The 57,671-nt window shown below is 71.0% G+C and carries 45 protein-coding genes, 1 tRNA gene and 3 pseudogenes (2 of these 49 running past the window's edge); 22 read left to right on the top strand and 27 right to left on the bottom strand.

Annotated features, from left to right (window positions below; genetic code table 11):
• A protein-coding gene (locus tag ACZ68P_RS26505; RefSeq protein ID WP_471010354.1) for a bestrophin-like domain crosses the window boundary here: on the bottom strand, nt 1-234 show its beginning. 528 nt of this gene lie to the left of the window's left edge; only the first 234 of its 762 coding nucleotides appear in the window; the start codon lies at nt 232-234; the stop codon falls past the left edge of the window.
• A gap of 939 nt (nt 235-1,173) precedes the next feature.
• Entirely contained in the window at nt 1,174-1,533 is a 360-nt protein-coding gene (locus tag ACZ68P_RS26500; RefSeq protein WP_471010555.1) for a hypothetical protein, read from the bottom strand.
• Nucleotides 1,534-2,068: 535 nt separating this feature from the next.
• On the opposite strand from ACZ68P_RS26500, the pseudogene ACZ68P_RS26495 reads away from it, so the two are divergent.
• Nucleotides 2,069-3,604 (top strand): annotated as a pseudogene (locus tag ACZ68P_RS26495) (UDP-N-acetylmuramoyl-L-alanyl-D-glutamate--2,6-diaminopimelate ligase).
• 122 nt (nt 3,605-3,726) lie between these two features.
• Here ACZ68P_RS26495 and ACZ68P_RS26490 read toward each other — a convergent pair.
• Complete coding sequence (locus tag ACZ68P_RS26490; RefSeq protein ID WP_365717112.1) at nt 3,727-3,921, bottom strand: DUF4236 domain-containing protein; 195 nt, start codon at nt 3,919-3,921, stop codon at nt 3,727-3,729.
• Between the two features lie 241 nt (nt 3,922-4,162).
• On the opposite strand from ACZ68P_RS26490, the gene ACZ68P_RS26485 reads away from it, so the two are divergent.
• Nucleotides 4,163-7,318, top strand: coding sequence for a CHAT domain-containing protein (locus tag ACZ68P_RS26485; RefSeq protein WP_471010350.1), 3,156 nt, complete (start codon nt 4,163-4,165; stop codon nt 7,316-7,318).
• 116 nt (nt 7,319-7,434) lie between these two features.
• Here the strand turns inward: ACZ68P_RS26485 and ACZ68P_RS26480 are convergent, their stop codons facing one another.
• The gene (locus tag ACZ68P_RS26480; protein WP_471010347.1) at nt 7,435-8,469 is read right to left on the bottom strand and encodes a hypothetical protein; all 1,035 of its coding nucleotides are present in this window, start codon (nt 8,467-8,469) and stop codon (nt 7,435-7,437) included.
• Nucleotide 8,470: 1 nt separating this feature from the next.
• Nucleotides 8,471-8,872 carry a hypothetical protein gene (locus ACZ68P_RS26475; protein ID WP_471010344.1) on the bottom strand — a complete coding sequence of 134 codons (402 nt, stop codon included), beginning with the start codon at nt 8,870-8,872 and terminating at the stop codon, nt 8,471-8,473.
• Between the two features lie 219 nt (nt 8,873-9,091).
• Between ACZ68P_RS26475 and ACZ68P_RS26470 the strand changes: the two genes are divergently transcribed.
• The 5 genes and pseudogenes from ACZ68P_RS26470 to ACZ68P_RS26450 all read left to right on the top strand — a co-directional run bounded on the left by ACZ68P_RS26470 (nt 9,092) and on the right by ACZ68P_RS26450 (nt 11,194).
• The gene (locus ACZ68P_RS26470; protein ID WP_471010342.1) at nt 9,092-9,520 is read left to right on the top strand and encodes a VOC family protein; all 429 of its coding nucleotides are present in this window, start codon (nt 9,092-9,094) and stop codon (nt 9,518-9,520) included.
• A gap of 9 nt (nt 9,521-9,529) precedes the next feature.
• Nucleotides 9,530-9,636, top strand: a pseudogene (locus ACZ68P_RS26465) (IS5/IS1182 family transposase); the annotation flags it as partial.
• 139 nt (nt 9,637-9,775) lie between these two features.
• Nucleotides 9,776-9,919, top strand: a complete 144-nt coding sequence (locus ACZ68P_RS26460) for a hypothetical protein (RefSeq protein WP_471010340.1) — start codon at nt 9,776-9,778, stop codon at nt 9,917-9,919.
• Nucleotides 9,920-10,194: 275 nt separating this feature from the next.
• Nucleotides 10,195-10,719, top strand: coding sequence for a GNAT family N-acetyltransferase (locus ACZ68P_RS26455; protein ID WP_471010338.1), 525 nt, complete (start codon nt 10,195-10,197; stop codon nt 10,717-10,719).
• A 199-nt stretch (nt 10,720-10,918) separates the two neighbouring features.
• On the top strand, nt 10,919-11,194 hold the full coding sequence (locus ACZ68P_RS26450; RefSeq protein WP_471010335.1) for a hypothetical protein: 276 nt from the start codon (nt 10,919-10,921) through the stop codon (nt 11,192-11,194).
• Nucleotides 11,195-11,198: 4 nt separating this feature from the next.
• On the opposite strand, the pseudogene eno reads toward ACZ68P_RS26450, so the two are convergent.
• Nucleotides 11,199-12,500: pseudogene (gene eno, locus ACZ68P_RS26445) on the bottom strand (phosphopyruvate hydratase); the annotation flags it as partial.
• Nucleotides 12,501-12,676: 176 nt separating this feature from the next.
• Here eno and ACZ68P_RS26440 point away from each other — a divergent pair.
• The 5 genes from ACZ68P_RS26440 to ACZ68P_RS26420 all read left to right on the top strand — a co-directional run bounded on the left by ACZ68P_RS26440 (nt 12,677) and on the right by ACZ68P_RS26420 (nt 19,265).
• Nucleotides 12,677-13,099, top strand: coding sequence for a MarR family winged helix-turn-helix transcriptional regulator (locus tag ACZ68P_RS26440; RefSeq protein WP_471010333.1), 423 nt, complete (start codon nt 12,677-12,679; stop codon nt 13,097-13,099).
• A 347-nt stretch (nt 13,100-13,446) separates the two neighbouring features.
• On the top strand, nt 13,447-14,091 hold the full coding sequence (locus ACZ68P_RS26435; protein WP_471010331.1) for a dihydrofolate reductase family protein: 645 nt from the start codon (nt 13,447-13,449) through the stop codon (nt 14,089-14,091).
• 197 nt (nt 14,092-14,288) lie between these two features.
• Nucleotides 14,289-15,380: a PP2C family protein-serine/threonine phosphatase gene (locus ACZ68P_RS26430; protein ID WP_471010328.1), complete on the top strand. Its 1,092-nt coding sequence runs from the start codon at nt 14,289-14,291 to the stop codon at nt 15,378-15,380.
• A gap of 572 nt (nt 15,381-15,952) precedes the next feature.
• Complete coding sequence (rph, locus tag ACZ68P_RS26425; RefSeq protein WP_471010325.1) at nt 15,953-18,550, top strand: rifamycin-inactivating phosphotransferase; 2,598 nt, start codon at nt 15,953-15,955, stop codon at nt 18,548-18,550.
• A 238-nt stretch (nt 18,551-18,788) separates the two neighbouring features.
• Nucleotides 18,789-19,265, top strand: coding sequence for a hemerythrin domain-containing protein (locus ACZ68P_RS26420; RefSeq protein ID WP_471010323.1), 477 nt, complete (start codon nt 18,789-18,791; stop codon nt 19,263-19,265).
• A gap of 102 nt (nt 19,266-19,367) precedes the next feature.
• On the opposite strand, the gene ACZ68P_RS26415 is transcribed toward ACZ68P_RS26420, so the two are convergent.
• The 3 genes from ACZ68P_RS26415 to ACZ68P_RS26405 form a co-directional block, all read right to left on the bottom strand.
• Nucleotides 19,368-19,835: an ankyrin repeat domain-containing protein gene (locus ACZ68P_RS26415; RefSeq protein WP_471010554.1), complete on the bottom strand. Its 468-nt coding sequence runs from the start codon at nt 19,833-19,835 to the stop codon at nt 19,368-19,370.
• Between the two features lie 287 nt (nt 19,836-20,122).
• Nucleotides 20,123-20,770, bottom strand: a complete 648-nt coding sequence (locus ACZ68P_RS26410; protein WP_471010321.1) for a dihydrofolate reductase family protein — start codon at nt 20,768-20,770, stop codon at nt 20,123-20,125.
• A gap of 219 nt (nt 20,771-20,989) precedes the next feature.
• Nucleotides 20,990-21,063: transfer RNA gene (locus ACZ68P_RS26405), tRNA-Met, on the bottom strand.
• 265 nt (nt 21,064-21,328) lie between these two features.
• Here ACZ68P_RS26405 and ACZ68P_RS26400 point away from each other — a divergent pair.
• Nucleotides 21,329-23,197 (top strand): rhamnogalacturonan lyase, encoded by a 1,869-nt coding sequence (locus tag ACZ68P_RS26400; RefSeq protein ID WP_471010320.1) that lies wholly within the window; start codon nt 21,329-21,331, stop codon nt 23,195-23,197.
• On the opposite strand, the gene ACZ68P_RS26395 is transcribed toward ACZ68P_RS26400, so the two are convergent.
• The 3 genes from ACZ68P_RS26395 to ACZ68P_RS26385 all read right to left on the bottom strand — a co-directional run bounded on the left by ACZ68P_RS26395 (nt 23,184) and on the right by ACZ68P_RS26385 (nt 28,649).
• Nucleotides 23,184-24,530, bottom strand: coding sequence for a glycoside hydrolase family 10 protein (locus ACZ68P_RS26395; RefSeq protein WP_471010318.1), 1,347 nt, complete (start codon nt 24,528-24,530; stop codon nt 23,184-23,186). The two genes, ACZ68P_RS26400 and ACZ68P_RS26395, sit on opposite strands and share 14 nt — an antisense overlap.
• On the bottom strand, nt 24,515-27,184 hold the full coding sequence (locus tag ACZ68P_RS26390; protein ID WP_471010316.1) for a cellulose binding domain-containing protein: 2,670 nt from the start codon (nt 27,182-27,184) through the stop codon (nt 24,515-24,517). The genes ACZ68P_RS26395 and ACZ68P_RS26390 overlap by 16 nt, the downstream gene beginning before the upstream one ends.
• Before the next feature lie 280 nt (nt 27,185-27,464).
• Nucleotides 27,465-28,649: a hypothetical protein gene (locus ACZ68P_RS26385; RefSeq protein WP_471010314.1), complete on the bottom strand. Its 1,185-nt coding sequence runs from the start codon at nt 28,647-28,649 to the stop codon at nt 27,465-27,467.
• A 235-nt stretch (nt 28,650-28,884) separates the two neighbouring features.
• On the opposite strand from ACZ68P_RS26385, the gene ACZ68P_RS26380 reads away from it, so the two are divergent.
• Entirely contained in the window at nt 28,885-29,547 is a 663-nt protein-coding gene (locus ACZ68P_RS26380) for a LysE family translocator (protein ID WP_471010313.1), read from the top strand.
• 4 nt (nt 29,548-29,551) lie between these two features.
• On the opposite strand, the gene ACZ68P_RS26375 is transcribed toward ACZ68P_RS26380, so the two are convergent.
• Together ACZ68P_RS26375 and ACZ68P_RS26370 are read right to left on the bottom strand one after the other, a co-directional pair.
• The gene (locus ACZ68P_RS26375) at nt 29,552-29,839 is read right to left on the bottom strand and encodes a hypothetical protein (protein WP_471010310.1); all 288 of its coding nucleotides are present in this window, start codon (nt 29,837-29,839) and stop codon (nt 29,552-29,554) included.
• A gap of 142 nt (nt 29,840-29,981) precedes the next feature.
• Complete coding sequence (locus ACZ68P_RS26370; RefSeq protein WP_471010308.1) at nt 29,982-30,959, bottom strand: LysR family transcriptional regulator; 978 nt, start codon at nt 30,957-30,959, stop codon at nt 29,982-29,984.
• A 98-nt stretch (nt 30,960-31,057) separates the two neighbouring features.
• On the opposite strand from ACZ68P_RS26370, the gene ACZ68P_RS26365 reads away from it, so the two are divergent.
• Together ACZ68P_RS26365 and ACZ68P_RS26360 are read left to right on the top strand one after the other, a co-directional pair.
• Nucleotides 31,058-31,423, top strand: a complete 366-nt coding sequence (locus tag ACZ68P_RS26365; protein ID WP_471010307.1) for a YybH family protein — start codon at nt 31,058-31,060, stop codon at nt 31,421-31,423.
• 116 nt (nt 31,424-31,539) lie between these two features.
• Nucleotides 31,540-32,124 carry a DinB family protein gene (locus ACZ68P_RS26360; protein ID WP_471010305.1) on the top strand — a complete coding sequence of 195 codons (585 nt, stop codon included), beginning with the start codon at nt 31,540-31,542 and terminating at the stop codon, nt 32,122-32,124.
• Nucleotides 32,125-32,203: 79 nt separating this feature from the next.
• On the opposite strand, the gene ACZ68P_RS26355 is transcribed toward ACZ68P_RS26360, so the two are convergent.
• From ACZ68P_RS26355 to ACZ68P_RS26330, 6 genes are all read right to left on the bottom strand, one after another.
• A complete protein-coding gene (locus ACZ68P_RS26355; RefSeq protein WP_471010302.1) occupies nt 32,204-33,169 on the bottom strand; it encodes a hypothetical protein in 966 nt (321 codons plus the stop codon).
• Nucleotides 33,170-33,512: 343 nt separating this feature from the next.
• A complete protein-coding gene (locus tag ACZ68P_RS26350; protein WP_471010300.1) occupies nt 33,513-34,358 on the bottom strand; it encodes an RNA polymerase sigma factor SigF in 846 nt (281 codons plus the stop codon).
• A gap of 325 nt (nt 34,359-34,683) precedes the next feature.
• Entirely contained in the window at nt 34,684-35,139 is a 456-nt protein-coding gene (locus ACZ68P_RS26345; protein ID WP_471010297.1) for a DUF6098 family protein, read from the bottom strand.
• A gap of 31 nt (nt 35,140-35,170) precedes the next feature.
• Entirely contained in the window at nt 35,171-35,395 is a 225-nt protein-coding gene (locus ACZ68P_RS26340) for a DUF5133 domain-containing protein (protein ID WP_471010295.1), read from the bottom strand.
• A 606-nt stretch (nt 35,396-36,001) separates the two neighbouring features.
• Nucleotides 36,002-36,928 (bottom strand): Rieske (2Fe-2S) protein, encoded by a 927-nt coding sequence (locus ACZ68P_RS26335; RefSeq protein ID WP_471010553.1) that lies wholly within the window; start codon nt 36,926-36,928, stop codon nt 36,002-36,004.
• 314 nt (nt 36,929-37,242) lie between these two features.
• Entirely contained in the window at nt 37,243-38,607 is a 1,365-nt protein-coding gene (locus ACZ68P_RS26330) for an APC family permease (RefSeq protein WP_471010293.1), read from the bottom strand.
• Between the two features lie 356 nt (nt 38,608-38,963).
• Here ACZ68P_RS26330 and ACZ68P_RS26325 point away from each other — a divergent pair, with 356 nt between their 5' ends.
• The 4 genes from ACZ68P_RS26325 (at nt 38,964) to ACZ68P_RS26310 (ending at nt 42,973) form a co-directional block, all read left to right on the top strand.
• Nucleotides 38,964-40,475 carry a hypothetical protein gene (locus ACZ68P_RS26325; protein ID WP_471010291.1) on the top strand — a complete coding sequence of 504 codons (1,512 nt, stop codon included), beginning with the start codon at nt 38,964-38,966 and terminating at the stop codon, nt 40,473-40,475.
• 347 nt (nt 40,476-40,822) lie between these two features.
• Nucleotides 40,823-41,332, top strand: a complete 510-nt coding sequence (locus ACZ68P_RS26320) for a DUF6069 family protein (protein WP_471010288.1) — start codon at nt 40,823-40,825, stop codon at nt 41,330-41,332.
• A 311-nt stretch (nt 41,333-41,643) separates the two neighbouring features.
• Nucleotides 41,644-42,390 (top strand): SAM-dependent methyltransferase, encoded by a 747-nt coding sequence (locus ACZ68P_RS26315; protein ID WP_471010286.1) that lies wholly within the window; start codon nt 41,644-41,646, stop codon nt 42,388-42,390.
• A gap of 151 nt (nt 42,391-42,541) precedes the next feature.
• Nucleotides 42,542-42,973, top strand: a complete 432-nt coding sequence (locus ACZ68P_RS26310) for a hypothetical protein (RefSeq protein ID WP_471010284.1) — start codon at nt 42,542-42,544, stop codon at nt 42,971-42,973.
• A 123-nt stretch (nt 42,974-43,096) separates the two neighbouring features.
• Here the strand turns inward: ACZ68P_RS26310 and ACZ68P_RS26305 are convergent, their stop codons facing one another.
• From ACZ68P_RS26305 to ACZ68P_RS26295, 3 genes are all read right to left on the bottom strand, one after another.
• Nucleotides 43,097-44,128, bottom strand: coding sequence for a phosphotransferase family protein (locus tag ACZ68P_RS26305; RefSeq protein WP_471010282.1), 1,032 nt, complete (start codon nt 44,126-44,128; stop codon nt 43,097-43,099).
• A 493-nt stretch (nt 44,129-44,621) separates the two neighbouring features.
• On the bottom strand, nt 44,622-46,766 hold the full coding sequence (locus ACZ68P_RS26300) for a discoidin domain-containing protein (RefSeq protein ID WP_471010280.1): 2,145 nt from the start codon (nt 46,764-46,766) through the stop codon (nt 44,622-44,624).
• Nucleotides 46,767-47,095: 329 nt separating this feature from the next.
• Nucleotides 47,096-48,088, bottom strand: coding sequence for a LacI family DNA-binding transcriptional regulator (locus tag ACZ68P_RS26295; protein ID WP_471010277.1), 993 nt, complete (start codon nt 48,086-48,088; stop codon nt 47,096-47,098).
• A gap of 542 nt (nt 48,089-48,630) precedes the next feature.
• On the opposite strand from ACZ68P_RS26295, the gene ACZ68P_RS26290 reads away from it, so the two are divergent.
• Entirely contained in the window at nt 48,631-50,364 is a 1,734-nt protein-coding gene (locus ACZ68P_RS26290) for a discoidin domain-containing protein (RefSeq protein ID WP_471010275.1), read from the top strand.
• A 214-nt stretch (nt 50,365-50,578) separates the two neighbouring features.
• Here the strand turns inward: ACZ68P_RS26290 and ACZ68P_RS26285 are convergent, their stop codons facing one another.
• Nucleotides 50,579-51,319, bottom strand: coding sequence for a class I SAM-dependent DNA methyltransferase (locus tag ACZ68P_RS26285; protein WP_471010274.1), 741 nt, complete (start codon nt 51,317-51,319; stop codon nt 50,579-50,581).
• Between the two features lie 742 nt (nt 51,320-52,061).
• On the opposite strand from ACZ68P_RS26285, the gene ACZ68P_RS26280 reads away from it, so the two are divergent.
• The gene (locus ACZ68P_RS26280; protein ID WP_471010272.1) at nt 52,062-53,441 is read left to right on the top strand and encodes a glycoside hydrolase family 10 protein; all 1,380 of its coding nucleotides are present in this window, start codon (nt 52,062-52,064) and stop codon (nt 53,439-53,441) included.
• Between the two features lie 85 nt (nt 53,442-53,526).
• Here ACZ68P_RS26280 and ACZ68P_RS26275 read toward each other — a convergent pair whose 3' ends face one another.
• The 3 genes in view from ACZ68P_RS26275 to ACZ68P_RS26265 are tightly spaced (each overlapping or abutting the next) and all read right to left on the bottom strand, a layout consistent with a single transcriptional unit that may run on beyond the window.
• Nucleotides 53,527-56,001: a beta-xylosidase/alpha-l-arabinosidase gene (locus ACZ68P_RS26275; protein ID WP_471010271.1), complete on the bottom strand. Its 2,475-nt coding sequence runs from the start codon at nt 55,999-56,001 to the stop codon at nt 53,527-53,529.
• Complete coding sequence (locus tag ACZ68P_RS26270; protein WP_471010269.1) at nt 55,998-56,819, bottom strand: carbohydrate ABC transporter permease; 822 nt, start codon at nt 56,817-56,819, stop codon at nt 55,998-56,000. Before ACZ68P_RS26270 ends, ACZ68P_RS26275 begins: the two co-directional genes overlap by 4 nt.
• Nucleotides 56,816-57,671, bottom strand: the 3' portion of a protein-coding gene (locus ACZ68P_RS26265; RefSeq protein ID WP_471010267.1) for a carbohydrate ABC transporter permease. It continues 71 nt past the right edge of the window; 856 of the gene's 927 nt are visible here — the last part of the coding sequence; its start codon lies off the right edge, out of view — the gene reads right to left on this strand; its stop codon occupies nt 56,816-56,818. Before ACZ68P_RS26265 ends, ACZ68P_RS26270 begins: the two co-directional genes overlap by 4 nt.

The following is a 57,671-nucleotide window of genomic DNA, read 5'->3' as shown; positions in this document are numbered from 1 at the left end:
CTCGCGCTGGACGGTGTCCTCGGCCGCGCTGCGGGCCTCCCACACGCCGGCGATGGCCAGGCCCAGCACGATGGCGTAGACGACGCCGACCATCATGACCATGTATTCCAGCACGTCCGGGGTTTGAGACGTGTCCTCATCGGCCGCTACGCGTCGGTGGCGCACGACGGTCGCCGTGACGACGAGAACGCAGACCAGGACCGAGGCCAGGGTGTAGACGAGCCATTCCGGCATTTGTACGACTCCAGGACGAGCGATGCGACGTGAACGAGACGGTGTGGGAGGTGGCGGCCATGGAGCGCCGGCCACTGCGGGGTCAGGAAGGTCAGCCGCGTCGGCGGCGGGACCCCGGCCGCAGGGCGGCCGCGGCCAGAACGGCCGGCAGGGTGATCACGACCGTGGACATGGTCATCGAGATGTCGGCCGGAGCCGGACGCGATGGACCGCCGGTGTACTGCGAGCGCGGCTCCCACCGGAAGGCCTGGGGCGCTTTCGCGGGGCGCGACGACGGCGGCGCCGCTGGGAACATCGGCACCTGGCTCGCCGGTGGTGGCACCCTCGGCCCGGGAGCGGGGGGCGCTGGTGGGACGGGCTCCGGTGCGGTGGGTACCGGCGCGGCGGGTGCCGGGTCCGCTTCCGGCGGAGCCGAGAGGACCGGCTCGGGTGGGGACGGCTCGGGGGCCGAGGGGGACGGAGGCGGTGACGACGGCGGGGGCGGCGGAGTGCAATGAGGGCGCGGCGTCGCAGGTGCCTCTTCGCCGTAGCCCATGTCGACCCATGCGTCCGGGGCACACACGGCCAGGCGACTGCCGGTGGCGGCGAGGTCCATGACCACGGCGACGTCGCCGTGCGGCGGGAACGGGCACAGGGCTGCCGCAGCCCCCAGACCCACACTGATCCAGCCGCCCACTCGTCGTTCCTCTCCGTTGCAGCCCCGACACCGTCCTCACGCCCCGCACGCGAAGGGGTGGGGATGCCGCCGCCCTCAGACCCGCCACCGCAGGTAACGATCATGGGCGGGGGAGGTCACGGACATCGGATGCACCGCCTGCCATCGGAGTGAACGAATCGCCCGGCGCAGGAGACAGCCGCGGGCACCGAGCGGTGCCCGCGATTGCCGTGGGAGGTGGCGTGCCCGCTCAGCTCCGCCGTCACGCCCGGGCCCTCCGCACCTCAGCGGAACTCGTGGACCACCTGGATCTCGCCGACGATGTGGGCGTTGAAGTCGTCCAGATCCTCGGCCGGTACCCAGAGCTCGAGGATCGTCCGCCCGCCCGCCTGCTGGACGGGATACCGGCTCACGAACTCCGACTCGACCTCGAAACGGGTGACGAAGCCGGCGCCGTCGTGCTTCACGTTCCAGTTCCGCGCGATCCTGATGGCGTAATCCTCGTTGAGGACCGGGTAGAAGATCGGCTGCTCAGGCAACCGGGGCGGCCAGGCACGCCAGTTCAGCTCCCGGACCAGGTCCAGCTCCTTGGGGCCGGCGGGGCGCCACAGGGTCGTCGTCGCCTGCCGACTGGTCATGTGCATCGCTCTCGTCACGGAGGCCGCTCCGGTGCGGGGGCTCGGGTGACCGGACGATACCCGCGCCGCGGACTCGGCGGCCATGCGGTTTCCGGCGGCGGCCGCCTCTCCCGGCGAGGTCGCTTCGCAAGGCACACCGCCGCTCCGAGCGCCCTGGTGGGGCGGCCGGTGACGCGGTCGGTGGGCCGCCGGAACGGCCGTACACTCGCTCCATGGGTCGCACGAGTTCCACGAGGCAGGGCCTGTGCCGGGCCGCCTCGGGAGTGCGTCCTCCCGTCGTCGCCCCGGCCGTCGCGCCGGACGTCGAGGCGCCTCGGATCCGCCGTATCACGTTGCACGGGCACGGCTAGCGATACTCCCCCCAGCGCGCCGCGTTCCACGCCGTGCGCCGGCCTTTCCCTTGACGCGCCCGCCCGGCCGATTCGCCACCGGGCGGTCTCCGCCCCTGCTCCACGTCACCACAGCAGCCTTCCGGCGCTCGCCGGCGCTGCCGCCTGGTTACGGCCGCACGACCGGGCCGAGCCACCTCGAAGGGATCCTTGTGAAGCTGAGCGAGTTGCTGGCCGGGCAGGAGCACCACGTACTCCAGGGTGAGCCCAGCAGCACACCGATCACCGGGGGGACGACCTTCGACGTGGACCGGGTGACACCCGGCTGCCTGTTCATCGCCGTGCCCGGACACCGGGAGGGCGGGCCTGCCTCCGTAGCACCGGCGCTGGCCCGTGGAGCGGCCGCCGTACTCGTCGACGGTGATGAACCGTCGTCGGCGGTGGCGCATTGGCCGCCGGGCGCGTGTGCCGTGCGGGTGCCGGACATCCGGAGGGCGGCCGCGATCGTGGCCTCCCGCTACTTCGGCGAACCGGGGCGGCAGATGGACGTGGTGGCGGTCACCGGGACCAACGGCAAGACGTCGGTCTCGTACATGGTCGAGTCCGCTCTGCGGATCTCCGAGGGCGCGAAGGTGGGAGTCATCGGCACGGCGGGCAGCCGGATCGGCGACGAGCTGATCCCGATGCCACGATCGGTGCTGAGCACCCCCGAGTCGCCGGACCTGCAGTACGTCCTGGGGTACATGCGCGACCGCGGGACCGGCAGCGTGGTCCTGGAGGCCACGTCCATGGGCCTGCTGACGCACCGGGTCGACCGTTCGTTCATCGATGTCGGAGTCTTCACCAACCTGACGCAGGACCACCTCGACGACCACGGGACGATGGCGGACTACCGGGACGCCTAGCTCCGCCTCTTCCAGGGGCTGTGCCGGCGTGCGGTGGTGAACGCCGACGATCCCGTGGGCGCGGGGATCGTGGCGATGATGCCGGGAGCGGTGACCACGTACGCACTCGACGTGCCGGCGGACTACCGGGCGACCGATCTCACGGTCAGCGCGTCCGGCACGCGGTTCATCCTCCACCACCGCGGGCGGGCGTATCCGGCGTCGATCCCGGTCCCCGGCAGGTACTCGGTGGCCAACGCGCTGGCCACACTGGCCGCCTGCCACGTCCTCGGTCACGAGCTGGGTGCCCTCGTCACCGCGCTGGACCGGATGCCGCCCATTCCCGGCCGGTTCGAGCGCTTCGAGACGCCGGGGGGTACCTCCGTGATCGTGGACTACGCCCACTCGCCGGATTCCCTGGAGAAGGTCCTGAGCACCATCCGCGCCTACGCGCGAGGCCGGGTGATCACCGTCTTCGGCTGCGGGGGCGACCGGGACACGACGAAGCGGGCGGACATGGGACGGATCGCCGGCGCCCACTCCGACCTGTGCGTCCTCACCTCGGACAACCCGCGCAACGAGGATCCGCACGCCATCGTGGATCAGATCGTCCCCGGTCTCGCCGCGACCGGCACGGCCTTCGAGCGGATCGCCGACCGCCGCGAGGCCATCGCGTTCGCCCTTGCCGCGGCGGCGCCCCAGGACACCGTCCTGATCGCCGGCAAGGGCAGCGAGCCGCACCAGATCGTCGGCGAGGAGCTGCTGCCTTTCAGCGACATGGCCACCGTGCGCGAACTCACCTTGGAAGGGACACACCCGGCCACCGCACCCGGGCCGATCAGTCCGTCGCGTCTCCGTTCGTAACGACCGGTCCCGCGAGGCGCGCGCCCCACGTCTCCCCTAGGTCGCGCAGGAGTTGCCGCGTTCCGAACGCATACGCAACCCGTTCCCGGCCCGGGTTCCGGCTGGGGCGCGCACGTTGTGGGTCAGCCGCGGCGACTGGTCTTGCGCCAGCCGAAGGGGCCGGGCAGGTCCACCGAGGTGGTCCGGCGTCCGGTGGTGCTGTGGGTGCGGCGGGGGCCGTACTTGCCGCCGCCTGTGGTGATCGACCACGACTTCCGGTTGATGTTGAGCCGGACACCGGGCAGGATCCTGAAGCTCTTGCGGAATGTCAGCGGCATGACGTCTCGCTTCCTCGGTGCATGTAGGGATCGGGCGGCCCGACTGCCTGTGCGGTCGAGCCAGTTGGCTTACGTGTGTCCGGCCCCGCCCATTTCATGCGCCCTCGTCCGGCGTGGGGGCCCGCTCCAGCCGGGCGCCGCGCTCCGGCCTGGAACGTCCGAAGTGCGGGACAGCGACGCGGCGGCGGGGCCATCATCGAAGCCTCGGCGGCGTGGGGAACCGACGGCAGGGGGAGGGCATATGGGTCAGCGCGAGGACATGCTCGCGGCGGTCAGGGAGCGGGTGGACCGCGTCACCGCCACGGGTGACGGGTCCGCGGTGCTGGATCCGGCCACGTTGATGCTGTCGCAGAGTCTCGCGGCCGCGTGTGACGCGGGCAGCGGGGCCGATCTGGAGGTGGAGTACGCCTTGGGGTGGCTGCACTTCCACCGGGTGCGGTCCCTGCCCCCGGCGCAGACGGAACCCGACCGTCGACTGGCCGTCCGGCTGCTGGTCTGGTGCTACATCAAGGGCGTGAAGGACATGGGCGAGTTGCCGCAGGGTCTGCTCGCCCCGCTCGCCAAGGCGGCGCTCCCGTTCGCGGCGAGCACGCTGGAGCGCGCGCGGGCGACGATGGACCCGGCGGGCGAGCGGCTGGCGGAGACCCTCTACCGGCGCATCCTCGCTCATCTCCCCGAGGGGGGTCCCGAGCACGCGCTGTGCCTCTCCCACCTGAGCATCGTGCTGCTGCTGCGGTACGGCCGCACACGGGCGACGGCGGACGCGGACGAGGCGGTGGAGGCGGCGCGTACGGCCGTGCGGGCCTCCGCTCCGCATCCGCCCTTGCCGGCCGCTGCCCTGAACAACCTCGGCATGGTCCTTCGGGCGCGTTTCGAGCACTCGGGGGTGCCGAAGGACCTGGACGAGGCCGTGGATGCCTTGCGGGATGCCGTGGTGGCCGCCGACGCCGACGCGCCCGGCCGGGCGGGCAGCCTGCTCCAGTTGAGCCGCGCTCTGGAGGTTCGGTACGAGAACACCGGCGCGCTCGCGGATCTTGACGCGGCCGTCGACACCGCCCGCACCGCCCTTCGCACCGCCCCCGACCACCCCGACCGCTCCTCTCATCTGGCCACGCTGGGCGGTGCGCTGGCGGTGCGGTACGAGCGCACCGGGGTTCTGGCGGACCTGGACGAGGCGGTGGAGACCGGGCGTGCGGCCCTCCGGTGTGTCCCCGAGGGATGGCCCCATGTGGCACCGCACCTCTCCAGCCTGGCGGCCGCCCTGGTGACGCGCTTCCAGCGCACGGCCGTACGGGCCGACCTCGACGAAGCCGTCGAGCTGAGCCGCGCCGCCGTGCGAAGCCTCCCCGCCTACTACCCTGCCGCCGATCACGCCCTGTATCTCTTCGCCCTCGCCCGCATGCTGCTGGTGCGGGCCGAGCACGCCTCGACGGCGGCCGGCGACCTGGACGAGGCGGTCGCGGCCCTCGATGCCGCCCTGGACGGTACGCGCGACGACCACCAGCACCGGACGGCGTACCGAACCCATCTCGGCGGCGCCCTCCTCCGGCGGGCGAAGGTCTCCGGCAGCGCACAGGACCGGGAGAGGGCGCTGGCCGAGCTGCGGCAGGTCGCCGAACACAGGGATACGCCCCCGCGGATGCGTGTCGCCACCGCCCGCACGGTGGCGGAGCTGACCACCGCCTCCGATCCCGCCCGCGCCGCGGCGCTGCTGGAACGGGCCGTCATGACGCTCCCCGAGGTGGCGCCGCGCCGCATCGGCCGGGGCGACCGGCAGCACGCGCTCGGCACCCTCGCCGCCGGCCTGGCCGCCGACGCGGCCGCCCTCGCCCTGGCCGACCCGAGCGTCGCCGAGACCGACCGTGCCGCGCGGGCGCTGCGCCTGGTCGAGGGCGGGCGGGCGGTGCTTCTGTCGCAGGCCTTGGACACCCGGAGCGATCTCACGGCCCTGCGGGCACGGCACCCGGCCCTGGCCGCCCGCTTCGTGGAGCTGCGCGAGGCACTGGACCGGGACGCCGCGCCGGCGCCGTCGGCCGGCGACGGGCCGCCGGGTAGGGGCGCAGGGGGCGCGAGGGGCGGCGGTGACCGGCACCGGCTGGCGGAGGGGTTGTCGGAGGTGCTGGAGCGCATCCGGGCCTGCGAGGGGTTCGCCGGGTTCGGGCTGCCACCCCGCCTGGACCAGCTCGTGGCCGAGGCGGCGCACGGACCCGTGGTGACGTTCACGGTCAGCCGTCACCGCAGCGACGCGCTGCTGCTCACACGGGACGGCGTCTCCTCCTGCTCGCTGCCCCTCCTCACCGAAGAGGCCGTCCTGCACCGGGCCGACAGCTTCTACCGCGCGCTGGAGGACGCCACCGCACCGGACCGTGACCGCGTCGCCGCGCAGAAGACGCTCCGCGGAGTACTGGAGTGGCTGTGGGAGGCCGCGGCCGAACCGGTGCTCAACGCCCTCGAAGCCCTGGGGCACGCCCTGCCGCCCGCGCACGACGGGGAGGGGCTGCCCCGGGTGTGGTGGGCTCCGGGCGGGCTTCTGGGCCTCCTGCCCCTGCACGCCGCGGGCTTTCACATGGACACGGCCACCGGCACGGATCCGGGCGGGCGGCGCCGTACGGTCATGGACCGCGTGGTCTCCTCGTACACCCCCACGGTCCGCATGCTGAACCACGCCCGTCGGCCCCGGCCGGCGGCCGCCGGTGACGTCCGGTCCCTGGTCGTCGCCGTGCCCGACGCTCCCGGCCTCCCCCCGCTGCCGCACGTGGCGGAGGAGGCCCGCCGCGTACGGGACCTTCTGCCGCACCCGATCGACCTCACGGCACGCGAGCCGCACGCGCCCCACGGGCCTCTCGTGTCCACGGAGGAGCGTGCCCGCCCGGAATCGGCCGGTGAGGCCTCCACCACCACAACCGCCGCGGTCCTGGCCCGTCTTCCGCTGTGCGCCTTCGTCCACTTCGCATGTCACGGCGCCACCGACCACACGGATCCGTCGCAGAGCCGGCTGTTCCTCCACGACCACCGGACCGCGCCGCTGACGGTGTCCGCCTTCGCGGCGGCCGACCTCGAACACGCGCGGCTGGCCTACCTCTCCGCCTGCAGCACCGCGACTCCCGGCGGGCCCGACCTGCTGGAGGAGGCCATCCACCTCACCAGCGCGCTGCGAGTCGCCGGATTCCCGCACGTGGTGGGGACGTTGTGGTCGGTCGACGACCGGATGGCCGCCGAGATCGCCGAGTCCTTCTACCGGCACCTGGGCGCCGACGCCGTCGCAGGCACCGACCGCCGTCCTGATCCGGATCCCGACCGCGCAGCCGTCGCCCTGCACCACTCCGTGCGGGCGGTGCGGGACCGTTACCCGGCGACGCCCTCCCTCTGGGCGGCCCATCTGCACTCCGGCAGGTAGCCGACCTGCAGGACGGGTGACGCGGCGCGCGCCATCCGGGCGAAGCCGCGGAGCACGGGCGTCGTCAGGAGGGCGAGCAGCGGGCGGAGGGAGGGGCATCGCGCGGAGCACGGGCATCACCGCGCCCGTGCCTCATCCGTGCCTCCTCCGCCCGGGACGGTCTCGCTCCGCGGTGTCGTCAACGGGATCAGGTGCCCCTGTCCTTGCAGCAGGAAGGTGAGCTCGCGGCCGATGCGCCGGTCGAGCCGCTGGGGTTCCTCACCGTGCACCAGGCCGTGCAGCCGGGCGAGTTCGACCGCGTGGAGCCTCGTCGCCGCCTCCAGGACCTGGGCGTAGTGGTCGGTCGCCGCCCGGGTACGCCGCCAGCCGGTGAGGACGAGGACCGCAGCGGTGACGAGCCCGGGCCACCACAGGACTCCGACGCCGGCGTACAGCACGCCCCAGCCGGTGAGGGTCGTCGTACGGCTCAGTTCACCGCGGGCCTCGGTGAACTCGGCGCGTGTGGCATCCGGAAGGCACAGTCGCAGGTGCGGCCAGACGGTGGCGGGATCGAGGTCGTACTCGCGGCGCAGGCGGACCGCCACGGCGGCGACGCGGTCGCCCATCCACGTGGGGCAGGTGGGCCGTTCGAGGGCGATACGCGCGATGCGGCGCTGCTGGTCCGCCAGGGACGGAACGTCGGCGGGGGCGGTGAGTGAGGAGGTCGTGGGCGCCTGCGGTTCGAGAGCCCGCCGCCGCGCGCGGCGTTCGACCTCGGCCCTGCGCCGCCGGGTCAGTTCGTCCCAGCGACCGGCACGTGCCGCCACCCGTCGGTGGGCGAGCCGGCGCAGCGGGGCGGGCCAGGCGTCGCAGTCGACCGCCACCCAGACCCGTTCGACCCCGGAGCCGATCGCCTGGGCCACCACACCCACGGCCGCCGCGCCCAGCAACCCCGCGATCAGCACCACGGCCAGACTGCCGACCGAACCGGCGCGCGGCGACGCGGCCAGGGCGTCGACGTGCCGGACGAGCCGCGCCACGTCGAGCGCGTGCGCGTGCCCGAGAAACCGTCCCGCGGCGAGTACCGCCAGATACAGGGCCCCGGGCAGGACCAGTGCGGACACCCAGCGCTCGGCCAGGCGCTTGCCGATCTCGGCCAGCAGCCCGCCCACGTCAGACCCTCGCCCAGCGCAGGGCCTCCCCGGACAACGAGCACGTCGGCGGCGTCTCGCGGGTGCCGTCCGGCCACCACAGGCGCGAGCAGCGGCCCGCGGGGCAGAGGAACACGACATCGACCGGGTCCGCCGCCGGCAGAGGATCCGGGCGGGACCCCGGCGCGCGCAGATCATTCCCGTACAAGCCGGCGGCGTCGCCGCACCGCAGCAGCGTCTCGTGGAGCTCCTCCAGAACCGGCTCGACGTCACCGTCGGCGCGTACTGCGGTCAGGAGCCGATCGAGTACGGCCTCGTCGCCGGTCTCCCGCAGCAAGGCCCGCCGGTCCTCCCACTCGGCACACAGACGGGCCAGCGCGTCCTTCGTCCGTACGCGCCCGTCGACTGCGCTCTCGTCGGCCATCACGGTCTCCCCCCGGTGTCGCCCACTCTGCCCCCGAACGCTACCCGCTCCCCCGGGCCCGGCAACCGGCGCGGGCGGGTCACCCCGGCGGGCGTCCATGCCGGCCGACAGCGCCCGGTCGGCCGGCTCGTGAGGCGCCGATCGAGCGCCCGGGCGCACCCTGTGGGCTGTACCGGTGGGCTGCGACGCCAGGCGCGTCGGTCTCGGTAGGGTGCGCCCATGGCAGAGATCAAGAAGTTCCAAGTGACCTTCGACTGCGCAGAACCGGAGCGTCTCGCTCGCTTCTGGTGCGAGGTGTTGGGATACGTCGTACCACCGCCGCCCGAGGGGTTTGCCACGTGGGACGACTACAAGCGTTCGCAGGCACCCGAGCAGCAGGGCGCGTGGTTCGCCTGCATAGACCCCTCAGGCGTGGGCCCACGGTTGTACTTCCAGCGCGTACCCGAGGGGAAGGCCGTCAAGAACCGTGTGCATCTCGATGTGCGGGTCGGCACCGGCCTCGTGGGTGCGGAGCGCCTCGCCGCGCTTGAGGCCGAATGCGAGCGGCTGATTCCTCTCGGTGCGGTTCACGTGCAAACGCTGTACGACGGCAATGACGCGTGCATCCCGATGCTGGACATCGAGGGCAACGAATTCTGCATCGACTGAGCACGCTCCGATCTGCCGCCGCGGTTCGGCAAGGGGAGGGCGCGGTTCATGATCGTCATCGCGGATGGTCGGCGGACGGCACGTGGGGCACGCTCCGGCGGGCCGTCCGGGCCGACCGTCGACCAGGACCCTCAGGTAGCAGCGGCATTTTTCCTTTTCTGTATGTTTTGCGACTTTTGCGCGAGGGAATCGTGCGGAGGTGCCGGTCGCTCTCGGCCCGGCCCGAGCCACGCAGACAGCGGAAGGAAGCAGATCGTGAGCAAGATCGGCGGAGCTTTCAAGCTCATCCGAGGCATGAAGCAGGAAGCCGACGGCAAGGCACTGAGCGACCCGCGCCTCCGGGACGCCGGCCGCCGCCTCGCAGCGGAGGGCCACAGCGAATTGCACCGACGCCGGTGACCCGCGGCCTGGGGTACGTGGCGCAGAGATGTCGCCCGCCGACGCCTCCGGCCGGAGTCCGCTGAGCGCGACGACGTCAGCGGTGCCCGGGCGCGGTGGGAGCCCTCCGAGGCCGGACGAGTCGAAGGATGAAGTCCTGTTCAGGAGGGGCCGGTTCGCGCGCGGGAGGTGGGAAACCGGAGGTGCGGGCGCGAGCACGTCCCGCCCAGGGCGTACCCGCCCACGATTGGCGCATCCACCATGGCCAGGCTGACCGCCCTTGCGACGATCGCCGCGTGAGCGATGTACGTTTCCGTCGCGCCGAGGACACCGACCTGGCCACTGTCGTGCGTCTGCGCGACGATGCCGCCCGCTGGATGCTGGCCCGGGGCGTCACGGGCCAGTGGCGGCCCGGCGAGTTGGGCAGGGATCACTTCCACCGGATCCTGCGGAGCGGGGAGGTGTGGCTCGCGACGGTCGCCGATCGTGTGGTCGGGGCCTGGGAGCTGTGGTGGGAGGACGAGGACGCCTGGGGGCCGCGGCCTCCGACGGCCGGCTATGTGCACCGGCTGATGGTGGACCACGGCAGTGTCCCGCCCGGCACCGGCCGGCATCTGCTGCAGGCCGCGGAGCGACGCGTGGCCGAGGCGGGTCGAGAGTGGGTACGTCTGGACTGCCTGGCCGACAACGGCCGTCTGAACGCGTACTACCGCGACGCCAGCTATCGGATGGTCGGACGCAAAGCGGGCAAGCCGCAGCCGGGTGGGGCGCCCAAGTCGTTCACGCTCCTCGAGAAGTCCGTACGGGACGGAACGGCATAGCAGCCGTCTGCCCACAGGCCCTCTCCCGAAGATGGCAACGCCTCGCGTGACAGCGGCGGCAAGCGCCGGTCGGTGAGGGGCCGCGGAGCGTGAGTCCCGCGTTCACCCGCCGAGGAGCGGCTGGGCGGAGGAGTCACCCCGGCAGCCGGTTGGGCGCCACATTTAGGCCCGGCCCTCCACGACCGGGCACAGTTGACCCATGCCTCTCCGGATGACCTGGTCGGTCGCACCCATCGCCTCGGCAAGCGGGAACGTGGACGACATCGAGGGAGCCCTCGAGGCGTTCGACAGGTCGGTACTGCGGATACTGGACGACTTCCAGGTGGTCACCGGTGTCCGCGCGGCAGCCCTGCGCGGTTCCGCGCGGATCATGCGGGAGCAGATGCTCAGCGAGGGCCGCGCCGCCGTGGGCCGGGGAGTGCGGTGGACGGCCCGCGTGGGCGAGGTCGAGGTGACGTTGAGCCCGGAGCGGTAGCCGACCGACGCAGTGCGGAGCGGCCCGCGTAGCGTGCGGCCCCGCCCAACTCCTCCTCGATGCGTATCAGCTGGTTGTACTTCGCCGTGCGGTCGGAGCGGGAGAGTGAGCCGGTCTTGATCTGGCCGCATCCGGTCGCCACGGCCAGATCCGCGATCGTGGTGTCCTCCGTCTCGCCGGAGCGGTGCGACATGACAGCCGTCCAGCCCGCCTGGTGGGCCGTGGCCACCGTGGCCAGCGCCTCGGTCAGGGTCCCGATCTGGTTGACCTTCACCAGGACCGAGTTGCCGACGCCCGTACGGATGCCCTCGCGCAGCAGCGTCTCGTTGGTGCAGAAGACGTCGTCGCCGGTGAGCTGGCAGCGGTCGCCGACACGGGCGGTCAGCTCGCGCCAGCCGTCCAGGTCGTTCTCCGCCATCGGGTCCTCGATGGAGACGATCGGGTAGGCGTCGATGAGCTTGGCCAGGTAGTCGGCGTTCTCGGAGGGAGTACGGCGTACCCCCTCGCCGGCGTAGTCGTACACCCCGTCACGGAAGAACTCCGACGACGCGGGGTCCATGACCAGGCCGATGTCCGTGCCGGGGCGGTAGCCGGTGCGCTCGATGGCGGTCATCACGAAGTCGAGCGCTTCCTCGGCGGTACGCAGGGCGGGCGCGAAGCCGCCCTCGTCACCCACGCCCGTGGAGTGACCGGCGGCCAGCAGATCGCGGCGCAGGGTGTGGAAGACCTCGCTGCCCAGGCGGACGGCTTCGGCGAAGGTGCCCGCGCCCACAGGCGCGATCATGAACTCCTGGAAATCCAGCGGATTGTCGGCGTGTGCACCGCCGTTGACGATGTTCATCATCGGCAGGGGCAGGAGATGGGCGTCGGCCCCGCCGAGGTAGCGGTAGAGGGGCTGGCGGTGGGCCGCCGCGGCGGCCTTGGCGGCGCCGAGGGAGACGCCGAGGATCGCGTTGGCGCCGAGCCGTGACTTCGTGGCGGTCCCGTCGAGGGCGGCCAGTGCGGCGTCCAGGCCCGCCTGGTCCGCCGCGTCCCGGCCGCGCACGCACGCCGCGATCTCTCCGTTGACGTGGGCCACTGCCCGGTCGACGCCCTTGCCGTGCCAGCGCGCGGAGTCTCCGTCGCGCAGTTCCACGGCTTCGCGGGCACCGGTGGACGCGCCGGAGGGGACGGCTGCGCGCCCCATGGACCCGTCGGCCAGGACGACGTCGACCTCGACTGTGGGATTGCCCCGGCTGTCGATGATACGGCGGGCGATGACGGTTTCGATGGCGGCGTTGACGGTTCCGACTGTCATGGCGGACATGGGAGGTCCTTCGCGTTGTCGTGTGTCGTGGCCCTGGCTGCGACAGCGCTGGCGCTGAGCCCGACAAGCCGAAACCCTACAGCAAGGCTGTTCAGTTTTACTGTTCAGTTTGGCTGCACAGCGTCGCTGTACAGGTCAGGTGCACAGCTTGGCTGACCAACGGGGTAAAGTGCCCTATGCCCACCCCGGAAGCCGCCGCCATCGCCGCCGAACTGCGTACCGCGATGGGCAAGCTCACCCGACGTGTCACACACGAGGACCGCATCCCGCTGGGCCAGGTCGCCGTCCTGGGCGCACTCGACCGCGACGGCGCCATGACCACCAGCGATCTCGCCGCCGACCAGCGCGTACGCCCCCAGTCGATGGCACGGGCGGTGGGGCTGCTCATGGAACAGAACCTGATCACACGGCGCTCACACCCCACGGACGGCCGCAAGACGCTGGTCGAGCTGTCGGACGCGGGCCGGGCCGCGCTCGAAGCGGAGCGCAGCCGCAGGGCCGGCTGGCTCGCGCAGGCGATCGAGGCCGAACTCACGCCCGAGGAGCAGGCGTTGCTGGCCCGAAGCGCCGCACTGCTCGAACGGCTCGCCACCCGTTAGCCCCTGACAGGAAACGCCCACGACGCCCCGACGCCCACCTGTCGGCTCGGCCGGAAGCCCGACCACGGCCCGTACGACGACGGCCGAAGGCTTGCCAGGTCGGGGGGCGCTTCTGCCTGGTGGAAGGCCCTCCACTGCGCCGGCCATGCGCTCCGCCGGGCCGCTCCAGCCGGATCGCCGCCCGCCCGCTGACCGCCACCCGGGCCCGAGACACGACTTCCGCCGCCGGACAACGAGGCACGCTGGGCTCGACGGGTGGGCCGGAAGCCCTCTCGGTCGCGGCGATGAGTCCGCGGGCACCCGGCGGTCTATCTCTTGGGGGAAAACCTACTCATCGGGAGCAAGCCATGGGCCTCATCCACATCGAACTGTTCGCGACCCTCGATCTCGTCGGGCAGGCCCCCGGGGGCCCCGACGAGGACCCGGTGGGGTTCCCGTTCGGCGGCTGGCAGGCGCCCCTGCTGGACGAGGCTGCCGGAGCGCAGGTCAGTGCCGCATACGAGGGCACGGACGCCCTCCTGCTCGGCCGGCGGACGTACGACATCTTCGCCGCCTACTGGCCTCACCAGGAAGGTGGCGTGGACGACGAGATCGCCACGCTCTTCAACAGCGTCCCGAAGTACGTGGCCTCCCGTGGCACGCCCGACCTCTCGTGGGCCGGGTCCACGCAGCTCGGGCCGGACCTCGCCGCCGCGGTGCGGGAGATCCGCGAGCGGCACGAGCACGTGAAGGTCGTCGGAAGCCTGAATTTCGTGCAGACCCTCCTGCGCGAGAAGCTCTTCGACCGTCTCGACCTCTGGCTGCACCCCCTCACGCTCGGCGTGGGGAAGAAGGTGTTCGACGACGGCACGGTACCCACCAACCTCACGCTCCTCGAGCCCCCGGCAGCCGGCCCGAAGGGCACCGTGTATCTGCGCTACGGGCTCGCCGACGGCATTCCCGCGACCGGCGACATGAGCGCACCCGATCGCGGTGCCGGAAGCGACGACTGAGGCACGACGCGCCTCGCGGGTCCGTGCCGGACCGCGCCTCATGACGACCCAAGACCTTCACCTGGCAAAGGTTGACCAGTGAAGAAATTCCTGGGCGGAGTCGGGCCCGCACACACTCACGCACCGTGGAGCAGGGCATCCGGAGGACCCAGCCCATCGAAGCGCTATGCCCGTATTGCCCAGATATGGTGGTAAGCGTGATCGAGTCTGGACGGCCGCGGCACCGTCGGCGTTACGGCCGCGGAAGGTTCGTGCGGCTGTCGCCGGTCCTTCTGACCGTCGTCATCGCCAGCCTGGCGTACGCCACTCCCCCGGAGCTGGCCTTCAGCCGCCTCCTGCCCGCGGCGCCGGCCCTCGCCGCCGCCATGTGGCCGGTGCTTCCCACCGTCCTGCTCGGTACGGTCTGCCTCATCCTCATGATCGGCCTCGGCATGGTCTTCCCCGACCTGGGGACGTGGTGGACCGCCGCGGGAATCATCGCGGTCACCGTGGCCGCGGCGTACGGGAGCCATGTCCGGCTCCTGCGGGAGCGCACTCTCTTCCAGGTGCGGCTCGTCGCCGACGCTGCGCAGCAGGTCGTGCTGAGCCCCATGCCACGCCGCTTCGGCAGCGTCGAGATCGAGTCCCTGTATCTCGCGGCCGCGGCGGAGGCCCGCATCGGCGGAGATTTCTACGAGGTGGTCGACACGCCCTTCGGAGTCCGGCTGCTCATCGGTGACGTGCGGGGGAAGGGCCTGCCGGCGGTGGGGGCGGCAGCGGCGATCGTCAACGCCTTCCGGGAGGCGGCTTACGGTGAGAGCGACATGGTCGACGTCGCACGCAGGCTGGACGCCAGCAGTACCCGTTACAACGCCGCCTTCCCACCCGAGGGGCCGATGGAGCGCTTCGCCACCGCCCTTCTCGTCGAAATCCCGCATGAGGGCGGGCGTATCGACATCCTCAACTGCGGACACCCTCCGCCGCTGCTCCTGAACCGCGGGAAAGTCCGCGTCCTGGAGTCGGCCAATCCCTCGCCACTGCTCAGTCTCGCGGAGCTGATCGGCGATCAGTACAACATCGACACCTTCAGCCTCGCCCCCAACGACCTGCTCCTTCTCTACACCGACGGCATCGCCGAGGCCCGCGCCCGCGACGGTGAGTTCTTCCCGCTGACGGCCTGGATGCGCCTCCAGCCCCAGACACCACCCCGCGAGCTGCTCACGACTCTCCACCGCGATCTCCGCCGATACACCAAAGGCCGCCTCGACGACGACATCGCCGCCCTCGCCGTACGCCTGAGCGAGCCCTGAGCTACAAGGTCCCCCTGCGGCCCGTCCGCTGCCCGACACGGGTGGCCTCGGCTCCCCGCCCGAAGGCGCCGCCGTTGACTCGGACTACTCCAAGCGGTGCCGCAGCACGCCCTCGTGACGCCCGACGGCGTTCAGCGCCGCTCGGGCCACATCTTCCGCCTGCCGCCGCTTCTTGCCCTTAGTCCCGCCCGGCCCCCCTGATGATGCCTCGCGGGGGTGGTCCCAGACCACATCAAGGCGTCAGTTCCGGAACAGGGCAAAAGAAAAAGGCAGGAGATCCTCTCCTTGCCTCTCCCAAGTTATAGCGCACCGGGGGGCTTGCGGCAAGGCCGGGGGCGGGGCGCAGAATCATCGGGTCAAGTCCACCACCTGCGGAAACGGCGCTCACCCGGGGCGCTGTGCTGGGCAGGTGCCCCCACTGACGGAAGAAGACCGACCTGCCGAAGAGAACACAACGACGAATGACGCCTGGGCCGATCAGAAGGCCGGTCGAGCCGGCGGCGCCCGGTGCGGCGCCCTGTCGGTGTACAGCACAGCCGAGCAGCGGAGCACGCTGCCACGAAAGGATCGCAGTGATCGAGCAGTACGTGTGGGATCTCCGAGGGATCGACGAGTCGCAGGTCGCGGCCGTCGGTGGCAAGGGTGCGCACCTGGGCGTGCTGTCCCGGATCGACGGCGTCCGCGTGCCGGTCGGCTTCTGCGTGACGACCGAGGCCTTCCGGCGGATCGTGACGGGGGATCCGGCGCTCGAGCGTCGGATCGACGAGCTGACGCGTACGGACCCGGACGACCGTGACGCGATCCGTGCGCTCAGTGCGGAGATCCGCCGGATTGTCGAGGAGATCGCCGTCCCGGACGACATCGCGGCGGCGGTCACCGGCACACTCGCCCGGTTCGGCGAGGAAGCGGCCTACGCCGTCCGCTCCAGTGCGACGGCGGAGGACCTGCCGACGGCCTCCTTCGCCGGCCAGCAGGACACCTACCTGAACGTCGTGGGTCCGCAGGCGGTCCTTCGGCACGTCAGCCGGTGCTGGGCCTCGCTGTTCACCGAGAGGGCCGTGACCTACCGTCAGCGCAACGGCATCGACCACCGTACGGTCCACATGGCCGTGGTCGTGCAGCGGATGGTCTTCCCGCAGGCGGCGGGCATCCTGTTCACCGCCGACCCCGTCACCGGCAACCGGAAGGTCGCCACCGTGGACGCCGGTTTCGGCCTCGGCGAAGCCCTGGTCTCCGGCCTGGTGAACCCGGACGTCTTCACCGTGCGAGACGGCGAAGTCATCGCCGAGACGATCGGCGCGAAGCGGCTCGCCGTACGGGCCTTGCCGGCCGGCGGTACGCGGGAGACGGCGATCGACGCACGGCAGCAGGACCAGCCGGCCCTGACGCGCGCACAGGCCGTGCGGCTCGTGGACCTCGGGCGGCGGATCGAAGCGCACTTCGGCCGTCCGCAGGACATCGAGTGGTGCCTGGTGGACGACGACTTCCACATCGTCCAGAGCCGGCCGATCACGACGCTCTTCCCCCTTCCCGAGGTCGGTGACCAGGACAATCACGTCTACGTCTCCGTCGGTCACCAGCAGATGATGACCGACCCCATGAAGCCCCTGGGACTTTCCATGTGGCAGCTGACCGCCATGGCGCCGATGCACGCGGCCGGCGGCAGGCTCTTCGTCGACTCCACCCGCGCACTGGCCGCGCCCGCGAGCCGCGCCCATCTCCTCGGCCTCATGGGAAGGTCGGACCCGCTGATCACGGACGCGCTGCAGACTCTTCTCGACCGGGACGATTTCGTGCCCCTTCTCCCGGACACGGTTCCCGGCGGGCCGCCGGTCGGTGGTGCGCCTGCCCCGATCGAGACCGATCCTGCCATCGTCACCGAACTGATCGAACGCAGCCGGAAGTCCATCGCCGCCCTGGAGCGCGACATCCAGGGCAGGAGCGGACCGGAGCTCTTCGACTTCCTGCGGGAGGCCTTCCAGGAGCACAAACGAGTCCTCAGCGATCCGCTCAGCATGCAGGCGATCATGGCGGGGATGGAGGCCACGTGGTGGCTCAACGACAGGCTGCAGGAGTGGCTCGGCGAGAAGAACGCGGCTGATGCGCTCACGCTCTCGGCCCCCGACAACGTCACCTCCGAGATGGGTCTGGCTCTGCTCGACGTCGCCGACGTCATTCGCCCCTACCCGGAGGTGGTGGCGTTCCTGCGGGACGTCCAGGACGACGACTTCCTGGACGAGCTGGCCAAGCTCAGGGGCGGACCCGAGGCGCGCGATGCCATCGAGTCCTACCTCGACCGGTACGGCATGCGCTGTGTCGGCGAGATCGACATCACGAGGCCGCGTTGGCGCGAGCGCCCCGCCACGCTCGTGCCCGTACTCCTCGACAACGTCAGGAACTTCGCGCCCGGGGCCGCCGCGAGGCGCTTCGAGCAAGGGCGGCAGGAGGCGCGGAAGAAGGAGCGGGACGTACTGGCACGCCTGCGGGTTCTACCGGACGGGGCGCAGAAGGCCGACGAGACCAAGCGGATGATCGACCGGGTTCGCACCTTCGTCGGGTACCGGGAGTATCCGAAGTACGCCATCGTCTGCCGCACCTTCCTCTACAAGCAGGCGCTGCTGGAAGAGGCCGAACGCCTTGTGCAGACGGGCGTGCTCGCCGACAGGGAGGACGCCTTCTACCTCACGTTCCAGGAATTCGACGACGTCGTACGCTCCCGGCAGGTGGACCAGCAGCTCATCCAGCAGCGGAAGGAAGATTTCCGCTCGTACCACGCCCTCACTCCGCCACGGGTGCTCACCTCGGACGGCGAGGCCATCAACGGCGCGTACCGTCGCGATGACGCACCGGCCGGTGCCCTGATCGGCCTGCCGGTTTCCACCGGGACCGTCGAAGGACGGGCCCGGGTCGTCCTCGACATGGCGGAAGCCGAACTGGAGGCGGGCGACATCCTGGTCACGACGTTCACGGATCCCAGCTGGTCGCCGCTGTTCGTCGGCATCTCGGGCCTGGTGACGGAGGTCGGCGGCCTGATGACCCATGGCGCGGTAATCGCTCGGGAGTACGGCCTTCCGGCCGTCGTGGGCGTGGAGCAGGCCACGCGCCTGATCCGGGACGGGCAGCGAATCCGCGTGCACGGCGCTGACGGCTACGTCGAGATCCTGTCCTGACCGACGACATGCCTTCCCCCGTTGTGCGCGGTCGCCCTCGCGTTCGATCACGACCTACAAGGGCTCTGCGTACGGGTCAGAGAAGCGGCTCCTTTCAGGCGCACGCCGACCCTGCCTGCGAGGGGATTGGTCCACTTGGGCGGCATCGGTGCGCCTCTGCGGCAAGGAATCGCTTTCCGCGGGTAGGCGATGTCCGCAAAGACGTCTCCCTCGTGAACCGTATGCCCGGAGGATGTTCATGGACGCGATCGTGCTTCTGCGTGACGACCACAAGACCGTCGAGAAGCTCTTCAAGCAATTCGAGAAGACCGGGGACGAGGACACGGGCGAACGGCGCAAGATCGTGGATCAGGTCATCGAGGAGCTGACCGTCCACGCCTGGATCGAGGAGCAGATCTTCTACCCCGCCGCCCGGGAAGCCGCGCCGGAGACCACGGACCACATTCTGGAGAGCGTCGAGGAGCACCACGCGGTCGTCTGGATGCTGTCCGAGCTCAAGAACATGGACGCGGCCGACGAACGGTTCAAGGCGAAGATGAGCGTCCTGATGGAGAACGTCCGCCACCACGTCGAGGAAGAGGAGAAGGAATGGTTCCCCGACGTGCGCAAGGCCATGGGACGCAACCGGCTCACCGAGGTCGGCGAACGATTGGAGGCCGAGAAGCAGAAGGCGCCGCGGGACCCGCTGGCCACTCCCAGCGCCGGCAGCCGATGACACCGGGGCCCGTTCAAGGACGGGCCGCACCTGCGCGGGGGCAAGTCCTGCACGGCACAGGGCTCGGCGGCTGAAGCTGCACACGTCCCCCAGGCTGCCGGATCACCGCGCTCCCATGGCGGGCGGACTCCGCGAAGTCCGCCCGCTTGCCGCTGTAGTGGCGTACGACAGCACAAGGGCTGCGCCCACGACAGAACGACAGCACCACCACCGGCAGGTGGGCGCATGTCCATGGTTCCGCCCGCCGTGGCGGCCTTCGTCCCAGTTCATCAACCCTTGGGCGCCCGTCGGGGCCCCGGCCGCCAGCAGGGCCCCGACCACCTTGGCGTCAGGGCGCATGGCCGCCAGGAGCAGTGGCGTCAACTCGCCGTACTGGCCCGCCAGCCGACATGGATCCGCCCCGGCCGCGAGGAGCAGGCGGACGGTCTCGGTATGTCCCCCGCTCACCGCGAGCTCCAACGAGGTACGCCGCACGCTGTTCGTCGCGTCCACGGCGGCTCCCGCCGCCAGCAGCCGCGCCACCGTAGTCGTGTCACCGTTCTCGGCGGCACGTGTCAGCTGATGCGGCATGTCCATCTGGGGATCTTCTCCGACTGTCCGACGTCGCCGGCAATCGGTCCGGCTTTCATGCCCTCCGAGAACCCAGCCCGTCGCACCGGAACATGTCCAACCGCTCCTCGCGTCCGAACGGCGGCCTCGGCCCGGCAGTCGGCATCCCCGGTCGGGAATCGCCTCCACCCGGGTCCGGGCGGCGCAGCCGCCGAGGTCGGCGGGCCGCCCGAAGCCCGACTCGGCGGCCCGCCTCGGGGCGGGCACCGGCAGGAACGCCGCCTGCCGGTGCCGGCCCCGAGGTCCGGTCACCTGCGCCAGAACAGGTGGTGCGTCACGCCACTCGGGCTGGGCACGACCTCCAGGTGGAACCGGTCGAGCAGCTCATCGGGTGACTCCCAGAGCCGTAGTCCGGAGCCGAGTTTCACGGGCGAGACCGCCACGTGCAGGGTGTCGACGAGGTCGGCGTCCAGGAACTCCCGGATGGTCGTCACCCCACCGCCGAGCCGGACGTCCTTGCCCTGCGCCGCCTCCCGCGCCTGCTCCAGGACCGCGGCCGGATCGCCGTCGACGAAGTGGAACGTGGTGTCGGAGAGCGTGAACGAAGGACGCTTGTGGTGCGTCAAGACGAACACCGGGGTGCGGAACGGAGGCTCCTCACCCCACCAGCCGAGCCACTCGTGGTCACTCCAGGGCCCGCGCTGGGGACCGAACTTGTTGCGGCCCATGATCTCGGCACCGATGTTGCGCGCGTAGTCGCGCGTGAAGTAGTCGTCCAGGCCCCGGCTGCCTCCGGGATCGGTGCGCATGGGCCAGCTCGCCGTGGCACCGGCCCAGGCGAACAGCTTCGACGGGTCGATGGCGCGGCCGAACGGACTCTCGAGGCTCTGGTCCTCACCGGCGCCGATCCCGTCGCTCGAGACGTTGAAGTTCTGGACTCTCAGCAGCTGAGCCACGTGTTCCTCCTGTGTTGTCGGCAACGGTGGTGAGACTCTCCGGGCCGCCGAAACTCATCGCTGCATCCGTGACCGGTCGGAAACGGGAGCAAACCTTCGCCCCCGACGGCGAGCGACCCCCGGCTCGCAGCGAAAACAGCCGGACGCGGCCAACGGCAGCCGACCGCGGCCGCAGGAACGCGAAAGGGGCCCGGCTGATGCCGGGCCCCTTCCTTCTCGTAGCGGGGACAGGATTTGAACCTGCGACCTCTGGGTTATGAGCCCAGCGAGCTACCGAGCTGCTCCACCCCGCGTCGGTAATGCCACTCTACACACAATCCGTAGGGCCGCCTGACCAACGCACAGCCGGCCACGGACGAGAGGGGCGGCCCGCGCCTCTTCGGTGAGGCCAGGCGCCCCGTCCGGAGGCCTGCCGCAGCGGCCACCCCACCGCGCCGGCCACCCGCACGAAGGCGGAGCCGCCTTCCGACGCATCGAGGCCTCGCTCATCCCGGGCAACCAAAGCCGGACCGGCGACCACTGTGAGGTACGCAACGCTCTCTTCCCTCAGGAGGAATCGTGCAGCACCCGCACCCCCACCCGTACCGGCCCCGCGCCCTGCTCGCCGCGCTGTGCGCCGGGGTCGTCGCCGTCGCCGGGCTCACCGCCACCGCCGGGAGCGCGTCCGCCGCCGTCGCCCGGCAGGCGGAGCGACTCGACCGGGGCGTCGCCAGCGTCCACACCGGGACCGGCAACCTGGTGAGCTGGCGCTGGCTGGGCACCGACCCGGACGGCGTCGCCTTCAACGTGTACCGAGCCGGTACGAAGGTGAACGCCACGCCCGTGACCGCGTCCACCAACTACTTCCACGCCGGTGCGCCCAGTCACGCCGACTACACCGTCCGCGCCGTGGTCGGCGGGGTCGAGCAGGCCGACTCGACGCACGCCGTCCAGTTCCGCACCGGGTACAAGGACGTGCCGATCAGCGCCCCGGCAGGCGGAACGACGCCCGACGGGGTGGCGTACACCTACGAGGCGAACGACGCGTCCGTCGGCGACCTCGACGGGGACGGCGCGCTGGACTTCGTCCTGAAGTGGCAGCCGACCAACGCCAAGGACAACTCGCAGGCCGGATACACCGGCAACACCATCGTCGACGGCATCAGACTCGACGGGACGCGGCTGTGGCGGATCGACCTCGGCCGCAACATCCGCTCGGGGGCGCACTACACCCAGTTCCAGGTGTACGACTACGACGGCGACGGCCGGGCCGAGGTCGCGATGAAGACCGCCGACGGGACCGTCGACGGGCGCGGCACGGTCATCGGCAGCGCCTCCGCGGACCACCGCAACAGCAGCGGGTACGTGCTGGCGGGGCCGGAGTACCTGACCATGTTCGACGGGCGGACCGGGGCCGCGCTGGGCACCACCGGCTACGTCCCGGCGCGCGGCACCGTCTCCTCGTGGGGCGACGGCTACGGCAATCGGGTCGACCGCTTCCTCGCCGGCACCGCCTACCTGGACGGTGCGCGACCCTCGCTGATCATGGCGCGGGGGTATTACACGCGGTCCGTGATCGCCGCCTGGGACTGGCGCGGCGGGCAGTTCACCCGCCGCTGGACCTTCGACTCGTCGAGCTCCACGAACGCCGGCAAGGGGTACGACGGGCAGGGCTCGCACAGTCTGTCCGTCGGCGATGTGGACGCCGACGGCAGGGACGAGATCGTGTACGGGTCGATGGCCGTCGACGACAACGGCAGTGGTCTGTGGACCACGCGGACCGGGCACGGCGACGCCCAGCACCTCGGCGACCTGGACCCGGGCACGGCGGGACTCGAGTACTTCAAGGTGTCCGAGTCGACCTCGCAGCCCGCCGAGCTCTACGTCAACCCCGCGAACGGCACCGTCCGCTGGCAGCTCGGCGCCTGCTGCGACAACGGGCGCGGGGTCGCCGGGGACATCCACGCCGGGAACGACGGCGCGGAGGTGTGGTCCTCCTCCGACAGCTCGATACGGGACGAGGCCGGGGCCGCCAAGGGACGCGAGCCCTCGTCCGCGAACTTCCTGAGCTGGTGGGACGGCGACACCTCCCGCGAGCTGCTCGACGGCACCCGCGTCGACAAGTACGGGACGGGCGGCGAGACCCGGCTCCTCACCGGCGCGGGCGTGGCCTCCAACAACGGTACGAAGGCCACGCCCGCGCTGTCGGGCGACATCCTCGGTGACTGGCGTGAGGAGGTGGTGTGGCGCACGAGCGACAACACCGCGCTGCGGATCTACTCGACGCCGTACGAGACCGGGACGAGGATCACGACCCTGCTGCACGACACCATGTACCGCACGGGGCTCGCCTGGCAGAACACCGCCTACAACCAGCCTCCGCACCCGAGCTTCCACATCGGAAGCGGGATGCGGACGGCGCCGCGGCCGCTGATCACGACCCCGTAGTACAGAGGAGTCCGGCCGGGGCCGGGTTCGTCCCCGACCGGACTCCGTTGAGTCCGAAGGTCACCGAACCTCCGGTCGGGACGGCCGCGTTGTACGCGGCGTTCACGGCCGTGACCTGACTGGCGGACTGGGTGACCGTGGCGTTCCACGCCTGGGTGACCCGCTGGCCCGCACCGTAGTCCCAGGTCGCTTTCCAGCCGTCGAGTGGCGCCGTACCGGTGTTGCGGACGGTGAGTGCGGCGGTGAAGCCGCTGTCCCACTCGTTCTGCACCGTGTACGTCACCGCGCAGGAGGAGCCGGACGGGGGCGGATCGCCGCCCCCGGTCCAGCCGAGCGCCTCCGCGATGCCCGTGTACGCCGGCTTCGGTACGTAGTTCTCGTCGTACGGGGTCGCCGCGCCCTGGCCGGGGAAGGTGCCCGGGATCCAGGAGTCGGAGTCGGCGAAGCCCCAGACGGTCACGCCCACGCATCGCGCCACGGCCAGGCAGGCCGTGGTGACCGTCGCAAAGTCGGCCTTCTGCTGGGCGAGTTCGGCGTCGGTGACGGGAAGTGCCATCCGGATGTCGAGCTCGGTGACCGCCACGTCCAGGCCGAGGTCGGCGAAGCGCTTCAGGTTCGCCTCCAGGGTGGCGGGCACCTGGCCGATGATCAGGTGAGCCTGGAAGCCGACGCCGTCGATCGGGACGCCCTGGGCGATCAGCCGCTTGACCAGCGCGTAGAGCCCGTCGCTCTTCGCGCCGAGGCCGTCGGTGTTGTAGTCGTTGACGTAGAGCTTCGCGTCCGGGTCGGCGGCCCGGGCCGCGCGGAAGGCGTCGGCGATGTACGACTCGCCGAGCTGCTCGTACCAGAGCGACCGGCGCAGCGAACCGTTCTCGTTCAGCGGCTCGTTGACCACGTCCCAGTAGTCGACGCGGCCCTTGTAGCGGCCCGCCTCGGCGGCGATGTGGTCGGTCATCAGGGTCCGCAGCTCGGCGGCGGGGAACCCTCCGCCCGTCAGCCAGGACGGCAGCTGGCTGTGCCAGACCAGGGTGTGGCCGCGCACCTTCTGCCCGTGCGCCTCGGCGAAGTCGACGACCCGGTCCGCGCCGGACCAGGAGTAGGAGCCCCGGGTGGGCTCCACGGACTCCCATTTCATCTCGTTGCCGGGGGTGAGGGAGCCGAACTGCTCCCCGGCCAGTTCCCCGTACGTGCCGGTCAGCTTGGAGGCGGTCACGGCTGTGCCGTACGTGATGCCGCGGGTGTCCGCGAGGTCGCGCAGGACCGGTCCGTCGGCCAGGAGGGGCAGGACGCCCACCGTCGCGGCGAGCACCGCGCTTGTCAGGAGACGGAACACGACGCACCTCCCAGGGTGAAGGCGGTCGGGGTGCCGTTCGTCCCCGACCAGGATCCGGTGAAGCCGAAGGAGACCGAGCCGCCGGGCCTCACTCCCCCGTTCCAGCCGAGGCTCGACGCGGTGACGGCCGCCCCGGACCGGCCGGGCGTGGCGTTCCACATCTGGGTGACGCTCTGTCCGTTGGGGAAGGTCCAGCCGAGGGACCAGCCGTTCCAGGCGGTCGTGCCGGTGTTGGTGAGGGTCACGTCCGCCTGGAAGCCGCCGGACCACTGGTTGGTGATCTTGTACGTGGTCGAGCAGGCGCCGGAAGGCGCGGGCGGGTCGGTGGGGTCCGTCGGGTCGGTGGGATCCGTCGCCCCTGCCGTGTCGCCGTAGATGACGCCCCGCCCGTTCGTGGACACGTACACCCGCCCGTACACACGCGGGTCACCGGTGATCGCCGCACCCGTCCAGCCCCACTGGTGCGCGTCGTCGTTGATCCGCACCCAGCTCGCGCCGGCGTCGGTGGAGCGGAAGATGCCGCGGACGCCGCCGATCTTCGCGCTGGTGTAGAGCGTCTGGTACGCGGCCCCGGGAGCGGCCTTGCCGAAGCCGATGGTGTCGGCCTGTTCGACGCCGCCGATCCTGCTCCAGTGCGCGCCGCCATCGGTGGAGTGCCACAGGCCGTAGGTGGAGTCCGTGGAGCCGCCCGCGAGCCAGAGGTCGCCGGCGGTGCCCGGGACCGCCTTGAAGCGGACGTCGCCCTTGACCGGGAGGCCGGTGGCCCGTGTGGTGAAGGACACGCCGCCGTCCGTGCTCGCGTAGAACGTCCCGGCCTTGAAGCCGTAGAAGCGGCGGGGGTCCACCCGGTCCGACTCGACGACCGCGCCCGCGGGGAGGCCGGTGGCGGCGGTCCAGGGACCGGAGCCGCCCGTGCCGGTCTGGACTCCGGCCGTGCCGTCGGGGCTCCAGACGTAGCGGCTGCCGTCGGCCGACGCCGCGACCGTGCCGCCGCCCGTGACGCCCGCGGGGTCGGTGCCCGGCGACCACGTGGCGCCGTTGTCGGAGGAGAAGGCGATGTGCGGGCCGCTCTCGGCGTGCCCGGCCCGCACGACCCGCGCGGGCGCGGTCTCGGCGAAGTCCAGGCTGGTGGTCGAGGTGAAGTTCGGCCCGGTGTACATCATCGGGGGGACGGCGGTGAGATCAGTGTGGCGGAACCCGCCGATGTCGCCGAGGGCGCTGAGCAGCGGGGCACCGGTCGGCGGGGAGGCGAGGTCGTTGACGGCGGTCTCCTCCAGGCCCTTCACCATCGGTCTGATGGTGAAGGTGGCGCCGGTGTCCCACTCGGTGAGGTCCTCGGTGCCGTAGACGGTGGCGCCCGTCCCGTACATCATCCGGTTCGAGTCGAACGGGTCGATCTCCAGCGCCTCGGTCATCCACCCGAGCTTCGGGGTCTGTTCGGGCGGCGCGGGGCTCGCGCCCCAGCTCAGCCACGGGACGGAGGAGACGTCCATGGTGTAGCGGTTGGCGCGGGTCGGGTACGAGCTGTAGTCCCAGGCCTTGGTCCAGTGCGCGCCGCTGTCGGTGGAGCGGAAGATCTGGGTGTCGGGCCACCAGGAGCTGTACGCGGCGACCATGACGGTGCCGGGGTTCTGCCGGTCGACGGTGAGTCCGCTGAAGCCGTGGTAGGTGTCGGCCTCGGCGACGGGGCTGATGTTCGTCCAGGTGCCGGTGGCCGTGGCGTACCGCCAGACCATGCCCTTGCCCCCGTCGTAGGGTCCGGCCCGGTCGCTGTAGGCGAGGTAGAGGTAGCCGTTCGCCGCGTCGAGGACGCCCTTGTGGGCGAGGTGCCCGGTGGGCTGGCCGGGGAGACGGGTCCAGGTGGCGCCCGCGTCCGTGGAGCGGTAGACGGCGTTCTCGGTGTCGGCGACGCCGACGTAGACCGTCCGGGTGGCCGCGCCGGCCGAGCCCGTGGACTCGTCGAAGGTGACCCAGACGATTCCCTGGTTGTCGGAGTTGTAGCCGCTGGTGTCCGTCGGGTCCTGCCGGAAGTTCCCGGGGTTGGGGAAGGAGGTGACCTGCGCCCAGGTGGCGCCGGAGTCGGTGGAGCGCCACAGGCCCTTGCCGCTGGGCGCGCCGAGGTACAGCACGCTGTTGCGGTGCGGGTCGATCGCGAGCCGCTCGCCCATGCCCCGGCCCGGCATGTTGCCGCCGAGCTTGAACGGCAGATCGGCCTTACGCCAGGTCGCGCCCCGGTCGGTGGAGCGCAGGACGGCTCCGTTGCCCGGGTCCCAGTCGTTGGTGTACGTCCCCACGGCGGCGTAGACCCGGTCGGGGTCGACGGAGTCGGAGGCCAGACCGATCACTCCGGTGTGGCCCCAGTGGTCCCAGTCGACGGCGTCGAGGAGCGGGGTCCAGGACTTCGTGGCCTGTTCCCAGCGGTAGGCGCCGCCGATGTCGGTACGTGCGTAGGCGAGGTTCTTCTCGGACCGGTTGAAGACGATGCCGGGGACGAAGCCGCCGCCGTCGATCCGGGCGTTCTTCCAGGTGTACGTGTCGGCGGCCGCCGGGGACGGGGCCGGTGCCGTCTCCGCGTGGGCGGTCGGTGGCAGGGCGCCGGTCAACAGGCCGACGGCCAGGGCGAGCCCGGCCAGCAGGGGGCGTCTTCTGCGCATGGAGTTCTCCTGTGGACGACTATGGGAGCGCTCCCACTCTTCAAGCCTTGTCGGATGACGGTCAAGATGCGTGCCGAGTCGAAGACGTTCGACTGGCCGGCCCGGCCTCTCCCCCAACCCGTCGGCGACGCGCCCCCCTTGCGCCCGCCGAGGCGACGAGCTCACCTCGGAACGCCTCGACACCGGCACCGGCTCCCCGGATCGCCGAGGGGCGGGGACCCGACGGGTCCCCGCCCCTGCGCGTGCTCGATGACGCGCTCCCGCCCGTCGGCGCCAGGACTCAGGCGCTGATCCGGCCGTGCACCACCACCGGCAGATAGCCGGCCAGGTGCGCCTCGGCGACCCGGATCTCGAACGCGACACCCCAGGTCCAGACGGGGACGACGAAGGAGCCGCCTTCCTTCCGGATCGGACCGTTCAGCGCGATGATGTGCTCGCCCTCGGGCTCCACCCGGCCCCAGATCGGGGCGGGAGGCGTCGCCGCCTTGGCGAAGGTGCGCTGGTGGACGTCGCGCTGCGCCAGCGCCCAGTCGTCGAAGCTGCGGACGAACCCGTACACGTACGGCTTGCCGCCCGCCAGTTCGGCGTTCACCGCGTCGACGGCGGCCTGCGGGCTGTCGGGCCTGACGCGGGTGACGGTGACGCTGGAGGCGCCGGCCACGTTCTGCAGCACCGTCCGCAGGCCGTCGGAGTCCAGGGCGAGGTCCCCCTGGTCACGGAAGGCCGACTCGCTGTTGCGGACGTCGACGGCGACCTGAAGGACACCCGTCGCGGTGCGCAGGATCCGCAGAACCCGTTCCCGGCCCCCGGCCTGGAAGACCAGCACCCAGTGACTTCCCGGCGTCTGCGGGTGGATCCGCAGGCTGCCCAGGTCCACGGTGAAGCCCGCGACCTGAGCGAGCCGCCACCCCTTCAGGTGCAGGTCGAAGGAAAGGCCGGGGTCCGCCGCCGCCGCGTCCAGCGCGGCCACGTGTTCGGCATCCAGGGTGAACACGTCGAGGAAGGCTTCCTTCGCGTTGAACAGCCGGGCGATCTCCTCGGACACCAGCGTCTGCGCCTCGTACGTCTTCGGGGAGCGGATCTTCAAGATCTTGCCGAGGCTCCGCGCCAGCACGAAGTCCAGGTTGAAGACCGGTACGTACGGGCGCGGGGTCGTCTGATTCACCTGGGCCGCCTTGTTGTCCCGCTGGACCGTACGCTGCCCCAGCAGGACGTCCCGGCCGGTGGCGATGCCGTTGAACGGCGTTCCGGAGTACACCGCTCGCAGGAGCTCGACGAAGCGCGCCCGGTCGTGCTGCAGGTAGCTGCGGACTATCGCGGTCAGGCCGCACGTGCCGTAGTACCCCTGGTTGACGGCGTCGGGCTGGTCGAGGAGCGTCTTGGCGCGCGCCTCGTCGGGCGGCTCGAACGACGGCTCGGCCGCCCTGAGCGCACCGACGGCCTGCCTCGCCTGGGCAATGTCCATACGATTCCCCCATTTCACCGCGTCGATCGCGTGTCGGAAGTCTCCGGCATCGCCGACAGGGGGTGAAGCGCGCTATCAGCTGAGATTTTGTCCGGTTCACCCCGTTGACGGAACGTGCGTGCGAAGAGCTCTCGGCAGCTGCGCACGGCCCGCGAACCGGCGTCGGTGCGGCGCGACGGGGTACGCGACCCATGGCACGGACGCCAGGGTGAGGACGGACGAACAAGGAGAGCCCATGTCGGTCGACCTCGTCGGATTCCTGGGCGTGGTGCTCGTGGCGTACGTCGTACCCGGCCCGGACTTCCTCGTGGTCGTGCGGGCGGCGGCCGAGGACCCTTCGAGGGGACGAGCCGCCGCATTGGGCGCGCAAGCAGGCCTGTGCGTACACATGCTGGCCGCTGCGGTCGGACTCGCGGTCGTGGCCGCCCGCTCCCCTGTGCTCTACGACGGCCTCAAGCTCATGGGCGCCGTCTACCTGGTTTACCTGGGGGTGCGGGCGGTACTCGCCGCCAGGCGGGCCGACCAGGAGCGGCGGCGCGAAGACGCGCGCCCGGCCGGCGGATCGGAAGGGCCCGGCAGGGCGGGCGGTCGCGCCCCGAATCGGGAGCGGTCCGGCTTCGCCGAGGGCCTGGTCACGAACGTCCTCAATCCGAAGGCCGCCCTCTTCTTCCTGAGCGTCCTGCCGCAGTTCGTCAACGGCAACGGTTCGCTGTGGCAGCCGATCCTCTTCCTCGGGATCCTGGACGTTCTCATCGGCGTCGTCTACTGGTTCGCCCTCGTCCTGATCGCCGCACGACTGCGGTCCTTGCTCGCCCGGCCGAAGATCCGTCACCGCTGGGAGCTCACCACCGGCTGGCTGTTCATCGCCATCGGCATCGGGCTCGCCACCGCCGCCTGACCTCTTACCTGACGGTCTTCTGTGCTCGACGAGACGGGCGGGGCGGCCCTGATGCGCCGTGGTCGGGCGACACGGGGGGCTCACCGGCGAGGCGCTCCAGGTGGGCGTCGCGGGCGTCCTCCCACAGAACACCGGTCTCCGGGGCCGGGTAACCGTTCGCCGCGATGTCCTCCAGTACCGAGGCGAGGACGTCGACCTTCGCGCGCTGCTCGGCCGCGTACGCACGGGCGGAGGCGGCGGCGTGCTCGTCGAGGGGCTGGCGGTCGGGCGCGGTGGCCGGCTGCTGGCTCATCCGGGACTCCTGGACTCTACGGACGTGTCCCCTCACGGTATCGCCCGGCTCCGGGGGCTGGGAGCGATCCAGGCGGACGGGGTCCGACGCCGGAGCCCTCCTTCCCTTGTGGGCGGCCGGAGGTCGAGACGGCCTGAAGGCGCTATCGCTCAGCGGGCTCGGGCGCGGGCTCGGGCTGAGGCTCGGGCTCGGGCTGAGGCTCGGGCTCGGGCTGAGGCTCGGGCTCGGGCTCGGGCTGAGGCTCGGGCGGGCTGAACGCCTCTCGGCTGTGGACGAGCAACTCGCGTACCGAGGGATTGCGCGTGCTCTTCCAGACCAGGGCGAGCTGCGCCGAGATGTCGACGTCGTCGATGGCGCGGGCCGTGAGCCGGTCACGGTAGCTCGCGGCCATCGAGGTGCTGAGGATGGCGACGCCGAGTCCGCGGGCGGCGAGTTCGGCGATGGCCTCCGCGGCGCTGGCTTGCAACGCGATCGCGGGCTGCAGGTCCTGTGCGGCGCAGGCACGGTCGAATACGGTGCGCAGGCCCGTGCCGGGAGGCATGCACACGATGGGGTGGGCGGCCAGGTCGCGCAGGGTGATCCGCCGCTGTTGCGCCAAGGGGTGTCCGGCCGGGACGGCGGCGACGAGCCGCTCGCTGACGATCGTCAGCGCGTCCAGCCCGTCGGGGTTCGTCGCGGCGCCGATGAGAGCCAGGTCGATGGTGCCGTCGCGCACTCCTTCGACGAGCCGGTCGGAGTTGTCCTCCAGCAGCGAGATCTCCACACCGGGATGCGCCCGGTGAAACGCCGCGAGGGCCTCGAAGAGCGGGGTGAGGGTGCAGCCTGTGACCATGCCGACCGTGACCTGACCCTGAATCAGGTCACTTACGTCCCCCACCGCTTGGCCGACCGCGCCGGCGGCGGCGAGTGCCGCGCGGGCGTGTTCGAGCGCGGCCTTCCCCGCGACGGTGAGGGTGGCGGTGCGCGCCGACCGGTCGAACAGCTCGGCACCGAGTTCGCGTTCCAACCGGCGGATCTGGGCGCTGACGCCGGACTGGCTGATGTGCACGCGCTCGGCCGCCCGCGTGAAGTTCCGCTCCTCGGCGACGGCGACGAAGTATTCCAGCTGCCTCAGCTCCATGACCAGAGATTCTAGCTTCCATGAATTCCATCTGTTGGACTTCTGTCGAGCAGGCGACCAGGCTGGGGAGTGCCGAAGACGGACGCCAGGAGGAATCCATGACCGCGTACGAAAAGGCCCTGAGGCCCGAAGACATCACGCGCCTGTTCGTCGAGCGGTCCAACGCCGGCGACGCGGCGGGGGTCGCCGCGCTCTACGAAGAGGATGCGGTGGTGGCGTACCCGCCCGGACGGCTGACGGTGGGGCGGGAGGCGATCCGGTCGCTGTGGGAGAAGGTGCTGGCCAACCGCCCCCACTTCGAACCGGAACAACCCTTGCCGACGCTGATCAGCGGCGACATCGCCCTCACCTCGACCCCGCCGAAGGACGGTACCGGCGCCCGGGCCCAGGTTGTCCGGCGTCAGCCCGACGGAAGCTGGCTGCGCCTGCTCGACCAGCCCGAGTTCACCCCGCCCGTCCGCTGAACCCTCCACGCTCCCCGAGGGCGGCCACGGCCATGCCCGGCCTCGGCTCTGTCAGCCGTCGCGGGCCCCGTACGGGATCTTGAGACCGTGAGCAGCCCATGGCAGGCTCGTGCCGCATGATCGATGAGTTCGCGAAGGACAACCTGCACGGGAGACTGCGGCGGGACCGCGAGGCGCTGCTGTGGAAACTCGACGGCTTGTCCGAATACGACGCCCGCCGACCTTTGACAGCGTCCGGGACCAACCTCCTCGGCCTGGTCAAGCACGTGGCCGCCGTCGAGGCGCGCTACTTCGGCGAGGTCTTCGACCGCCCTTCCCCGGAACCGCTGCCCCGGTGGCAGGACCACGACGGCAGCGATCTGTGGGCGGCCGAGGACGAGACGCGCGATCAGATCATCGGCTTCTACCGGCGCACGTGGGAACACTCGGACGCGACGATCGACGCGCTTCCCCTCGACGCCTCGGGCCACGTGCCGTGGTGGCCCGAGCCTCATCGCGACACGAACCTGTTCGCCATCCTGGTCCATGTCCTCGGCGAGTCCATCCGGCATGCCGGGCACGCCGACATCCTGCGCGAGGGCCTCGACGGCCGGACCGGGCTGCGCCCCGAACACGAGCAGCGGATCGACGAGGAAGCCCGTGCGGCCTACTGCGCGAAGATCGAGCAGGCGGCGAGGTCGGCCGCACCGATCAGGGCTTAGCAGCGGCTCTGCCTGACGGCGTCTGCCGCCGGTGTCGCCGCCACGCATCGCCGCTTCAGGGGCTGGGCCGAGGCCACTGCTAGTAGGAGAAGGCCACGCCGTGCGTCGCCGCGATCGTGCCGCTGGCGTATCCGTCGTGGATGTTGAGCGGGTTGCCGTCGACGTTGCGTACCTTCAGCGTCATGCGGATCTGGGTGCAGCCGCCGAGCTGGGACCGGGTCAGGCGGAGGGTGTTGGTCACCGTCTGGTGGTGCTTGGCGTTGGTGATGTTCCACTGCGCCACGGGGCTCTTGATCGGTCCGCCACACAGCGCGCCGTCCGGGTTCCGGGGCTGCGCCTCGGCCCAGGTCTCGGCGTTCGTGTAGGTGTAGGCGTCGGTGCCACCCGGGCAGATTCCGGAGCCCGCCGCGCAGGTCGACAGCGCCGCGTCCTGGTACACGACGACGTTCTCGCCTCCGGCCGGGGTGTTGGTGGAGCCGCTGGTGGAGACCGTGGTGCCGCGTTCGACCACGGTGCCGCTGCCGTCGAGCAGTGTCCAGCGGGACATCGCGGAGTAGGTGGCTCTGGCCAGTTCGGCGCCGGCCGGGACGCGCATGGTGACGCTGCGGCCGTTGGTGATGATGGAGGAGTACGAGACGATGGACAGCCGGCAGGTGTAGCTGCCGTCGGCCGGGGCGATGAAGAGCCACCGGAGCCCGGCGGTCAGCGAGGTCTCGCGCGGCGGCACGCGGTTCGCCGCCCAGTAGGCGCCGGCCTCGGTCCCGGTGGGCAGCGCGGTGCCGTCGGCGTTGCGGCAGCGGATGGCGAAGGTGTTGCCGATGTTGTCACCGGACGAAAGCGCGGAGACGGGCTCCGCGGAGAAGTATCGGGACCACAGGAACGACCTCTCCCCGGCCGCCGCGTCGAACGTGATGTCCGTACCCGGCACGTCCTTGTAGGTGTCGGCCTTCAGGGTCGCCTGGTACTCGAAGTCCACGGACGCGGCGCCGGCCGGCGGTGCACCGAGCACGGAGCCGCCGAGTGCCAGGACGAGCGCGCCGGCCACCGCCGCCACCGTCCGGCCCACTCCGGCGAAGCCCCCGACTCCCCGGCTTCCTCCGGCTTCCCTGCATGTCAGCCTCATCGACTCCCCCTCGTGCCGCGTTTCCCAGCGCCCCCTTGGCAAGGGGCGATCGGGCGACACAGTGCCACAGGGTGGTCGGAGGCGGTCACCCGGGGCCACCAGGCGCGCTTCCGGTCACGGAGCGGAGGAGGAGCGCGGCACGGGCGTGGGCCGCGTACGTCCGCTCGGGCTCGGGGGCCGCGCGGCCGGCCGCCGCCGAGGTGACGCGAGCGTCCCAGGGCGGCAGCCGGCCGAAGAGCAGGCCCGGCAGGGCGGCTTGCCGCTGTCAGCGGGTGGTGAGCATGCCGTCGCGGAGTCGGGCGAGGGTACGCGAGAGCAGCCGGGAGACGTGCATCTGGGAGAGGCCCAGGCGCTCACCGATCTGGCTCTGGGTGAGTTCCTCGACGAACCGCATGTGGATGATCTGCCGGTCGCGTTCGCCGAGTTCGGCGATCAGCGGGGCCAGGGCGTGGAAGTCCTCCACGAGTTCCAGCGCCGTGTCCGGGGCGCCGATGAAGTCCTGCAGCGCGGCTTCGCCGTCCTCGCTGCCGTTGATCGTGGCATCCAGGGAGGACGAGTTGTATCCGTTGGCGGCCACGCGGGCCTCGCGGATCTCCTCCTCGGGCAGGCTCATCAGTTCCGACAGTTCCTTGACCGTCGGGGTGCGGCCGAGTCGGCTGCGCAGTTCCTCGGTGGCACGGGCGAGCTGGACGCGGGCTTCCTGCAGCCGCCGGGGGACATGCACAGCCCAGCTGGTGTCTCGGAAGAACCGCTTGATCTCGCCGACGATGTAGGGGACGGCGAAGGAGGTGAACTCCACCTCCCGGGTCAGCTCGAAGCGGTCGATCGCCTTGATCAGTCCGATCATGCCGACCTGGACGATGTCCTCCATCTCCTCCGGCCCCCGGCTGCGGAAGCGGCCGGCCGCGAAGCGGACCAGGGACATGTTCATCTCGATCAGCGTGTTGCGCGCGTACTGGTACTCGGTTGTGCCCTCCTCCAGCACCGCCAGTTCCCGGAAGAAGAGCTTCGACAGTTCGCGGGCGTCCCTCGGCGCCACCCCGGAAGGGTCGGCGACCTCCGGCAGCTCGACCGTCCGAGTCTTCGCCGTCACCATGCTCGTGAGTGCCATGTCGTCCCTCCCAGTTGAAACCCGCCGCCGGCAGTCGGCCGGAGTAGCAGCCGACGACGAAGCGCCTGCCCCGACATCGCCCATCCACGCACGCGTTTTTACGCATCAGCGCCGGAGCGGCTGAGTGTGCCGGTACGGAATGACGTCTCTCCCCTCCTGGCGACGCGGGCCCCTCCGCGACCGCGCGAGCGAACATTTCCCGGCCGGAGGGCGGCCCTCCGCCGGTGAGGTCAACAGCTCAGCGGTCAGCGGTCAGCGGTCAGCGGAGCGTCGGGCGCTTTCGCCGCCCGGCGGCGCTGCTGCCCGTCGCCGGGAAACGCGCGCCTCACCTCGTACGGTGGTGGCCGGTGCTGTCGCGGTCCAGAGGGCCCCAGCGTCCGGGCTGGTGCTCGATGATGTCGACGGCTTCGGCGATCGCATCGTCGCCGATCCAGGCGAGCGGCTCCACGTCCGCGACGAGCGGCTCGTTGTCCGGGCCTCGGCCCACCTCCCTGCCACGCAGTACCCAGGGCCGGGTATCGGGATCCTTGACCCTGGGCAGGTGGCAGTAGTCGTACAAACGTCGGGCGATCCACACGTGCGCCGGTCGTCGCCCCCACCACTCCTCGACGCCCAGCGCGCTGGCCGAAAGTCCCGGCAACCGGACGCCCGTCAGATCGTCCGTGCTGAAGAGGCTCGCGAGGTCCGGCTCCGGACCCCGCGACCAACGCACGTACAGGTCGTGGCGGTCGGCGACCAGCCGGGAGAGATCCTCCAGGCTGTCGAGACTGGGCAAGGGCATGATGTGCATCGGTTCCCGTGCGTGGTACTGGTCAGCCGGCAAGCGCGAAGTCCCCACCCGGGAGAGCGGACAGTCGACCGCGGGCGGCGGCCAGGGCGGCGTCGATGTCGCGGGTGCCGGTGGACACGCACAGGGTGTAGGTGACGTCCTCCATGCGCCGGCGCGCCTCGGCGGAGCCGCCCTCGGCGTGCAGGATCCGCAGCGTCTCGTACCGCTCGACGAGATCTTTCAGCACCGCGGGATGCGCCATCAACATCGGACTTCTCCTTTGCTCCGAACAGAGGACACTCAGACGCGCGCGTGCCCCGAACCGCGCGGTTCAAGCGGGCAGCCCGGGGCCGGCGAGGGGGTTGCGTGCAGTCGGTGGACAGGGCCTCCAGCAGATCGCCGGCCTTCGCGTCAGGCCGACGCCCGCGCCACGCCGACCGGGCGACCATGCCGCCGGGCCGACCACGTCGTGTCCGTCACCTGCGCTGCTACGGGGTGGCGAACGGCAGACCTGCCGACCGGGAAGGCATGGAGTCCGAGGCCGAACGGGCCCCACGGGGCCATCCTCCGCCGGTACGCGGGCGATCGCCAGCGCACACGCCCGACCGGCCGCTCCTTGTCCCCCGTACGACGGAACGAGGCGCGAAGCACCGCTACGGCGACGCGCGCGTACGTACGGCTCTCAGGAGCAGCGTTCGGAGGTACGCCCGGCCCCCTACCCCGGAGCAGCAGAGCCGGGCTCTCCCGCCCTGGTGTGCTGAACGCCTGACGCGTCCCGGCCCGAGCCCGGCTCCTTGCTGAAGTCGGTCGCCACGATCGAGCAGCCGAACTCGATGTCTCTCACCGCGCTCTCAGTGCTGCGCGGACATGATGGTCATGCGGTGGTCACTGGCTCTGTGGGGGCCAGGTCCGGTGCGCTCAGGCGTGCCTCGACGCGGCCGCCGATGACGCGTGTCTCGAAGGACGGCTGCGCCGCGGTGGCGGGTCCTCGTACGTTCCAGCCGTCGGCCAGACGGAACACGCTGCCGTGCCAGGGGCACCGCACACAACCGTCGGTGACCGTGCCCTCCGACAGGGGGCCGCCCATGTGCGCACACGAGTCGGCGAGGACGTGTACCTGTTCGCCGCTCTCCCGCACCACGACGACGGCGATGTCGTCCACCTCGCGTCGGACCGGCCGCCCGACGGGGAAGTCGGCGACGGCACCGATCTCGTGCCACCCCGGCCGCACCCGATCGGGTACCGCTTCCGCGTGGTTGGCACCCGACGCCTGCCGGTAGGCGAGGTGGCCGCCGATCGCCCCTCCGACGGCCACGGAGAACAGCCCCGCGAAGCCCAGCATCTTGCCCCGGACGGCCCTGCCCCGCGCCCGCTCGGTGAACGACGCCGCGTACAGACCGACCGCCGTGATGTTCATGGCCGCGTGCACGAGTCCGACCCGCATCTGCCGCCGGCGCAGCTCCGCCCAGTCCACCCACCCGGAGACGGCCGCCGGAGCGGCGGCGGCGAGCCCCACCCCCACCAGCACGTGCGCCGCCCTGCGCTGTCCGGGGAGGAGGTCGAGCACCGCCGCGGAGACCCAGGTGCCGATCGGCACCTGGACGAGCAGGGGGTGGACGGGATGCCCGAGCCACCGGCCGTGCAGGACGTCCCTTCCTTCCCCGAGCGGGAGCGCGCGCACCGCGTCCCTGACACGGTGCGCGACCCCGTCCAGCACGGCGGCGCGCTCCAGGCGGTCCATGCCCCGCAGGACGCGGCCCGGGCCGGACGCCGACGGCAGGACGCTCCTGACGGCGCGCATTCCGGTGCTGTCGGTGCGGGCACGGCGTTCGGGCTGCGGCGATGCGTTCATGGGAAAGCAGGTAACCGCTTCGACACGTCCGGAAACCGGACATTCCGGCCACCGGGTCAGTGGGGCTTCTCGGCGGGCCGGCACCGGCACGCGCGTGGGCGGTGCGGGCGAGGTGGATTCCCCGCCTTGGGCCGCCGTGCCGGGGCCCGCCTCACCGAACCGGTGACGGACAAGGCATCGCGGGGCCCCCGGCACCCCGTTCGGACGAACGAGGCCCCCATCGGACGGCGACGGACGCGGGTCTCCGGCTCCCCCCTCCGGCCTCAGACGCGGGACGCGGGCGGCTCGGCGGACGCGGGCGGCTCGGCCGGCGCGGGTGCGTGCCGACGCCGCCACAGGGTGAAGGCACCGAGGGCGCCACCCACGGCCAGCAGCGCCAGGCCTCGCCACCACACCGGTGCCTCCACCTGGGTCGCCAGCGCGACGCAGGACAGCGCGCCGAGGACGGGGACGACCCTGGGCGCCCGGAAGTGGCCGGCACCCGCCGTGCCGTCGCGTCGCAGTACGAGGACGGCCAGGTTCACGACGAAGAAGACGACCAGCAGGAGCAGCACCAGCGTGCCGGCCAGGACGTCGATCCCGCCGCTCGTCGCGAGCAGCGCGGAGAGCGCCGTGGTGACGGCGATCGCCGCCCAGGGTGTGCGCCGGCCGGGAAGGACGCGGGCCAGGAAGCCCGGCAGCAGGCCTTCCCGGCTCATCCCGTAGGCGAGCCGCGAGGTCATGATCCCCGTCAGGAGGGCACCGTTGGCCACCGCCACCAGCGCGATCAGGGCGAACAGCTGTACCGGTACGTGCCCGGCGGCCCGGACGATCTCGAGGAGGGGGCCGTCGGACGCGGCGAGCGTCCCGGTCGGCACGGCCGCGGAGGCGGCGGCCCCGACGGCCGCGTACAGCGCACCCGCCGTCAGCAGTGCGCCGAACAGGGCGCGGGGGTAGGACCGGCCGGGGTCGCGCGTCTCCTCGGCCACGTTCACGGAGGTCTCGAACCCCACGAAAGAGTAGTAGGCGATGACGGCACCGCTCAGCACGGCGGCCACGGGCGCCTCCGACGCCGTGCCGAGCTGCGTCAGCCGACCGACGTCCCCGTCGCCTCGTACGGTGATCCACACGCCGAGTCCGACGATGATCAGGAGTCCGCTCGCCTCGACCAGCGTGGCGACGGTGTTGGCGCGGGTCGACTCCCGGATGCCGCGGGCGTTGAGCAGGGCCAGCAGGGCGAGGAAGGCGACGGCGACCAGCACGAGCGGCAGGGAGACGAACGCCTTGAGGTAGTCGCCCGCGAAGCCGCGCGCCAGCGCCGCGACCGAGACGATGCCGGCGGCCAGCATGCAGTATCCGGTGAAGAACCCGACCGCCGGGCCGAAGGCGCGCGTGGCGTAGTGCGAGGCGCCTCCCGCCCGGGGGTACTTCGTCGCCAGCTCCGCGTACGAGGCGGCCGTGAGGAGTGCGAGCAGCAGGGCCACGGTGAGGGGCACCCACACGGCGCCGCCCGATGCGGCCGCGACTTCGCCGATCAGCACGTAGACCCCGGCGCCGAGAACGTCGCCGAGGATGAAGAAGTACAGCAGCCGGGTGGTGAGGACCTTGCGGAGCGGGGCCTCGGGCGCGGAGATGGGGGGCAATCTCATGTTCTCTGTTTCTCGGGTCGGGGCCAGGGGTCTCGGGGCCTGGGCCGGGGCGGCGTCGGCAGGGGGCGCCGAGCGGGCCGACGGTGTCCGAGTCGACGGGTGCCCCCGATCTGCGCCCCTCATGCCCCCGGCGTGGGCCGACCAGCGGCGCCGCGGATACCGACCGCGTTGCCCCCGGAGGCATTCGGCCGCCCGCCCTGGCCGGAGGCGGGAGAGGGAGAAGCGCTCAACGACGGTCGGGCCGATGACGGAGGGGGGTTCCGGCATGACGAACGACGCCGGCGATCTTTGCGCGCTTCTGCGGCAGCCCCGTAACGTACGCCGTTTCGTTCCCGCCCTTGAAGCGAGGTAAGAGGATGAGACAGACAGGGCGCCGCCTGGCGGTGCTGTGTTCCGCACTGTTCGCGATGATGGCCATGACACCCGCCCAGGCCCAGGCCGTGGAAGCCCGCCCGGTGCCCGTCACGGCAGGTGACAAGTACGCGCTCAAGTCCGTGGGCGCCGGCGGCCTGTTCGTGTCGGTGGAGGTCTCGGCCACCGGCGGTGGGGAAGCCATGCTGCGCGCCCGCAAGGCCGCCGCCACGCTCGAAGAGCTGGGCTCCTGGGAGAAGTTCACCCTGCACACCGACGACAAGGGCTACAGCACCACCCTGCGCGCGGAGGCGAACGGGAACTACGTCACGACCGAACGCAGTTACACGGGCACCTACCAGAACCTGCTCCGCGCCCGGGGCGCCACCGTCGGCGACTGGCAGAAGATCCAGCTCGAGAAGCAGGCGGACGGTACGTACGCCTTGAGGGCCGCCACGAACGACGGCTACAAGTACGTGACCGCCGAGGTGCAGGACCCCGGAAGCGACGCGGGGTTGCTGCGCGCTCGGGGTGACTCCGTCGGGTCGTGGCAGAAGTTCCAGCTCGTCCACCTGGGCGAGGAGAACGCCAGTGACGCGGGCGGGCGCCCCAGCCCCGTCTCCCCCGCTCCGGCCGCCGACTTCCGTGTGATGTCGTGGAACGTCTGCGCCAATCACAACTCCGCCTGCGCGAACCACCGGGTCGAAGGGGCTTCCCTGGCCTCCCGGATCACCGAGCGGATGGGCACCACGACCGAGGCGCGTCAGTACCGTGCCGTGTTCCTCCAGGAGATATGCGAGTCGCACGCCAAGGCCATCGAGACGTTGCTGGAGCAGAAGACGGGGACCGGATGGGACGTACGTTTCGCCCCCATCGAGTACACCGTCGACAAGTCCTCGGTGAAGGCCGCGAAGACCTGCGACAACGCCGGTTCGACGTCATCCGGCTGGAGGGACCGCGGCTCCTACGGCATCGGGCTCGCGGTGCCGGACTCGAACGTCTGGTACCACTCCTACGACCTGCCGTCGCCGCAGAACAAGACCATCGGCACCGAGTGGGTGCGCATGGAGCAGCGCACCGCGCTCTGCGCCGTTCTCCCGGCGGAGGCCCTGCAGTTCTGCACGGCCCACTTCAGCGCCGGCCTGCCGACGGACGACGCGGACGGATCGAAGCGCCGGGAGCAGGCCGCGGAGTTCCAGAAGATCGTCCACTCGTACACCATGCCCGGCTACCGGACCGTGTACGGCGGTGACCTCAACTCCATCCCGCCGGACTCCGCCTCGACGGACACCCCCAACGACCTCATGACGTCCGCCTACGCGGCGGACGAGGAGTGTGACGAGGGTCTGTCGCGCGCCCGTCCGCGTGACGGCCGGGCCACGAAGCCGCTGGCCACCCGCAGCATCAAGATCGACTATCTGTTCGGTCCGTCGACCGGGACCGTCGTCTCGTGCGACGTGACGGCCGACGCGGGCGAGTCGGACCACTACCCGATCAAGGCGCAGTTCCGCTTCTGAGCAGGTCGATACGGAGAACCCCGGGGCCGGGACGGGCGCCCGAACCCGGGTGCCCGTGCCGGACGGGGCCCCGGCCGCCTCCCGTCGCCCGCCGACGCGTGGGGGCCCTTGCGGACTTCCGGACTTCGCGTCGGGAGATGCGCTGGTCCACCGCCGGCTGAACACATCGTCCCGGAGACGGCGCCCCTCTCGTTCCGCTGTCCCAGCCCGGCGCGCGGCGCCATGAGCCTGGACTTCCGGTCCGGCCCCGCGAGAAGGCTTGACCTCAACCGAGGTTCAGGTTGGAAGCTTCTGCGTACGCCGCCGGCCATACGGAACGCGGCACTTCACACGTTGGAGGAGCTTCCATGTCAAGCAGCACCGTTCCCGGCTCCGGCCCCGCCGTGCCCGCCGGGACCTCGGTCCCCCGTTCCGGCCTCTCCTGGTGGAAGCTCCTGGTCACCGGCGCGGTCGCCGCGGCCCTGGTCAATCTGGTCGTTCTGGGCGTCGCCAAGCTGGCCGGTGCCTCGCTCATCGTCGTCGACGGCGGCCAGGAGCACCCGATCACGATCGGGGGTGTCCTCGGCTCCTCCGTCCTCCCGCTGGTCGTCGGCACGGGCGCTGCCATGTTGTTGGCCCTGTGGACGCCGGTCTTCCTACGGCTCGCGCAGTACGCGGGCGGTGGGCTGGCCCTGCTGTCGGTCGCCGGCCCGCTGTCGTCCGATGCCGACGGAGGCACCGTGGCCGCCCTGTCCCTCATGCACATCACCCTCGGTGTGGCGGTCGTCGCCACCTTGGAGCTCCACCGCCGCCACACAAGAGGCGCCGGTCAGCGACCCGTTGAGGACCCTCTGAACGGTCCTGCCGGTGTGAGCTGACCGGCCGACCCTGCACGCGGCACGCGGGCGGGCGGGCCGTGAACGCCCCCCGTCACGGCTCGTCCGCGCTGGAGGCCGCTTCGAGCGTGGACACCTCGCCGAACGACCGGCGGCCCGCATCACACGAGGCGCATGCCGGCAGACGTGAAACGCGATGGACACGGTGATATCAACGGCCGTACCCTCGACCGGTCCCAGCCTTCACACGTCCGAAGAGGTGCACTTGATGACGGTCCAGGTATGCGCGGCCAACTCCCGTCGGCCGCTTGACCAAGCCGTCATGACCTCCACGGACCGAAGGAACCCTTGTAGTGGATCTGCCACGTAGCTTCACCATCCGCGAGAGCAGCCATCGCATCTGCAACCCGTTCACCAGCGAGAAGCTGGCCCTCCTGGGTCAGGCCATCAGCCCGCCGCCGGGCCCCCGCATGCTCGACCTCGCCTGCGGCAAGGGCGAGATGCTGTGCACCTGGTCCCGGGACCACGGTGTGACCGGCACAGGCGTGGACATCAGCACCGTCTTCCTCGACGCGGCCCGAGGGCGGGCAGCTGAGCTGGGCGTTGCCGACCGAGTCGACTTCGTGCACGCGGACGCCTCGGGCCATGTCGCCGCCGATCCCGTCGGCATCGCCGCCTGCATCGGCGCCACCTGGATCGGCTCCGGCGTGGCGGGTACGGTCGAACTCCTGCGGCGCAGTCTCGTTCCCGGCGGCATGATCCTGATCGGCGAACCGTACTGGCGCCGCGAGCCTGAGGACCAGTCCGTCGTCGAGGGCTGTCACGTGGCCCGCAAGGACGACCTGCTCATGCTGCCGGAACTGCTCGAACGGTTCAGGGACCTGGGCTGCGATGTCGTCGAGATGGTCCTTGCCGACCAGGACAGCTGGGACCGGTACGTCGCGGCGCAGTGGCTCAACATCCGACGCTGGCTCGATGCCAACCCCGACGACGAGCTCGCCGGCACGATGCGCGCGGAACTCACTGCGGCACCCGTCCACCACGCCAGGTACCAGCGCGAGTACCTCGGGTGGGGCGTGTTCGTCCTGATGGACCGCTGACGCACCCCTCCTCGTGAGCCCCGGCACCACGTGCCGGGGCTCACCCGCGGGGCGCCACCCTTCCCGGTCCGCGCAACACCGAGAGCCTGTGCGTCCCTTGGGAAGATGACGCAGGTAGATGATGAGTGAATCGCGCACGTAGGGTGTCGACATGTCGCTCAGCCACATAGTCCTGTCGTCCGGTCGTACGGTCGAGCTCACCGAGCTGCGGATGTCATCGACCTACGGGGGGATGCTGGAGGGCTACCCCTGCAAGCCCATCAACGACATGCAGGTCAGGGGCCTTCAGCGGCGGGCCGAGGAGTCGTTTCCCTCCACGCCGGTCCACCTGGTTCCACCCACCCGCGAGTACCCGGACCGGACTGCCGGCGCGTTCGGCCCCGTCGAGGTGCTGCCTCGTGTGGCCTGCATCGGTGCCTTCCGCTCGGCAGCGGTCGCTCCTGAACTCGACCCGGTGCTGCACCGTTCCGCCCTCACCGCGATCTGGTTCCAGACCGACTTGCAGGTCCCGTCAGGTGAGGACGTCCATCCTGCACTGCGCGGCGTTCCTTGGGAGGAACTGGCCCAGGACTACGAGCTCTAGCGGTGGGTGCGTCGTTGTCACTCGTTGATGGCCGCGCCGGACGGTCACCCGTCGCGGGCCGCGAGCTCGTCGTATCGCGTGCCGACAGCACGGTGCCGCACGTGACACACCGCCCCGCCCGTCTCACGCCCGGAGGGCGTCCAGTACGGCGAACTGTTCCGCGATGCGGTCGGCGGACCAGGTGTCGAGCCAGGCCGCGAAGTGTCCCCCGTAGCCACGGGGAGCGGATTCCACGCGCATGATGAGCGCGAGGTAGATCCGGTAGAGGGCAAGCCGTATGCGAGCGCCGGTGTCGACGGTCAAGGCGGGGGCGACGGAGCGGTATCCGGCCATGAGGTTGGTGTCGTCCTCGGCCGCGCCGAGGGGGTCGAGTCCGACGAGTTCTGCCAGGGGGTCTCCGAAGAAGGCCCGTTCGCCGTCGATGAGGCCGGTCAGGGACCAGGAGCCGTCGACGGCCCGGTTCAGGACGACGTTGCCTTCCCAGGCGTCGAAGTGGACGAGCGCGGGACGGCGGACCTCCGCGAGCCGGTGGCCGAAACGTGCGGGCAGCTCGGCGAGCTCGGCGGCCGGGACGGGCAGGGTCACGCCGAATCGGCCCGCGTCGTCGAGGACGGCGCGGAGCATGGCGGTGAAAGCGGTGGGCCAGTCGGGGCCGGCGAGTTCGGCATCGGACCGCGGGTAGCCGAACGCGGGTCCGGTGACCGTGGCGACCCGGGCCATGTGCTCGCCCAGCCCGCGCCGCAGGCCGGCGCGATCGGCCGGACTGAGTCGGTCGCGGGCGGCGTCCCATGTGATGCCGTCGAGGTACGAGAGGAGCAGCCACTCGGCAGGAGCGCCGGGGCCGGAGGGCTGGTGGTGGAGAACGGTGGGCACCGGAGCACCCGCTCCCGCGGCGAGACGGTGGAAGAGGGCCTCGGTACCGAGGAGCCCCTGCTCGTGGGTGAGTGCGGGGACGCCGGCCATGGGCGCGGTTTTGAGTATCAGCCGCCGTCCGTCGGCGAGTTCGAGCAGGCGGACGGAGTTGTAGAGGCCCCCGCTGAGAGCGTTGTCACGGGTGACGGTCACCGGGCCGAGGACCGGGCGCAGTCGCTCGGCGACGTGCGCGTCGGCATCGCCGGGTCCCGAGGGGGGCGAGGAGGTGGTCGTGGTGGCCATGGGTGACTCCTGCCTCGGAACGTGGGGCGGGAGGGCCGGACCTGTGCACAACACGGCAGGCGCCGCCACAAGCCTCCACGGCATGCGCCGGCAAGGTTCCGCCGGCCGGCCCCGCCCGTACCGTACGCGTGTCCGCTCCCTGCGCGACAGTACGGTGATGTCGGCCTGTCGACTGGTGTGCCGGGCCCCGTGCGGGAGTCCCGGGGTGGCGGGGCCGAGCGGCAGGCCCCGCCACCCGTCAGGGGGGCTCGGAGTGGTCAGCTGGAGACGCCGAACTCGTGGAGGGCGTAGCCCTCAGCCGGTGCTCCTGGCTGATTCATGACGCCGGGCGCGGGGAGCCGGACTCTGCGGGCCGGCTCGTATGCGGCGTTTCCTGTTGAGGTGATGCACGGTCTTGTCGTGCGGGCCCTTCCGGGCCGGGGCCGATGACGTGATCACCCGGCCCGGAAGGAGTCGAAGTCCCTCACCGCCGTGAGGCGGTGAGGAAGGCGTCTCAGGGGAAGGAGACGACGGTCGAGGGCACGGTCGAGGTGCCGGCGGGGATCGTGGAGGCACCCGTGTCGTTGATCACGTGGTTGTAGTGGCCCATACCGCCCAGGGAGACCACCAGGAGGCTGTGGAACTTCACCCCCGGCTTGACCGGCGCCTTGAAACCGTGGTCCTGCACGATCGTCGGGTCCACGTTGTAGTTGCAGTAACTGCCCAGCCCCCACGCCTCATGCGTGGTCACCGAGTCGTCCACCCGGTAGGCGGCGTACCCCTTCGTCGTACCGTTCTGGATCGCCGCCTGGTTGGGAGCGTCGTACGCCTTCTCGTTCTGGTAGAAGATCGTGCGCCCGCGCTCGCCGTACCACTCCACGTCGTACTTGTTGAAGTGCTCCACGAACAGACCCGTGGCGAGCACGTCGTCACCGTTGACCCGCACGCCGTAGTCCGCCCGGTTGGTCTCCCAGCCCCAGCCCTCACCATGATCGGCACGCCACACCCAGGTGTGGTCCACGATCGCGTCGTCACTGTTGACGACCATGCTGGTGGTGGCCTTGCCGACGTGGGCGCCGCCGATGCGGATGTACACGTCCTGCACCGTGGTGGGGTTGGCAGCGTGGTCGGCGGAGGCCCCCTGCTGACCGATCTCCAGAAGAGTCGGGGAGTTGACCGAGCCCGCGTCGATCAGGAAGCCGGCGAGCCGGACGCCGTCGACGTCCGCCACCTTCATCGCGGTGACGCCGTTGTCCGGGATGATCGTGGCGAGGCCGAGGCCGAGCACGATGGTGTTCGCCCGGTTGACGTTGATGCTCTGGTCGACGTGGTAGACACCCGGCGTGAACAGCAGGTGCAGGCCCTGGGCCAGCGCCTGGTTGATCGTGGCGGCGGTGGCGCCCGGCTTGACCACATAGAACTGGCTCAGCGGGATGGACTCACCCTGCGGGGTGCCGCCCGCCCAGCTCGTGCCGCGGGCGTTCACGCGCTTGGCGGGCGCGAACACCTTGTACTCGCTGCCGTCCAGATAGAGATACGGCTTCTCGCGAGAGATCGGGGTGGTGTCGAGCGTGGTGTAGCGGGGCTCGGGGAAGGAGGTGGCCGGAGCGCCCTGGACTCCGGAGAAGGTCTGGTTCCAGACGCTGTTGGACCAGCCGCCGATGGAGCTCTCGCGGGTGTACCACTGCTGCTGGGAGTAGTTGCCGACCTGGCCGTCGATCTTAGAGTCGGCGATGTAGCCGCCGCTGGCCCAGCCGTAGCCGTTCGGCGCCAGGTTCAGCCCGCCCTTGACGTGCATACGCCGGAAGGAGGACGCCTGCGAGACCGCCCACCGGTTGGTGCCGTTGACCGGGTTCAGGGTCAGGCCCTCGGCGCCGCGCCAGAAGTTCTGCGTGGCGTTGCCGTTGAACCAGCCGGCGTCGACGGTCACATCACCGTTGATGGTGGTGTCGCCGGGGCGCAGGCCGAGTCCGGCGATCTGGGTGTAGAAGCCGATCTGCGCGTTCAGGTTGTTGTACGTCCCCGGCTTGAACAGGAACGCATGCCGCCCCGAACCGAACTGCGCCGACTCCTGCTGCTGGAACACCTGATCCAGCTTGCTCTGGATACCCGGCGTGGACGGGTCGAAGACGTGCACGTTCGGGCCCAAGTCACCACCACCCGGCAGAACCGGTCCGCTGTCGCCCTCACCGCCGTACACCTGGAACTCCCACAGCGAGTACCCGTAGCCCGTGGCCCGCGTCACGCCCTGCATGCGCACATACCGGGCCGTGCCGGATATCGCGAGGGTCTCGGTGCCGCCCGCCCCGGTCGCGGTCGAGTAGGCCGTCGACCAGTTGGTGCCGTCCGTCGACAGTTCGATCCGGTACGCCTTGGCGTAGGCCGCCTCCCAGCGCAGTACCACCTGGCTGACCGCGACGGAGCTGCCGAGGTCGATCTGGATCCACTGGGAGTCCTGCCACTGGCTCGCCCAGCGGGTCCCGATGTTCCCGTCGACCGCGTCGCCGGCCGGGGTCCCGTAGTGCTCCTGACTGGAGGCCTTCACCGGCTTCCCCTCGGACAGCAGCGAGGGAGCTGCCTGCGCCGCCGTCGTGGGAACCACCGCCAGAAGCGTGGCCGCAAGGGCGGTGACGACGGCACCGGCGAGACTGCGCCGCATGCGCCCGCGGGGTGGCGGCGAGGCCGCCATAGGCACGCCAAACGTAGACATAGGGGGGTCTCCTTGGAGCGAGAGAGGCGCAGGGGGAGAGCGCTCCCGGAACCATGCCCTCCCGCCCAGGCGTGGTCAAGATCTCCGGCAAGGCTTTTCTTTTTACTTGACTTAAGTGCCGATGAAGGTCTCCGTGATGCCTCGTCACCCACCGAGGGGTGGGAAAGCGCACGGACCTGCGGGTTCTCACCCGCTCACCCATCCGCACCCCCGCGAGTCGGCGGGCATCCACATCGGCACGCGGAATGCCGAGGCGCGACCGGGAGGCGAGCTTCCGCTCAGGAGGACTCCCGCACCACCAGTTCGTTCGGCATGATCACGGGCTCCCGGGCCTGCCCTGCCAGCAGGCCGAGCAGGAGGCGGACGGCGGCCGACGCCTGGTCGGCCATCGGGCTGCGCACCGTGGTCAGCGGCGGGGCACTGTAGGCAGCGGCCTCGATGTCGTCGAAACCGACGACGGCCACATCGTCCGGTACGCGCCGCCCCATCTCCCTCAACGTCCGCAGAGCACCGATCGCCATGAGGTCGTTGGCCGCGAACACCGCGTCGAGGGACGGCTCGTCGGCCAGGAGCTGCCGCATGGCCTCGGCGCCGGAGATCCGGGTGAAGTCTCCCAGCGCCACCAGCGGGCGCCGTCCGGTGTCGCGCAACGCCTCGCGGTAGCCCGCGAGTCGTTCGCGGGCGTCGCTGAGGTCCAGGGGTCCGGTGATGGTGGCGACGCGCTTCCGCCCTCGGCCCAGGAGATGGCGCACGGCGAGGCCCGCGCCGCCGGCGTTGTCCAGATCCACGTAGGGCACGGACGGCGCCGCGGTGCGGCCGAAGGAGACCACGGGCAGCGAGGTCCTGGCCAGCACGGCGGGCAGCGGGTCGGCGCCGTGCAGGGAGAGGAGCAGGACGCCGTCCACATTGCCGGCGGCCACGTAGCTTTCGACGCGGGCCCGGCTGCGGTCGGACTCCGCGAGCATGAGCACCACCTGCTTGTCGGCCGCCTCCAGGTCTCGGCTGGCGGCCCGCACCACCGTGGAGAACAGCGGGTCGTCGGAGAGCACCCCCTGCGGCGGATCCGAGACGACCATCGCCACCGCGTCCGTCCTGCGCGTCACCAGTTTGCGAGCCGCCGCGTTGGGGACGTACCCCAGTTCGCGTACGGCGCGCATCACCACGTCACGGATCTCCGGTGCGACGGTGTGTTCCCCGTTGACCACCCGCGACACACTCGACTTGGACACGCCGGCACGCGCCGCGACCACATCGAGCGTGGGTCGCTTCATCCCTGAACGCCTCGCTGCCCCCGGTGCCATCTGCCGCCCCCGTCTGTCGTTCCCGTACCGCAGCGGCCCCGGCCTCACCGACCGATGCCAGGTCGGAGCCATGTCACCGGTGCAAGGTCGGAGCCGTGTCGGCGAACCGTCCTGGCTCGACCCTACGAAATGCCCGCCCGTCCGCAATCCCCCGGGCCGAAGAGGTCCGGCCCACGGACGCGACGACTCCCTTCGGACTCTCGACGTGCCGCCGAAAGCGGCATACCCCAGGGAGCGTTCCCTCAAAAGACGGCGAGACATGCCACGCCCCGGACAAGGCCCGTGCGGGCGCCGACCCCTCGACCAAAGCCGTGGCCCCGCAGGCGAGAAGCAGAAAATGCACCGAATAAGGCATCTCTACAATCACTTTGACGGTCTTTCAGGAGCGGGAATCTCGGCCTCCCCCGCCGTGTCGAAACCCTTGACACCTCCTGTCGGCAGCAGCAGGCTCCCCCTCCAGGGAGCGCTCCCTGACCCTCTCCCGCACCGCGCGTTCGCTTCGAGGAGCCGCCATGAGTCCGATGCTCCGCCGCCTGGGCCTGTTCATAGCCTTGGCGGTCACCCTGCTGTCGCTCGCCGTCCTGCCTGCCCCTCCGCCCGCCCACGCCGCCGACGCTCTGCTTTCCCAGGGCAGACCGGTGACGGTCTCGTCCACGGAGAACCCGTTCGCCGGCGCCAACGCCGTGGACGGCGATTCCGGCACCCGCTGGTCCAGCGCCTTCGCCGACCCCCAGTGGATACAGGTCGACCTGGGCGCTTCCGCCAAGATCAGCGACGTCACCCTGAACTGGGAAGCCGCCTACGCCAAGGCCTTCCAGATCCAGGTGTCGGCCGACGCTCGCACCTGGTCCACGGTCCACGAGACCGCCACGGGCACCGGCGGCAACCAGCGGCTGAGCGTCGCGGGAACCGGCCGGTACGTCCGCGTGTACGGCACCCAGCGCGCCACCGCGTACGGGTACTCCCTGTGGGAGTTCCAGGTGTACGGCACCAAGGACACCGGCGGCGACCCGGATCCGACGCCCGGGGAGAAGCTCCTGTCCTACGGCAGGACCGGCACCGCCTCCAGCTCGCAGACCGACGGTCAGTGCTGGGAGTGCACCCCGGCCCGCGCCTTCGACCGCGACCCCGCCTCCCGCTGGGCGACCAGCCCCACCACCGGGTGGACCGACCCCGGCTGGATCTCCGTCGATCTGGGCGCGACGGCGCAGATCAGCAAGGTGGTGCTCCAGTGGGACCCGGCCTACGCCAAGGCGTTCCAGATCCAGGTCTCGACCGACAACGCGAACTGGGTCCCGATCTACTCGACCACGGCGGGCACCGGGTTCAAGCAGACCCTGACCGTGTCCGGCACCGGGCGGTACGTCCGCATGTACGGCACCCAGCGGGCCACTCCGTACGGGTACTCCCTGTGGGAGTTCCAGGTGTACGGCACCGGCGGAGCACCGGTCACCCCGCCTCCGCTGCCGCCCGACCCCGCCGACCCGCCCCGGATCGTCTGGCAGGACGAGTTCAACACCCCGGCGGGCACCAAGCCCGACCCTGCCAAGTGGACCGCGGACCCCGGAACCGGCCCCAACAACGAGCTGGAGTACTACACCAACCACGACAACGCGAGCATGGACGGCGCGGGTCACCTCGTCATGGAGGCCCGTAAGCAGGCCACCCCCGGCTCCTCGTGCCCCACCGACCCGCTCACCGGGAGCGGCACCTGCCAGTACACCTCCGCCCGGATGAACACCGGCAACAAGTTCGAGTTCACGTACGGCCGGGTCGAGGCGCGCATCAAGGTGCCCAAGGGCAACGGGCTCTGGCCCGCCTTCTGGATGATGGGCGCCGACTTCCTCGACGGCCGGCCGTGGCCGTACAACGGCGAGGTCGACATCATGGAGGTCCTCGGCAAGGACGTGAAGACCTCCTACTCGACCGTCCACGCTCCGGCCTACAACGGCGGTGGCGGGATCGGGGCTCCCTACAAGCTGCCGGGGGACGTCGACTACTCGGACGACTTCCACGTGTGGGCCGCCCACTGGGACAGCAAGGGCATCGTCTACAGCCTTGACGGCCGGACCGTCCTCACGCTCGACAAGGCGCAGATCGAGCAGACCCGCGGTCCATGGGTCTTCGACCACCCCTTCTACCTGATCCTCAACCTCGCCGTCGGCGGCGACTGGCCCGGACCGACCGACGCCTCGACCCCCTTCCCGGCGAAGATGCTGGTGGACTACGTGCGGGTCTACCAGTGACGCGCCGTTCATGACCGACATGGGGTGATCCTCGGCGGCCGCCACCGGCCGCCGGGCGCCCGTGGACCACGTGGCCGGGATCAGCGATCCCGGCCACTCGGCGTCCGCGTACCGGCTGTTGACGCGGGGAAGGGAGCCATGACGACATCGCCATCCGGGCAAGATCACCTGCCCCGGCGTGACCGGCGGCCGACCACACCCCGCTGGTCCGGCCTCAGGTCGGCTTGCGCCACACGGAGATGTGCTTCGTCGAGTCCTGGGTGAACGGCGCCCCGTCCCAGTCCTCGACGCGACGTTCCAGCTCGAGCCCCGCGATCCGTGCCATCAGGTCGAGCTCTGCCGGCCAGGCGTAGCGGTGTCGGGAGGTGCCGCGCCGGAAGCGGTCATCGTCGCCGTCGCGGGTGAAGTGGTGGGAGACGAGAACCTGCTTGACCAGGTCGAAGGTGTCGAAGCCGAGATGCCGCTCGGAGACGTCGAACGGCACCGCGACCTGGCCGGGCGGCAGGAACCGTAGCGGCGGCACGCCCAGCTCGATGACGAAGCGGCCGCCGGGCTCCAGATGACGCGCGGCGTTGCGGAAGCACTCGACCTGCTCGTCCTGCGTGAGCAGGTTGGTGATGGTGTTGTAGACGAGATAGACCAGGGTGAACGCGCCGGGAACGACGGTGGTGGCCATGTCCCCGATGGCCACCGGAAGCGCGTCCTCGTCGACCTTGCGCCGCAGCACCGCAGCCATGTGCTCGGACAGTTCGATGCCGACCACCGGCACGCCGCGCTCCCGGAGCGGGACGCCCACGCGTCCGGTCCCGATGGCGAACTCCAGTGCCCGGCCGTCTCCGGCGAGCTCGGCGAGAAGGGCGAGAGTCGGGCCGAGAACGGCAGCCGAGGACATGTCGGTCTCCTCGGCGTCGTAGCGGTCGGCGATCGCGCGGGTCCACAGCTCACTGCTCGTCACGGGCGGACACCTTGCCGGGTGGGGAGGGTCGCTGTCGAAGCATTTACTCTTCCGCCGGCCCCGATCACCCGGTTCGGGGCGAGCCGGTGCGGACCTTCCAGCGCACCCTCCGGCTCGTGGGCACCGGTGCGGTCGTGTCCCGACGCCATGCACGGATCGGGCGGCTCGATGCTCAAGCCCATACCGTGATGTGACGAAAAAGTACCGCGAAGAGAGGACGACGCTCCGCGGCCCGGAGGGCATCATCGTGGGACTTGCCGAGCAACTTCGCTGAGCGAAGAAGCCGAACCATGCAACCGACCGACGCCTGGGCGACGGTACGGCGAACGTGCTCGGCATGCGGCAACAGGGCAGACCGCCGTCCCTGACGAAATCCGGCGACGCGGCATCCTTCGATCCGGCGACCGCTGCCCCGCCTCCAGGCGAGCGGACCGAAATTGTTTCGATCGTGCCGCGCCATTGTTTCGGCGTCGTACATCCCCCAGGATCTCATTGGCAGCCACCTTCCCGTGCAACAGACGGGCAGGACCGGCTTGCCGACGCCTGAAACCTTTCGCTGGCATCCCGGGAACAGGCCAGTACCGGAGGAGGGATCGTACGCCACTCCTGGCCTGACCGGCCCGCCCGTGGCCGGCCGGCGTCCGGCCACGGGCGCGACCACCGCCGCGCTCAGGCCGGGAGCCGGCATCCCGACGCCATCCGCCCGACCCCGCTCAGTCCGCCCCACAGGAAAGAGATTGTCATGATCCGAACAACCGAGAACGCACCCGGAGAGGGCCGCGCCCCTCTCCGCGCCTCCGCACGCAGGGCAGTGGCCCTCTCCCTCACCGGGCTGCTCGCGGCCACCGGTGTCGTCGCCCTGTCGGGCACCGCCCACGCGGCGAGCACCCTCGGTGAGTCGGCAGCCGCCAAGGGCCGCTACTTCGGCACGGCGGTCGCCGCGAACCACCTCGGTGAGGCGCCCTACGCCGCCACGCTGAACACGGAGTTCAACTCGGTGACCCCCGAGAACGAGATGAAGTGGGACGCGCTGGAGGCGTCCCGGGGATCGTTCACCTATGGGGCCGCCGACCAGATCGTCGGCCACGCGCAGGCCCGCGGCATGAAGGTGCGGGGACACACCCTGGTCTGGCACTCCCAGCTGCCCGGGTGGGTGGGGTCCCTGGGTACGAACGACCTCCGTTCCGCGATGAACAACCACATCACCCAGGTCATGCGGCACTACCAGGGCAAGATCCACTCGTGGGACGTCGTCAACGAGGCCTTCCAGGACGGCAGCAGCGGCGCCCGCCGCAGTTCGCCCTTCCAGGACAAGCTCGGCAACGGCTTCATCGAGGAGGCCTTCCGCACCGCCCGGGCCATCGACCCGGCCGCGAAGCTCTGCTACAACGACTACAACACCGACGGGGTGAACGCGAAGTCCAACGCCGTGTACGCCATGGTGAAGGACTTCAAACAGCGCGGTGTGCCCATCGACTGCGTGGGCTTCCAGAGCCACTTCAACAGCCAGTCCCCCGTCCCCGCCGACTTCCAGCAGAACCTGCAGCGTTTCGCGGACCTCGGCGTCGACGTGCAGATCACGGAACTGGACATCGAGGGGTCCGGCACCTCGCAGGCCACGAGCTACGCCAACGTGGTGAAGGCATGCCTCGCCGTGACGCGCTGCACGGGCATCACCGTCTGGGGCGTCACCGACAAGTACTCCTGGCGCGCGAGCGGGACCCCGCTGCTCTTCGACGGGAACTACGGCAAGAAGCCCGCCTACGACGCCGTGCTGTCCGCCCTGGGCGGTACCGGCGGCGGCGGAAACGGCACCCGAACATGCACCGTCTCGTACGCGAAGCAGGAGACGTGGGGTGACCGGTACAACGGCAAGGTGACGGTCACGGCGGGGAGTTCGCCGATCAGCGGATGGAACGTGCGGGTGACCGTCGGCTCGGCGCAGCGGATCTCGGCCACCTGGAACGGCACGCCCAGCTGGGACAGCACCGGGAAGGTGATGACGATGACCCCGAACGGCAACGGAAGTCTGGCGGCCGGCGGGACGACGAGCTTCGGCTTCACCGTCATGACGAACGGCGACACGGCGCCGCCGGCCATCAGCGCCTGCACCGCCTCCTGACCGGAGCGTCCGGCCAGAGGAACGGAAGGGGCCTTCGCGGGTGCGTCCCACCCGCGAAGGCCCCTTCCGGCCGGTGCCCGCCGGACTACGACGCGTCCGTGTGGAGCTCCGTCGCGACGTCCATGTGCAGCCGCCGCGTGTGGTCGACCGTGCGTACAGGTCCGGTCAGCGTGACCCGTGCCGTGAGGCGTGTGTCGGTGCTCGACGCGCTCAGCCGCAGTTCGAGGTCGCCCGGCTCGACGATCCGGTGGCCCTCGCGGCCCGTGAAGGACGCGAGGTCCGCCGGGACGGTCATCCGCACCCTGGCAGCCCGTCCGGGTTCCAGGCCGAGGCGGACGTACCCGATGAGGCGTTGCACCGGCTGGACCACGGAGGCGACCGGGTCGTGCAGGTACACCTGGACCACTTCGGTCCCCTTCCGGGCGCCCGTGTTGTGGACGGTGCAGGAGAGCGTGAGCTCCCCTTCCGTCGATGCCCGTCCCCGCTCCACGACGAGGTCGCTCCACTCGAAGGCGGTGTACGTCAGACCGTGGCCGAACCCGAAGGCGGGGGTCGGATCGACGCTGGACACTTCACTGGAGTGTCCCAGCCGGGCCGCCAGGTAGGTGGAGGGCTGGGAGCCCGGGTGGCGCGGCACGCTGACGGGGAGCCGGCCGGACGGTTCGGTGCGGCCGCTGAGCACCGAGGCGATGGCCGTCGTTCCTTCCTCGCCGGGGAAGAACGACTGCACGATGGCGGCTGCCTCGTCCGCCGCACGTCCGAGGGCGTAGGGGCGTCCGGCGAGCAGGGTGACGACGACGGGGGTGCCCGTGTCGAGGAGGGTGTCGAGGAGCTGTTCCTGCACGCCGGGGAGGGCCAGGTTCTCCGCGTCGCAGCCCTCCCCGCTCGTGCCCCGCCCGAAGAGGCCGGCCCGGTCGCCGAGTGCGAGGATCACGAGGTCGGCGGCCCCGGCCAGTTCGACGGCCTCTGCGAGCCCGCCGGTGGCCGGGCCGTCGATGTCGGCGCCCCGCGCGGTGACGATCTCGCTGTCGGGGAACTCCGCGATCAGCGCCTGCCGCAGGGTGGGGAGTTCGATGCCGAGCGGGGTCTCGGGGTGCCGGCCTCCGACGTGGACGGGGAAGGCGTAGCAGCCGAGGACGGCCGTCGGGTCGTCGGCGTTGGGCCCGATGAGTGCGATGCGGGCCGGGGCGCCGGCGGCCGGGTCCGCCGCCAGGGGCAGGGTGCCGTCGTTGCGCAGGAGGACGACGGCCTGTTCGGCGACGCGGCGGGCGAGCGCGCGGTTCTCGTCGGTGTCGAGGCGGACGGTCCCGCGCAACTCCTCCGAGTTCGCGCGTGCGGAGCCGTCCGCGTTCGCGGCTGCGGCGAGTACCGGCGGCACCGGGCTCCAGTCCGCGTCCAGCAACCCCAGTTGGGCTTTCTGTACGAGTACACGGCGTACCGCACGGTCCACCAGTGCCTCGGGGACGAGGCCCTCGGTGATCGCGTCGGTCAGCGGCCTGCCGAACGTCTTGACGGTCGGCAGTTCCACGTCCACACCGGCGCCGAGTGCGGCGCCGGCCGCTTCACCGAAGGTCGCCGCCACACCGTGCAGCGTCTTCAGGAAGGCGATGCCGAAGTAGTCGGCGACGACGGTCCCGTCGAATCCCCAGGTGTCGCGGAGCAGGCCGGTCAGCAGTGGCCCGTCGGCCGCGGAGGGGATTCCGTCGGTGTCGGTGTAGGCGTGCATGACGGACCGTACGCCGCTTTCGCGTACGGCCATCTCGAACGGGGGCAGGATGATGTCGGCCCGTTCCCGCGCGCCCATGCCGACGGGAGCGAGGTTGCGGCCCGCGCGCGAGGCCGAGTAGCCGGCGAAGTGCTTGAGCGTGGCGACGACCCCGGCCGACTCCAGTCCGCGCACATAGGCGGTGGCGATCGTTCCCACCAGGTAGGGGTCCTCGCCGATCGTCTCCTCCACGCGGCCCCAGCGTGCGTCGCGTACGACGTCGAGGACCGGGGCGAGGCCCTGGTGCACGCCGACGGAGCGCATGTCGCGGCCGATCGCGGCGGCCGTCTCGCGGATCAGCTCGGGATGGAAGGTGGCGCCCCAGGACAGCGGTACCGGGTAGGCGGTCGCGCCCCAGGTGGCGAAGCCCGCCAGGCATTCCTCATGGGCGAGCGCCGGTATGCCGAAGCGATTCGCCTGGGCGATCCGCTCCTGGGTGCGCGCCAGCGAGAGGGCGCCTACGGCCGGGTCGACGGGGGCCGTTCCGAAGGGGCGGGTCAGCTGGCCGAGGCCGTGCGGAAGGAGGTCGTCGAGGGCGACGGCCTCTTCCATGTCGTGCTGGAACGGCGCCACTTCGCCGCCCTCGTCGGACGCGCCCACCCAGACGCCGAAGAGCTGGGAGATCTTCTCCTGGAGGGTCATGGCGGCGATCAGGGCGTCGGCCCTGGCCTCGGGCGTGAGGGTGTGGTCGCGCCAGGGTCCGGTGCGGTGGTCCGTGGTGCCGGACAGCCGCTCCCGGGAGTCGGTGGCCTCGGCGGCTGTCTGCACGCCGGCGTTGTCGATGTTGGCGGTCACTTTCCTCCGACCCCCATCAGCCCTTGTACGAGGGCACGACGGGCGAACAGGTAGACGATCAGGATGGGGAGCATGGACAGGACGACTGCGGCGAGCAGGCCGGGGGTGTCGACTCCGTGTTCCGTCTGGAAGTCGTAGAGCCCCATGGTGACGACCTTGGTCTCCGCCGACTGCGTCAGGACGAGGGGGAAGAGGAAGCCGTTCCACGCCTGCAGCGCGGAGAAGACGACGATCGTCGAGACCCCGCTCTTGGACAGCGGAAGCACCAGCTGGAAGAAGACCCGCCGGGGCGAGGCGCCGTCCATAGTCATCGCCTCGTACAGCTCGGGGGTGATGTCACGCATCACGCCCGTGAGGATCAGGGCGCACACCGGCATGGCGAAGGCCGCCGTCGGCAGGATGACCCCGATGAGGTTGTCGTAGAGACCGGCCTCGCTGATGACGAAGAACATCGGGACGATGACCGCCTGCGAGGGGATCGCCAGGCCCAGGAGGAACAGCCGGAAGACCGCGGTGGTGGCCCGGCCCCGGCTCCTGACGATCGTGTACGCCAGCGGCGGGACGAGGAGCACGACGATGCCCACCACGCACACGGTGACGATGACCGTGTTGAGGAAGTACTGCGCGAAGCCGCTGTCGAGGTCGTTGACGTAGTTGTCGAGCGTGATGTGCTCGGGGAAGGCCAGGGGGCCGTTCGCCGCGTAGTCGGGGCGCGACTGCAACGTGGCGAAGAGCATCACGTACAGCGGCAGCCCCACCACGAGGAGCCAGACCAGCGAGCCGAAACCCGCCAGGTAGTTGGGACGGCTCTTCCTCACAGTCCCTCCATGGTGCTGCGCATCTTGTCGTAGCCCGAGAGCCGCACCACGATCAGCGAGATGACCGTGGAGACGAGGACCAGGAGGAGGGCGATGGCGGACGCCGCTCCGTAGTCGAAGCTCTTGAACGCCTTCTGGTACATGTAGTACGCGCTGATGGTGGTGTCGCTGCCCGGTCCGCCCTGGGTCAGGATGAGCACGGTGTCGAAGGTCGTGAGTCCGCCGACCACCATCAGGATCATCGAGGTGATGATCGAGTTGCGCAGCTGCGGCAGCGTGATGTGGAAGAACTGGCGCACCGTGCCCGCGCCGTCGATCTGCGCCGCCTGGTAGAGGACCGGCGGCACCGCGCGCGCCGCGCCCTGGTAGATCAGCGTGTGCAGGGGGGTGAACTGCCAGGTGCTGACGAAGACCAGGACGCCGATCGCGCTGGCCTGTCTTCCGAACAGGTTGCCGTCGCCGAACAGCCACGCGGCCTGCGCGGGGACACCGAAGTTGGGGTCGAGGACGGCGCGCCACAGCACGGACACGGCCGCGATGGACAGCAGCATCGGGACGAAGTAGATGGCGGACAGGACGGCCCGGTTGCGCTGGTGCCCCGCCGCCCAGACGCCGAGCAGGATGCTCAGCGGGGTCTGGACGACGACCCCGAGCACCGTGAGCAGGACGCTCAGCCAGAGGCTCTTGATCATGACGGGGTCGTCGAGGAGCTGCTTCCAGTTGTCGAGGCCGGTGAATTCCGGGTCGCCCAGTCCGTCCCAGCTGGCGAAGGAGAGTACGGCGACCATGAGGAGGGGGACGAGGGCGAAGAGGCCGAAGAAGGCGGCGGCGGGGGCCGCCCAGAGGAATCCC

The organism is Streptomyces sp. NPDC036822, from assembly GCF_055609145.1.
This window is presented reverse-complemented; position numbering and strand designations above follow the sequence as displayed.

Coding starts and splice junctions, on each gene's coding strand:
- ACZ68P_RS26500 (WP_471010555.1), bottom strand. CDS start 1,533: ATGCACATGACCAGTCGGCAGGCGACGACGACCCTGTGGCGCCCCGCC.
- ACZ68P_RS26490 (WP_365717112.1), bottom strand. CDS start 3,921: ATGCCGCTGACATTCCGCAAGAGCTTCAGGATCCTGCCCGGTGTCCGG.
- ACZ68P_RS26485 (WP_471010350.1), top strand. CDS start 4,163: ATGGGTCAGCGCGAGGACATGCTCGCGGCGGTCAGGGAGCGGGTGGAC.
- ACZ68P_RS26475 (WP_471010344.1), bottom strand. CDS start 8,872: ATGGCCGACGAGAGCGCAGTCGACGGGCGCGTACGGACGAAGGACGCG.
- ACZ68P_RS26470 (WP_471010342.1), top strand. CDS start 9,092: ATGGCAGAGATCAAGAAGTTCCAAGTGACCTTCGACTGCGCAGAACCG.
- ACZ68P_RS26450 (WP_471010335.1), top strand. CDS start 10,919: ATGCCTCTCCGGATGACCTGGTCGGTCGCACCCATCGCCTCGGCAAGC.
- ACZ68P_RS26440 (WP_471010333.1), top strand. CDS start 12,677: ATGCCCACCCCGGAAGCCGCCGCCATCGCCGCCGAACTGCGTACCGCG.
- ACZ68P_RS26435 (WP_471010331.1), top strand. CDS start 13,447: ATGGGCCTCATCCACATCGAACTGTTCGCGACCCTCGATCTCGTCGGG.
- ACZ68P_RS26420 (WP_471010323.1), top strand. CDS start 18,789: ATGGACGCGATCGTGCTTCTGCGTGACGACCACAAGACCGTCGAGAAG.
- ACZ68P_RS26415 (WP_471010554.1), bottom strand. CDS start 19,835: ATGCCGCATCAGCTGACACGTGCCGCCGAGAACGGTGACACGACTACG.
- ACZ68P_RS26390 (WP_471010316.1), bottom strand. CDS start 27,184: ATGCGCAGAAGACGCCCCCTGCTGGCCGGGCTCGCCCTGGCCGTCGGC.
- ACZ68P_RS26385 (WP_471010314.1), bottom strand. CDS start 28,649: ATGGACATTGCCCAGGCGAGGCAGGCCGTCGGTGCGCTCAGGGCGGCC.
- ACZ68P_RS26380 (WP_471010313.1), top strand. CDS start 28,885: ATGTCGGTCGACCTCGTCGGATTCCTGGGCGTGGTGCTCGTGGCGTAC.
- ACZ68P_RS26375 (WP_471010310.1), bottom strand. CDS start 29,839: ATGAGCCAGCAGCCGGCCACCGCGCCCGACCGCCAGCCCCTCGACGAG.
- ACZ68P_RS26370 (WP_471010308.1), bottom strand. CDS start 30,959: ATGGAGCTGAGGCAGCTGGAATACTTCGTCGCCGTCGCCGAGGAGCGG.
- ACZ68P_RS26365 (WP_471010307.1), top strand. CDS start 31,058: ATGACCGCGTACGAAAAGGCCCTGAGGCCCGAAGACATCACGCGCCTG.
- ACZ68P_RS26360 (WP_471010305.1), top strand. CDS start 31,540: ATGATCGATGAGTTCGCGAAGGACAACCTGCACGGGAGACTGCGGCGG.
- ACZ68P_RS26350 (WP_471010300.1), bottom strand. CDS start 34,358: ATGGCACTCACGAGCATGGTGACGGCGAAGACTCGGACGGTCGAGCTG.
- ACZ68P_RS26345 (WP_471010297.1), bottom strand. CDS start 35,139: ATGCCCTTGCCCAGTCTCGACAGCCTGGAGGATCTCTCCCGGCTGGTC.
- ACZ68P_RS26340 (WP_471010295.1), bottom strand. CDS start 35,395: ATGTTGATGGCGCATCCCGCGGTGCTGAAAGATCTCGTCGAGCGGTAC.
- ACZ68P_RS26335 (WP_471010553.1), bottom strand. CDS start 36,928: ATGCGCGCCGTCAGGAGCGTCCTGCCGTCGGCGTCCGGCCCGGGCCGC.
- ACZ68P_RS26330 (WP_471010293.1), bottom strand. CDS start 38,607: ATGAGATTGCCCCCCATCTCCGCGCCCGAGGCCCCGCTCCGCAAGGTC.
- ACZ68P_RS26325 (WP_471010291.1), top strand. CDS start 38,964: ATGAGACAGACAGGGCGCCGCCTGGCGGTGCTGTGTTCCGCACTGTTC.
- ACZ68P_RS26320 (WP_471010288.1), top strand. CDS start 40,823: ATGTCAAGCAGCACCGTTCCCGGCTCCGGCCCCGCCGTGCCCGCCGGG.
- ACZ68P_RS26310 (WP_471010284.1), top strand. CDS start 42,542: ATGTCGCTCAGCCACATAGTCCTGTCGTCCGGTCGTACGGTCGAGCTC.
- ACZ68P_RS26305 (WP_471010282.1), bottom strand. CDS start 44,128: ATGGCCACCACGACCACCTCCTCGCCCCCCTCGGGACCCGGCGATGCC.
- ACZ68P_RS26300 (WP_471010280.1), bottom strand. CDS start 46,766: ATGCGGCGCAGTCTCGCCGGTGCCGTCGTCACCGCCCTTGCGGCCACG.
- ACZ68P_RS26295 (WP_471010277.1), bottom strand. CDS start 48,088: ATGAAGCGACCCACGCTCGATGTGGTCGCGGCGCGTGCCGGCGTGTCC.
- ACZ68P_RS26290 (WP_471010275.1), top strand. CDS start 48,631: ATGAGTCCGATGCTCCGCCGCCTGGGCCTGTTCATAGCCTTGGCGGTC.
- ACZ68P_RS26280 (WP_471010272.1), top strand. CDS start 52,062: ATGATCCGAACAACCGAGAACGCACCCGGAGAGGGCCGCGCCCCTCTC.